Source organism: Streptomyces sp. NPDC058001 (assembly GCF_042886315.1).
Taxonomy (GTDB): Bacteria; Actinomycetota; Actinomycetes; order Streptomycetales; family Streptomycetaceae; genus Streptomyces.
The window spans coordinates 221987-279657 of sequence record NZ_JBHVQT010000004.1 but is presented as its reverse complement, the minus strand read 5'-3'; the positions used below and the strand labels follow the sequence as shown (position 1 = coordinate 279657).

The window sequence follows — 57671 nt, the reverse complement described above, 5'->3', positions numbered from 1 at the left end:
CGGTGCTCGGCGTCGGTATGACCTTCGTCATCATCACCGGCGGCATCGATCTGTCGATCGGCAGCGTCCTCGTGTTCAGCGGGGTCGTCGCCGCGAAGGTGATGGGCGCGATGGGCGGCCAGGGCTGGGGCACCGCCCTGGTGGGTGTCGCCGTCGCCCTCGCCTGCGGCCTGGGCTGGGGGCTCCTGAACGGCGTCCTGATCGCCAAGGCCAAGGTCCCACCCCTGGTCGTCACGCTGGGCAGCCTCAGCGCGGCCCTCGGTTTCGCCCAGATCATCACCAAGGGCCTCGATCTGCGCAACGCCCCCCAAGTCCTGGTCAGCCAGGTCGGGTTCGGGAATGTGCTGGGGCAGATACCGACCCTGTCCGTCATCGCGGCCGTCGTGGTCGTCGGCGGCATCGTCGTCCTGCACCGGACCCGCTTCGGTCTGCACACCTACGCTGCGGGCTCCAACGCCGAGGCGGGGCGCCGCGTCGGCCTCGATGTCGACCTGCACCTCATCAAGGTCTACGCGCTGGCCGGACTCCTCGCCGGGCTCGCCGGCATCCTCAACCTCGCCTTCTTCCAGTCGACCACGATCAGCGGCCAGTCCAACACCGGCCTCAACGTGATCGCCGGTGTGGCGATCGGCGGTACCAGCCTCTTCGGCGGCGTCGGGTCCGTCTTCGGCACCGTCATCGGCCTGTTCATCCCGATCGTTCTCCAGAACGGCTTCGTCCAGACCGGGGTCCAGCCGTTCTGGCAGCAGGTCGTCGTCGGCGCGGTGCTCATCGCCGTCGTCTACGTGGACCAGCGGCGCCGCTCCGCCGCACAGCGCGGGAAATCCGCACCCCCGCGCTTTCCTTTCCTCTCCCGCCAAGGGAGCGGACCCAGAAGGGACACCCACGATGAACCGTAAGTTCCTGGCCAGAGCCTCTGCCGCCACGCTGGTACTCGCGGTGACGGCCGCGTGCAGCTCGGGTACGCCGACCTCCTCGACCGGCGCCGCCGCCTCACCCGGTTCCTCCGGCGGCGGCAAGGGCTACAAGCTCGCCTTCGTGCAGGGCGTCACCGGTGACGCGTTCTACATCACCATGCAGTGCGGGGTGCAGGCCGAGGCGAAGGCCGAGGGCGCGACCGTCACCACCCAGGGTCCGCAGAAGTTCGACCCGACGCTCCAGACCCCGATCCTCCAGTCGGTCGTCGCGTCCAAGCCCGACGCGATCCTCATCGCGCCGACCGATGTGTCCTCGATGCAGCAGCCCATCGCGGAGGCCAAGGCGCAGGGCATCAAGGTGGTTCTGGTGGACACGACGGTGAAGGACCCGTCCGTCGCGGCGTCCTCGATCTCGTCGGACAACGTCGGCGGTGGCAAGGCCGCCTTCGACGCCATCAAGAAGCTGTCGCCGAAGGGCGGCAAGGTCCTCGTCATCGGCAACCAGCCCGGCATCAGCACCACCGACGCCCGCGACAAGGGCTTCGCCGACGCGGCCAAGGCGGACTCCGCGTTCAGCTATCTGGGTGTCCAGTACGCCCAGAACGACCCGGCGAAGGCGGCCTCGATCGTCAGCGCCGCCCTCCAGAAGAACCCTGACATCGTCGGGATCTTCGCCTCCAACCTCTTCTCGGCGGAGGGCACCGCGACCGGTGTCCGGCAGGCGGGCAAGCAGGACAAGGTCAAGATCATCGGCTTCGACGCCGGGCCCGACCAGGTCAAGGCCCTGGAGGAAGGCACCGTCCAGGCGCTCATCGCGCAGCAGCCCGCCAAGATCGGGACCGACGGTGTGCAGCAGGCCATCAAGGCGATCAAGGGGGAGCCGACCACCGCGTCCATCAAGACCGGCTTCACGATGATCACCAAGGACAGCCTGTCCGGTGCGGGTCAGTCGGCGGTCTACAAGGCCGGATGCTGAGGCCCCGTCCACCGGCACCGGGCGGCCGGACCACAGCCCGCAGGTCGGAACGCAGGTCGGCATTACGCAGGTCCGCACTACGCAGGTCCGCACTACGCAGGTCGGCATTACGGAGAGCCCGCCGCTCCTTCACCGGAACGGCGGGCTCCCTGTGGTTCAGGCCCGTGGGGTCACCAGTTGATACAGGCCGCCGGCACGTATCCCTGGACGCCGCGGGAGTCGCCCCAGTACCACTTGTCGCTGGTCTTGCCGCACAGCGTGTACTTCTCGCCCACCGTCGCCTTGGCGTTGTCGCACAGGTCGCCGCGGCCACCCTTGAGCCACAGGCCCACCGCGGTGCCGTTCACCTTCTTCGTCGTACGGATCTTCACGCTCTCCTTGGCCGTGACATTGGTGATGCCGTTGCCGCAGTCGTGCGCGGCGGCGACTGCCGGGGCCGCGGTGGGCGTGGCCGCCACGGCGACCCCGCCGGTCAGCGCGGTACCCACCAGGGCGACGGTGGCGATGGTGGTCGCCGCCAGCTTCAGCTTCATATGTCGTTCTCCATTGCGATGGATGTCAATTCCCCCGAGGTGCGGGCCAGTTACCGGACTACTCACTGGCCAAGCGCCCCCGTTCAGACGTGATCATGCCACGCGGAAAGATCGACTGTGCGGTTGCGAACACCTTGGTGACACGTCTGTGACAGGAGAGGGCAGGAGGCGACGGTTCCGGAACGGGTCCCGCTCAACTCCCCAGGAACACCGGGTTCGTGAACGCCGCGAGCGGTCCCGGCAGCCCCGCAACCATCGGCGCGCGCCGGACCTCGGCACGGACATACGCGGCGTACGCGGGCGTCGTGCGCCACTCGGCGGTCACCTCGCCGGACTGCGGGACGGAGGTGCTGAACAAGGTGCCCTGATCCGTGACGAAGAAGACCGTGCACCCGGGCACCCCGGCGACCTCGGCCCGTACCGTCACGGGGGTGTCCGCGTCGACCCGCAGCCGCTCCCCGATGCCCGCGTACTTGCCGCGCCCGCCGGAAGCCGAGAACGCGACCGTCACCGCCGACGACTCGGCGACATAGCTGCGGCCCGCGCGGATACCTTCCTGGATCGCCGTACGCGTGAGGTCGTCGGCGAGAACCACCGTCTGCGGAAGGCCGATCCGGTCCGGGTCGCGGTGCGCGTCGCTGTTGCCCATCGCCGGAATCCAGTCGCGGCGGCCCTGCCGTACCCCGGCGACCAGGGTGTTGTCCCAGTCGGCGAGGGACACCTCGTCCTCCGGCGTGTAGGGGCCGTTCCACACCTCGACCGCGTCGGCCTCACCGAAGCCGAACTTCCAGTTGCAGCCGATGCACGTCGCGTGCGGATGCGCCGGCACGACGAGACCGCCCGCCGAACGGATCTTCCGGGCGTAGTGCCCGAACCGGTTGTCCCGCGCGCGATAACGCCAGTCGATGAAGGTGCCAGGTTCGGTGCCGAGCGCCACCACATGGCCGTTGCGCGTGGTGACCTCCTCACCCAGCATGATCAGCAGGTCGTCGCCCGCCTGGTCGGCCCAATGGGCGTGCGCGGACTGCGTGTTGTGCTCGGAGGTGTTGATGAAGTCGAGCCCGGCGGCGCGGGCGAGCGCGGCGATCTCGGCGGGGGTGCGCTTGCCGTCGGAGTACCAGGAGTGCAAGTGGCAGTCGCCCCGGTACCAGGCACGCCCCCGCCCCCGCGCCCGCTCCGGCGGATACACCGGCTTCGGCGTACGACCGGGCTCCCCGTACGTCAGGGTGATCGTGACCTCGTACGGGAGGCCCTGCGGCGCGACCGTGTACGGGCCGAGCGCGATGTGCCACGTACCGGCGCGGACCGGACCCGGGAGGTAGCCGGGGGTCGCGTCGTCGGCGCGCAGGAAGAACTCGGTACGGGCGCCACCGGACCAGCCCCGGAATCCCTGGCCGCCGAGGTCGGTACCGCGTTCGTCGAAGATACCGATGTCGAGGGCGTTGCCCGGGGTACCGGCGGGGACGGTGACCCGCTCGTAGGTGTACGCGACATGGATCTCGCGCACACCGCGCGGGACCTCGACGGGCAGGTACACGAAGTCGGGCGAACCGGTGGGCAGGGTGCCCTTGACCGTCTTCGTCTCCGTGCTGCCCGGTTCTCTCCGGACCGCGTCGGGATTCTCGGCACCGCTCGCGAAACTCACGCTTCCCAACGTAAGCGCGGCGGCGGCGCCCGTCACGAACAGTGTGCGCCTGCCGATCGTGGTGTCGTCCTCACACATGAAATGCCCCCTGGGGGTCGGGTGTGACCTGGGTCGGGTGTGACACGGGTGGTGCCACGCAACTCTGGTATTGACCCGTGAACTCCCGTGCAAGGGAAGGGGATCGGCAGATGGACAGGCGGATGGACTCCTGAAGCCCCTGAGTGTAGGAAGAGGGCGCCTCGCCGACCCACACGAATTGACCCGGAGCGTGCCGATGTCGATGCGGATCGCGACCACGATTGTCCTGACCGACGAGACGATCACGCCGGTACGGCTGGCGCGGGAGCTGGCGGCGCGTGGTTTCGCGGGCCTGTACCTGCCCGAGCACACGCACATCCCGGTGGATCGCACGACCCCGTACCCGATGGGCGGCGACCTGCCCCCGGAGTACGCCCGGACCCTGGACCCGTTCGTGGCCCTGGCCCAGGCGGCGGCCGTCACGGACGACCTGGCCCTCGGCACCGGCATCACGCTCGTCACCCAGCACGACCCGATCGCCCTCGCCAAGCAGATCGCGACCCTGGACCATCTCTCGCGCGGCCGTTTCACGCTGGGCGTCGGCTTCGGCTGGAACGTCGAGGAGGCCGACGACCACGGCGTCGAATGGCGCACCCGCCGCGAACTCACCCGCGACCGCATGGCGCTGATGCGCGCCCTGTGGTCCGCCGAACCCACCGCGTACAAGGGCGAGTTCGGCATCTCGGTCCGCGCGAGCCACGCCTACCCGAAACCGTTCCAGCGGCCCCGAGGCCCGGTGACCGGCCCCCGCACCCTCATCGGCGGCGCGGCGGGCCCGAAGCTGTTCGCGCACATCAGCGCGTACGCGGACGGCTGGATGCCGATCGGAGGCCGCGGCCTGACGGAATCCCTCCCGCGCCTGCGCACCGCCTGGCAATCAGCGGGCCGCACCCCGGAATCCCTCCAGATCATCCCGCACGCCATCCACCCCACCCCAGGAAAACTCACCCACTACGCGGACCTGGGCATCAAGGAGGTCGTCGTCCAACTCCCGCCGGCGGGAGAGAAGGAAGTCCTGGGCATACTGGACGACTACGAGCGCTATCTGTAGACCGCCCGGAAATCCGGTGGAGGCGAGGGCGGCCTCGTCCTTATGGTCGTGGGATGAGCAATCGTGTGTTTCGGGTGACCGTGCGTGGGGTTTTTGATGGGCTGAGTGCTGAGCAGCGCGACGCGTTGCTCGCCGATGCCGCCGAGCACGATGTGCTGCGGGCCGCCTTCACCACGGAGGGGCATCTCAGCTACGACATCACCGCACGCGACGCCTTCACCTTCCGCTTCCAGGACTCCGGTGAGGCGGAGGAGGACATCCTGGAAGCGACCGAACGGGCCGAGACCGCTGCGGAGGCGTGGCTGAACGCGCGCGGATACGGCTTCAAGAACCTGCGTTCCCAGGCCGAGGACCTGTCCCAGGCCCCGCTGGGCAAGAGGCAACGGCGCGAGCAGTACCGCGCCCTTTAGGGGCGCGGGACTGTGACATTTGCGGCTTCGCCGCGGGGGCGCGATCAGCCAGAGCGGACCCGCAGCTTCCCGACCACCCCGCCACCCCTTACCTGCCTCGCAGCGGAGCGTTACCGCTTAAAGGCGACGTAACCCCACTGATCCACCGGCGTTCCCGTGAACGGCTGCTCCGGGTGCCAGAAGTCGATCGAGCCGAATCCGGGCTCGACCATCTCCAGGCCATCCGCGAAGGAGCGGAGCGTCTCGGCGGGACGTGACTTGTACGGCAGCGCCCCCCCGTCCTCGTACTCGTCCGACGCGGCCCGAGTCTCCGGCGTCTCGATCGTGTCGCAGGTGATGAGACAGCTACCGGCGGGGAAGGCGTCCAGGTAGCTCTGGAGCAGGGCACGGGCCTGCTCGTCGTCCGTGACATGGCCGAGCGTGGAGAGCAGCATCAGCGCGACCGGCTTCGTCAGGTCGAGCGTCTTCGCGGCCTCCGGAAGCACCGTCGCCGCGTCCGTCAGGTCGGCCGGCACATACGCCGTGGCGCCCTCGGGCTTGCTGACCAGGAGCGCGCGGGCGTGGGTCAGGACGATCGGGTCGTTGTCGACGTAGACGATCCGCGACTCCGGTGCGACGTCCTGGGCGACCTCGTGCGTGGAGTTCGCGGTCGGCAGGCCCGTACCGAGGTCGAGGAACTGTCTGATCCCCGCCTCCTCGGCCACGTGCCGCACCGCGCGGGCCTGGAACCGGCGTGAGGCGCGGGCGATGGTGATGATCTGCGGGAACATCTCCTCCATGTGCGCGCCGAGCTGCCGGTCGACCTCGTAGTTGTCCTTGCCGCCCAGCCAGTAGTTCCACATCCGCGCCGAGTGCGGCGTACTCGTGTCGATCTTGCCCACCGGTGCCTGCTCCGCGTTCATCGCGCTCTCCTCGCGTCCGCCCTCGCACAGCCCGTACGGGGCACGCCCATGCTTCCCCACACCGTACGCATACGCCAGCGGCACAAATGAACAACTCCGGTCCGCGGGCGGCACGATGTGGGCGGAGTCAGGGTTGATTGCGGTACGAGTCGGTGATCGTCGGCGGTCCGTTGTGCACGGACCGGGAGTTGTAGATCTGCCGGTCGTTGAACGCCTGCTCACGGCGCCGCTGTTCGAGAAGGAGCCCGTCCGCGTTCTCCGTGCCCCGGTTGCCGCGGCGCAGAATGATCACGATCAGCAGGACCACGAACCCCGCCATGCCCCCGAACAGTATTCCCAGTTCGATCATCGTCGGCCCCCGTTTTCGCCGGCTACGGACTCCTGGCTCAGCACACCGCCTGGCACAACACTTGCTACAACCCTACCTGGCCATCGGCCATCGGCCCAGGGCAGACGCTGTCCGTCCCCACTCGTATGCTCGGAGTCATGACTGACAGCCCCACCGCCAACGCCATGCGCCGTGCCCTGCGCCGTGCCCGGGACGGCGTCGCGCTCGACGTCACGGAGGCCGCCGTCCTGCTCCAGGCGCGCGGCGACGATCTGCGTGATCTCGCCGCGTCGGCGGCCCGGGTGCGTGACGCGGGTCTGGAGGCCGCGGGGCGCCCCGGGGTCATCACGTACTCGAAGAGCGTGTTCATCCCGCTCACCCGGCTGTGCCGGGACAAGTGCCACTACTGCACCTTCGTGACCGTGCCGGGCAAGCTGCGCCGCGCCGGTCACGGCATGTTCATGTCCCCGGACGAGGTCCTGGACATCGCCCGGCGCGGCGCCGAACTGGGCTGCAAGGAAGCCCTGATCACCCTCGGCGACAAGCCGGAGGACCGCTGGCCCGAGGCCCGCGCGTGGCTGGAGGCGGAGGGGTACGACGACACGATCGCGTACGTCCGCGCGATGGCGATCCGGATCCTGGAGGAGACCGGGCTGCTGCCCCATCTCAACCCGGGCGTCATGACCTGGACGGACTTCCAGCGGCTCAAGCCGGTCGCGCCGTCGATGGGGATGATGCTGGAGACCACGGCGACCCGGCTGTGGAGCGAACCGGGCGGCCCGCACTACGGCTCGCCCGACAAGGAACCGGCGGTCCGGCTGCGGGTCCTTGAGGACGCGGGCCGCTCATCGGTGCCGTTCACCAGCGGACTGCTCATCGGCATCGGCGAGACCTACGAGGAGCGCGCCGACTCCCTGTTCGCGCTGCGCCGGGTCGCCCGCTCCTACCACGGCATCCAGGAACTCATCATCCAGAACTTCCGTGCCAAGCCGGACACGGCGATGCGTGGCATGCCGGACGCCGAGCTGGACGACCTGGTCGCGACGGTCGCCGTGGCCCGGCACATCATGGGCCCGTCGGCCTGTCTCCAGGCCCCGCCCAACCTGGTCGACGCCGAGTACGGGCGGCTGATCGGCGCCGGTATCGACGACTGGGGAGGCGTGTCCCCGCTCACCCCGGACCACGTCAACCCGGAGCGCCCCTGGCCGCACATCGACGAACTCGCCGCCCGCTCCGCCGAAGAGGGCTTCGAACTGCGCGAACGGCTCTGCGTGTACCCGGAGTTCGTCCAGCGCGGCGAACCCTGGCTCGACCCCCGTCTGCTGCCGCACGTCCGCGCGCTGAGTGACGCTGACACCGGCCTCGCCGCGCCCGACGCGACCCCGGTCGGCCTGCCCTGGCAGGAACCCGACGAGGGATACGTCGCCGCGTCGGGCCGCACCGATCTGCACCGCACCATCGACACCGCGGGCCGTACGTCGGACCGGCGCGACGACTTCGACGAGGTGTACGGCGACTGGGAGGCCCTGCGCGAACAGGCGGCGCCCGGCATGGTGCCGTCCCGCGTCGACGGTGACATCCGCGCCGCGCTGCGCCGGGCCGCCGACGACCCGACGAAGCTCACCGACGACGAGGCGCTCGCCCTGCTGCACGCGGACGGCCCCGCGCTGGACGCGCTCTGCGGCGTCGCGGACGACCTGCGCGCCTCGGCCGTCGGCGACGACGTCACGTACATCGTCACGCGGAACATCAACTTCACCAATGTCTGCTACACCGGCTGCCGGTTCTGCGCGTTCGCGCAGCGTCGCACCGACGCGGACGCCTACACGCTCTCCCTGGACCAGGTCGCCGACCGGGCCGCGCAGGCGTGGGACGTCGGCGCGGTCGAGGTCTGCATGCAGGGCGGTATCCACCCCGACCTGCCGGGCACCGCGTACTTCGACATCGCGCGGGCCGTCAAGGAGCGGGTGCCGGGCATGCATGTGCACGCGTTCTCGCCGATGGAGGTCGTCAACGGCGCGACCCGTACCGGTATGTCGATCCGCGACTGGCTGACCGCGGCGAAGGAGGCCGGCCTCGACTCGATCCCGGGCACGGCGGCGGAAATCCTGGACGACGAGGTCCGCTGGATCCTCACCAAGGGCAAGCTGCCCACCGCCACCTGGATCGAGGTCATCGAGACCGCGCACGAGGTGGGCCTGCGGTCCTCGTCCACGATGATGTACGGCCATGTCGACCAGCCCCGCCACTGGCTGGGCCATCTGCGTACTCTGGCCGGCATCCAGGAGAAGGCGCTCGCCAAGGGCGTCGAGGGCTTCACGGAGTTCGTGACCCTCCCCTTCATCCACACCAACGCGCCCGTGTATCTCGCGGGCATCGCCCGTCCAGGGCCCACCACCCGGGACAACCGCGCCGTCACCGCGATGGCCCGGATCCTGCTGTATCCGCACATCCGCAACATCCAGACGAGCTGGGTCAAGCTCGGCACCGAGGGCGCGGCGGAGATGCTGCGCTCCGGCGCGAACGACCTGGGCGGCACCCTGATGGAGGAGACCATCTCCCGGATGGCGGGCTCCAGTTACGGCTCGTACCGCTCGGTCAAGGACCTGATCGCCATCGCCGACGCGGCGGGCCGCCCGGCCAGGCCCCGGACCACGCTGTACGGCGACGTCCCCGAGGAACGGCAGCGCGCGGCGACCGCGTCGGACGGTCATCTCCCGCGTCTGCTCCCGGTGTTGGGGGACTGAGCCGGGTATTCGGCACGGGCTGAACCGGAACCGGGGGAGCGCGGTCGGCGTCGGGACCTACGGACCGTGCACCAGGTAGGGCTGCGTTTCATCTCTGGGGGATGTGTGACGTTCCTGACGACGTACCGGGCGACGTGCTGGACGGGGGGCGCCCTCGCCTTATGCGGGGCGCTGCTCACGGGTTGCACCTCGCAGCCATCGGACGGGAAGCCCACTCCCTCCGCCGAGGGAACCTCGGCGCACCCGTCCCCGAGCCCCACATCCGCCGGGTTCACCGCCGACCCGGCCCGTATGCCCGCGTCCCGCGCCGCCGCCCGTGCCCTGGTGGCCCGCATAGCCGTCGGGCCCGAGGTGCACGGCCCCGGCTACGAGAAGTCCGCGGCGTACGACAGTGATCCCGCCGAGTGGACGGTCCTGGACGACTCGTGCGACTGGCAGCGCGAGAACGTCCCCGCCGGCAGCGATGTCCTCGCCACCCTCACCCGCCGCAGCGAACTGCCCGCGTCGGACGGCAAGGGGCGGGTCCGGATCGCCGCCGTCGTCACCGTGCACCGGGACAGCGCGGCGGCCGACCGGGAGATGGCCGAGACCCTGGAAGAGGCGATGCGCTGCCCCGACCAGCGGCTCGGCCCCACCGAACGGGTCACCGGACTGCTGTCCCTCGGCGCCGCCTACGGCGAGGGCGGCAACCTGTCCAACGACGACTCGCTCAACGAGCGCGGCTACTACCACGACGACGCGCGGGGCGGCGCCCGCGTCTTCTACGCCTGGAACCAGTCCCGGCTCGGCCCGGTCACCTTCGCCGTCGTGGTGAAGGGTGCCCAGGGCTTCACGGACGAGGAGCTGGAAAGAACCCAGATCGGCGGCATGACCTCGATGCGTCAGCGGATCAAGCAGGAACTGGAAGCCACCTCATGACCGAGTCCCTGCTTCCGTCCGACCCGTCATCGATCGGCGGCCACCGTCTCCTGGGCCGGCTCGGCGCGGGCGGCATGGGCGTCGTCTATTTGGCCCGAGCGGAGTCAGGCGCGCTCGCCGCCGTCAAGGTCATCCAGAGCGAGTACGCGGCCGACGACGAGTTCCGGGCCCGGTTCCGGCGGGAGGCGGACGCGGCGCGCCGCGTCTCCAGCCCCTGGGCGGTACCGGTCACCGGCGCGGACCTGGACGCCGAACAGCCGTGGATGGCCACGGCGTTCGTGCCGGGCCCGGCGCTGAACGAGGCGGTCGCCGCGTGCGGGCCGCTGCCGGTACGGAGCGTCCGCGTCCTCGGCAAGATGCTCGCCGGCGCGCTCGGCGCCGTGCACGCGGCCGGGCTTGTCCACCGCGACGTCAAGCCCGGCAATGTGCTGCTGGCCGTCGACGGGCCGCGCCTCATCGACTTCGGGATCGCCCGCTCCCTCGACGACACCGCGCTGACCTCGGCCGACCTCGTCATCGGCACCCCCGGCTTCCTCTCGCCGGAACAGGCGCGGGCACGCGGCGACGCCCTCGGCCCGGCCACCGACGTCTTCTCGCTCGGCTGTCTGCTGGCGTACGCGGCGACCGGCCGCCCCCCGTTCGGCACCGGCGCGGTCGACGCCCTGCTGTACCGGACGGTGCACGACGAGCCGGACTTGGCGGGGCTGGACGACACGGCGGATGCTCACGGAGAGCGTGCCGGTGACGGAGGCGAACCGTCCGGCGCCGCGTCCGGTCGGCAAGACCTGGCCGCCCTGATCCGCCGCTGTCTCGCCAAGGACCCCGCCGACCGTCCCACCGCCGCCGAGGTCGACGCGGCACTGATCGAGGACCTGCCGTCCGGCACCGCCGAGTGGCTGCCCGCAGATGTCGTACGCATGATCGCGGACCGGGCCGCCACCATGCTCGAACTCCCTGACATCGAACCGACCTTGGCGGACCCGCAGACGCCACCGGACCCGCCGAACCGGCGCCGGTTCCTCGCTGTCGCCTCCGGTGCCACGGTCCTCGCGGTCGGCGGCGGCGCCGGACTCCGGGCCGCGCTCGCCGACTCACCCCGGCCCAAGACCCCCGCCGCCCGCCGCTGGACCATCGGTGTCCAGGCCGATCTGAGCGGCCCGCTCAAGGCGGTCGGGCGGGCGCAGGAGAGGGGCGCGCGGCTCGCGGTCGAACAGTTCAACGCCCGCAAGGACCGGCCCTTCGAGGTGACCCTGAAGACCTCCGACGACGGCGGCCGACCGGAGCGCGCGGCAGCGGCGGCCAGGAAACTGACCGGCGACCGGGACGTCCTGGCGGTACTGGGACCGTCCGACGACCGGACCACGAAGGCCGCCATCGACACCTACGACGCGGCGCTGCTCCCGCTGATCACGGTGACATGCGGGGACAGCTCCCTGTTCCTCACCGGTCCGCGCACCCTGCTGCGGGCCCGCCCGATCCACGGCGACGGCGGCGCCAGAATCGCGTGGGGACTCCTCGGTACGGCCGGGGCCGGGACGCCGGGACTGATCCAGGACCGGCGCGACGACTCGGTGTCCTGGCAGTACGCGCAGATGGTGAACGCCATGCTGCGCTACGCGGGCCGCCCGGCCCATCCCCGGGTCGTCCCGGTGTCCACCCGCGACTACCGGCCGGTCGTCGCCGATCTGCTGGCCCGAGGCGTCGGCTCGGTCGTGTACTGCGGCCCCCCGGACGGAGCCGCGAAGGTCGCGAGGGCGCTCGCCGAACGGGGCTTCAAGGGGCCGCGGTTCGCCGACGAGGCCGTGTTCGACGCGGCGTTCCCGAAGGCAGCCGGGAAGGCCGCCGAAGGCTGGACGGTGCTCTCGGCGGCGATCGGTCCCGGCGCCCCGGAGCTGCGGACGTTCGCCGCCGCCCACCGCGAACGGTTCGGCGTGGCACCCGCACGGTGGGCCGCCGAGTCGTACGACGCCGTGAACTTCCTGATCCAGCAGGTGGTGAAGGAATCCGACGGCGGCAAGCGGCGTCCCGCGCCGAAGTCGCTGGTCGCCCCGCTGCGGGCGGCCCGGTACGACGGGATCGTGAAGCCGCTCGCGTTCGAGACCAAGAACGCGAACCGGATGGGCAACCTGGTCGGCGCCGGCATGTATCTGTACCAAGTCACCGACGGCGCGTTCCGCTATACGGGGCGTGCGCCCGCCGGCGCCCCGGGGAACTGAGGCCGGATGCGGGCACTGAAGGGGACCGACCCGGAGGTCATCGGCGGGCACCGGCTGCTCGCGCGGCTCGGCGCGGGCGGCATGGGCGTGGTGTATCTGGCCCGCTCGGAGGGCGGCGCCCTGGTCGCGCTGAAGTCGATACGCCCCGAGTACGCGGCCGACCCCGGCTTCCGGGCCCGGTTCCGCCGCGAGGTCGAGATCGCGCGGCGGCTCACGGGCCGCTGGGTGGTGCCCGTGACGGCGGCCGACGCGGAGGCCCGCGCGCCCTGGCTGGCCACCGGTTTCATATCGGGACCCGCGCTCGCCGAGGCCGTCGCCGAGCTGGGTCCGCTGCCGTATCCGGCGGTTCGGGCGCTCGGGGCGCGGCTCGCGCGGGCGCTCGCCGAGGTGCACGCGGCAGGGCTGGTCCACCGGGACGTCAAACCGGGCAATGTGCTGCTCGCCCTGGACGGCCCGCGCCTCATCGACTTCGGTATCGCGCGCGCGGCGGACGCGACCGCGCTGACCGCGACGGACGCCGTGATCGGCACCCCCGGCTATCTCGCGCCCGAACAGGCCAGATCCCGGGGAGCGGGCGGCGAGGTCGGGCCGCCGAGCGATGTGTTCGCGCTGGGCTGTGTCCTGGCGTACGCGGCGACGGGCCGCCGCCCGTTCGGGACCGGCGCCGCGGCGGCCGTCATGTTCCGCACCGTCCATGAGGAACCCGATCTGGCCGGGATGCCGGACGAGCTGCGCCCGGTCCTGGAGCGGTGCCTCGCCAAGGACCCGGCGACCCGGCCCACGGCGGACCAACTCGCCACGGAACTGGGCCCGTTGGCGGACGACACGGACTGGTTGCCGCCCGGCCTGACCGCGCTGATCGCCGAGCGCTCGTCCCGGGTCCTGGACCTGCCGGAGCCGGGGCCCCGTACCGAGGACATCCCATCGGTCACGGACGCGACCCCCATGGGCCGCCGGCGGTTCCTGACGCTGGCGTCGGCGGCGGGCGTCGTCGCGGCCGGGGGCGGCACGGCGGCCTGGTTCGCGGCGCGAGGCGGCGGCGGGGGAGATGCGGGCGGCGCGGGCGCGGGACGGGACCTGCCGGAGTGCGTCATCGGGCTGCACGGCGACCTCAGCGGACCCGGCAAGGCGGCGGGCCGCGCCCAGGAGCGGGGCGCGCGGCTCGCGGTCGCCGCGTACAACGCGCGGCGGAACCGTGCCGTACGGCTCACACTGCGGGTCGTGGACGACCGGGGCGACCCGGACCGGGCCGTGAAGGTCGCCGGACAACTCGGCGCGGACGAGAAGGTGTACGCGGTCATCGGCCCGACGTCGGACGCGACGGCGCTCGCGGCGAGGGTGCCGTACAAGAAGGCGCAGTTGCCGATGCTGACGGTCTGGGCGGGGGACCCGTACCTCTACCAGAACACCTATCCCAACGTCTTCCAACTGCGCCCGCCCCACCCGTCCCTGGGCGGGCCGACCAACCGGTTCCTCACCCGGGTCCGGCCCTCCGAACGCACGGCCGTGCTGGACGACCAGACCGACGAACCCGCGAGCTGGCAGCTCGCGAAGGTCGTGACCGACGCGCCGCCCTCGGGAGGCACCGTGTCCGTGCACCGCGTCGCCTCGGGCAGCGGCGCCTTCGACAAGGCGATCGCCGACGCCGTCCGGGAACGGGCACAGGGCCTGCTGTTCTGCGGCACCTCGCCCCGGCGGGCCGCGCTGTGCGCGAAGGCGGTACGGGACGCGGGCTTCCGCGGCGGCTGTGCGGCGACCCAGCCGGTGATGACGCCGGAGTTCTTCGAGGCGGCGGGGGACGCGGCGGAGGGCTGGGCGTTCGGCACGGCCCTCGCGGACCCGGAGAAGCTGCCCGCCGCCAAGAAGTTCGTCACCGCGTACCGGGCCGCGTACGGATCGGACCCGATCGAGCTCGGGACCGCCGAGTCGTACGACGCGCTGGGCCTGGTGGCGCAGGGCCTCGGGGCGCTCCCCGCACCCGAACGCGGCGCGCTGACACGGGCGTTGAGGGCACACTCGTACCAGGGCGTCACCCGGACGTACGACTTCTACCCGAGCAACGGTTCGGTGACTGAGACCACGGGGCTGTATCTGTGGCGGGCGGAGGGCAGGAAGGCACGGTTCCTGGGACGGTTCCAGGACGTCACGGCGTAGGCGTAGGCGTACATGTAGGCGTTGGCGAAGTCGGGAGGGGAAGGTGGCACGGGTGGCTCGGGCGTCCATGGCCGATCTGATCAGTCGGCGGCGACGCGTCCGCTTCGTCGGCCGACGGGGCGAACGCGCCGCGTTCCAGGAGAACTTCACTTTCCCGCCCGAGGACGACCGGCACCGCTTCCTGTTCCATGTGCACGGCCACGCGGGCGTCGGCAAGACCTTCCTCGTCCGCGAGATGGAACAACTCGCCCGGGAGCGCGGCGCGTTGACCGCGTACGTGGACGAGGGTGTCGGCAGCGTGCCCGAGGCGCTGGCCGCGATCAGCGTCCAATGCGCCCAGCAGGGCCACCCGTTGAAGGCGCTCGACAAGCTGCTCGCGACCTACCGGCAGCGCCGTCACGAGGCCGAGTCCGCCACCGTGCCCGACGCGGCGGCGGAGGGCGAGGGTCCGTCGACGGGCAGCATGGTCGCCGCGCGGGCCGGCCTCGCCGGGATCGGTCTGGTGCCCGTCGTCGGCGCGTTCGCGGGCGCGCTCGACCCGGCGGAGCTGGCGCAGGGCGCGGACCGGCTGCGGACGGTACTCAGCGCCCGGTTCCGCAACCAGGAGGACGTCCAACTGGTCCTCGCGCCCGACCGGGTCCTCACGCCGGTGTTCGCCTCCGAACTGGACGGCATGGACGTGCCGTGGATCGTCCTGTTCTTCGACACCTACGAGCGGACGAGCCCGTTCCTGGACGGCTGGCTGCGGGACCTGATGGTGACCGAGCGATACGGTCCGCTGCCCGCGCACGTCGTCGTCGTACTCGCCGGACAACGCCCCTTCGACGCGGCGCGATGGGGCGGCGGGCTGCCGGAGTTCGTCGCGGACCTGCCGCTGGAGCCGTTCAGCGAGTCCGAGACCCGGGACTTCCTCGCCACGAAGGGCGTCACCGACGAATCCGTGGTCGCCGAGGTGCTGCGCCTGTCGGGCGGCCTTCCGGTACTGGTGTCCACACTCGCCGAGAACCAGCCGGCCGACCGCGCCGACGTCGGCGACCCCAGCACCACCGCCGTCGAACGCTTCCTGAAATGGGAACAGGACCCGAAGCGCCGGACCGCCGCCCTGGCCTGCGCGGTACCGCGCCGCCTGGACGAGGACGTGTTCCGCGCCGCCGCCGACACCCCGCCGGACGAGACCGGGGCACTGTATGGCTGGCTGTGCGGACTGCCGTTCGTACGGGACCGGGGCCGGGGCGCGGACGGCGGCGGAGGCGTCCAGTACCACGACGTCGTACGGGCGCCGATGCTCCGGCTCCAGCGGCACCGCTCCCGACGCGACCTCGCGGCCCGGCACGCCCGCCTCGCCGAGACCTTCGGCCGCTGGCGCGAGGAGGCCGCCGAAGGGCTCGACCCGGACGACGTCTGGGAACACGAACCGTGGCGCGAACAGCGCCTGGAGGAGACGTACCACCTGCTGTGCGCCCGCCCGGTCGCGGCGCTGCCCGGAGCGCTCGCGGATGTGGTGGCGGCCTGCCGCGTGGGCGCGGTGGTCGGGCGGCGGTGGGCGCGGATGCTGAGCGATGCGGGGGAGGACACGGATACGGAGGCGGTACGGAAGTGGGGGCGGGGACTCACGGGGGCGCTCGCGGATGACGGGGATGGGGTGGCGGGGGCGCTGGACCTGCTGCTGGCGCGCCCCGGGCTCGATGTCGCCGGGCGGGCCGAGGCGCATGCGGTGCGCGGGCGGGAGTGGCGTAACGCGGGTGAGTTCACGCGGGCGGTCGCCGAGTACGGGCGGGCGCTCGCCCTCGACCCGGAATTGGTCCGCGCCCACTACGGGCTTGGCGTGACCAGGCAGTTGCTCGGTGATTATGACGCGGCGCTCGCGGACCTCGGCCGCGCGGACATGCTGGCCCCTGACACGTCCTGGATCGTCTATGAGCTGGGCGAGACTTGTCGGGTTGCGGGGCGTTTCGACGATGCCGTGAGGTACTTCGAGCGGGCCGGCGCGCTGGATCCGACGAACGCCGGTATCTGGGCCTCACGCGGCGTCTGTCACTACGGACTCGGCGATCTCGACGCGGCGCTCATGGACCTCGACCGCTCGCTCGGTCTCCAGGACGACTATCTGTGGGCACTGGTGCGCCGGGCCAGGCTGAGGCAGGCGCGCGGCGAGACGGACCAGGCGTTCGCCGACCTGGACCGCGCGGTGGCCCTCGCCCCGGACTCCGTGTGGATCGCATCGGAACGCGGCGACCTGTATCGACTCGCGGACCGCCACGAGGACGCGGTGACCGAATTGACCCGCGCCATCACCCTCGACCCGGATCACGCGTCGTCGTACGCCGGACGCGGCATGGTCCTGACCGCGCTCGAACGGTACGACGAGGCACGGTCCGACCTGGACCGGGCCGTCGAACTGGACCCCTCCTACGTGTGGGCGCTGATACGCCGGGCCCACCTCCACCGGGAACTCGGCGACAAGGAGAGCATGCTCGGCGATCTCGACCGCGCCGTGACCGCCGCACCGGACAGAGCCTGGGCGCGCGCGCAACGCGCGGACGGCCTGCGCATCGCGGGCCGGTACGAGGAGGCGATCACGGACGCCGGGCGCGCCGTCGAGCTGGACCCGGCGTATGCCTGGCCGTTGGCCATCCGGGGTGCCGTCCACATGCTGACGGGCGACCGGCTGGCCGCCGTCGCTGACCTGGACAGGGCGATCGACCTCTCCCCGGACTACGGACATGCCCGGCTGAAACGGGCCGTGGCCCTGCTCGCCCTGGGGCGCATCGACCGGGCGAAGGCGGACCTTCGGATGCCCGATGTGGCCATGAATTACCCCGCTCGGGCGCTGACCCTGCTCACGGAGCAACTGCTCCGCGAGGGACGCGGAGAGGAGGCACAGAGTCTCCTGGACGCGGCTGGCCCGGAGGCCGGTGCGCACCTGGACGCGCTGCGCGCCCAGGCCCACCGGCTCGCCGGACGGTGGGACGCGGCTCGCCAGTGCGCGCTGCGGCTGAGGGCACACGACCCCGTGTTGGGCACCTTCGAACTCGCCCTGACCGTCGGGCTCATCGAGGGCCGGGCGGCGGCGGCACCCTTGTGGCGCCACCTTGCCCGCCTCACCGAGGAGACCGGCAACGAGGCGCCCAAGCTCCTCCTGCCCCGGGCGGTCGTCCACTACGCCCTTGGCGACTGGCCTCGCGCGGACGTTCTACTCGCGGACGCCCTGGCCGGGCCGTGCAACTGGGACGCTCTGGCCGACATGGTTCTGGTACTCACCCAACTCCAGGCGGCCCCGTCCCCCGACGCCCACCTCCTCGCCCCCCGTCTGGCCCGCGTCGCGGCGGCCCGGGACGCCCTTCAGGAGCGGTTCGCGTGAGGGAAGGGTTTGACCGGGGTGTCCGAAAGTGATCCCTCGGGGGCGGTTCCGGTGGCTGGTCGGGCTCTCTGGTGTCGGTTCGCGGTCGATTACAGTGCTGCTGCGAAGTCGAGGACGCCAGGACGGTAGGGAGGGAGAGGCCGGTGAGTGCGGTTGCCACCGCCGTCTGGGGCCGTGTCGAACAGCAGGACTTCCGTAGCCGGGTGCGCGGGACGCTGCTCGGGCTCGCCCTCGGTGACGCCCTGAGCGCGCCCGTCGCCGCGCTCGACCTCGCCGGGATCCGCGCGGAGTACGGCGCCGACGGGATCACCGACCTCGCGAAGGCCCATGGGCGGCGCGGTGCGGTGACTGCCGCGACCCAGCTCACCCTGTTCACCGTGGACGGTCTGATAAGAGCCCAGGTGCGGCGGGACACGGGCGCCTGGCATCCGCCGACCGATCTGCACCGCGCGTATCTGCGGTGGGCGGCGACACAGCGGGACTGGGGGCCCGACGAGCGCCGCAAGGAGGACGGTTGGCTGGCCCGCGAGGAGTGGCTGTACGTCCGCCGTGACCCGCCGCGCGCCTGTCTGATCGGCTTCGGCGACGACGTCATGGGCACCGTGGACGCCCCCAAGAACCCCGGAGAGCGCTCGGTCGCCGCCACCGTGCGGTCCGCGCCGTTCGGGCTGCTCGTCGGCTGGGAGCCGCAGCTCGTCACCCAACTCGCCGTCGAGTGCGCCGCGCAGACCCATGGGCATCCGACCGGGTATCTCGCGGCGGGTGCCTTCGCCGTGATCGTGCACGCGCTCGCCCGGGGCGACAGTCTCGACGGTGCCGTGCAGCGGGCGTTGTCGCTGCTCGCCGCGCGGCCGGGGCATGAGCCGGTCACCGAGGGGCTTCAGCATGCCCTGGGGGCCGTACGGCAGGGGATGCCGACGCCGTCGCGGGTCGAGGAACTGGTCGGCGACGGGGACGCGGCGGGGGTGCTCTCGGCCGCCGTGTACTGCTCACTCGTCGGTGAGGACATCCGGCACGGGTTGTGTCTGGCCGTGAACCAGGGTGGGGATTCGGGCGGTACGGGGGCGTTGACCGGGGCTTTGCTGGGTGCTTTGCACGGGGAGACCGCGTTGCCCCCCGGGTGGTTGGCGGAGGTCGAGGGGCGGCCGACGCTTCTTTCGTTGGCGGACGATTTCGCTATGGAGATGACGCAGGGCGCGGCTTTGCATGGACCGGGGGGTTCGGCGCCGGGGTGGCTTGCCCGGTACCCGAGGGGCTGACGGTACTTGGGGGCGCGGTGCCCACCCGTTCCTCCCCCAGTGCCTTAAGGGCCTGGGGGGACCCCCAGCGGACGGCCTGCCCACAACGGGAAGGGGGGTGGCGGAACGGGTGGGCACAACGGGTGGCTAGTCCTTGGCGGTGCCGATCGCCCCGTCCGGTGCCGTTGCCGGAGTCGGGATTGCTGCCGCCGGCATGCCGCTGTCGTCGTCCGTGTTGATCGTTTCGATCAGGGCGTCCCGTTCCGGGGTGTTCTCCGGCTTGATGAAGCCGATGACGATGTACAGGATCAGGGAGACGGCGAGCGGGATCGAGACCTGGTACTCCAGTGGTACGCCGCCCTCGACGCTCCAGTTGATGGGGTAGTTGACGAGCCAGAAGGCCAGGAGGCCCATGCTCCAGCTGGTGAGCGCCGCTGTCGGGCCGGACTTGCGGAAGGTGCGGAGCAGACCCAGCATCATCGGGATGGCGATCGGACCCATCAGACCGGCGACCCACTTGATGACGACGGTGATGATGTCCTTGAACGCGGGCGAGTTGACCTGGGTGGCCACCGCCATGGACAGGCCGAGGAAGACGACCGTGGTCAGCCGGGCCGCGATCAGTCCCGCACGGTCGTTCCAGCCCTGGGCCTTCTTCGACAGGACCGGTGCCACGTCCCGGGTGAACACCGCAGCGATGGCGTTGGCGTCGGACGAGCACATGGCCATGGTGTGCGAGAAGAATCCGACGATGACCAGTCCGAGCAGCCCGTGCGGCAGGAGCTGTTCGGTCATCAGGGCGTAGCTGTCGGAGCCGTCCGGCTTCTGCGCGTCGACCAGGAGCGGCGACATCCACATGGGGAAGAAGAGGACGAGCGGCCACACCAGCCACAGGACGGCGGAGAGCCGGGCGGAGCGGGTGGCCTCGCGCGGGGTGGCGGTCGCCATGTAGCGCTGGGCCTGGTTGAGCATGCCGCCGTTGTACTCGAACAGCTTGATGAAGAGGAACGCGAGCAGGAAGACCGTGCCGTAGGGGCCGACCAGCGGCTTGCCGTGGCCCTGGAGCGCGGGTTCGTCCCAGACGCCGAAGAAGCCGCCGTGGTCACCGAGTTTGCCGACGACGGCCACGAACATGGCGATACCGGCGAAGAGTTGGATGATGAACTGGCCGAGTTCGGTCAGCGCGTCCGCCCACAGCCCGCCGATGGTGCAGTAGACCGCCGTGATCGCACCGGTGATGAGGATGCCCTGGTTGAGGGAGATACCGGTGAACACGGAGAGCAGGGTCGCGATGGCGGCCCACTTGGCGCCGACGTCCACGATCTTGAGGAGCATCCCGGACCAGGCGAGCGCCTGCTGGGTCTTCAGGTTGTAGCGGTTCTTCAAGTATTCGAGCGGCGAGGCCACATGGAGCCGGCCGCGCAGGCGGTTGATGCGCGGGGCGAACAGCTTCGCGCCAATCGCGATGCCCAGGGCGATCGGGAACGACCAGGTGACGAAGGACGTCACGCCGTAGGTGTACGCGATGCCCGCGTACCCGGTGAACATCACGGCGCTGTAGCCGGACATGTGGTGGGAGATGCCGGAGAGCCACCACGGCATCTTGCCGCCCGCTGTGAAGAAGTCGCTCACGTTGTCGACGCGCTTGTGGGACCAGATGCCGATGGCCACCATCACACCGAAGTAGCCGATGAGCACGGCCCAGTCGAGACTGTTCATGTGCCCCCTCCAGGGGTCCGCCTTGTGAACTTCCATGTGCTGAGGAGCGCTTCGCCTGAACGTCCATGGGGCGGCGCCCCCGTGCGGGAGCGGGGACTTCCGGGATTGAACCGCTGCCCGAGGGGCCCGGTCAAGACCTTTCGCGGTCATGGATATGAACTCGGATCAGTAAGGCGAACGATTTTGCCGTCTCTTGACCCGCGTGCCGGTTGTCGCACCCGTGACGCCGACCACACGATGAGCGGGCACTTCGCCGGACGGACCCATACGTGCAACACGACGGACGGCCGCACGGGATGCGGGTCCCGTACGGCCGAGAGAGGGGGTGAGTAAGTACCAGTTCAGATACCCGAGTTCAGGTCACCGGTTCAGGTGACCGGCTTCAGGTCACCGCATGAGTTCGCCGGCGTTCACGAGCAGCGACTGACCGGTGATGGCGCGGGCCCGGTCCGATGTCAGGAACACCGCGGCGTCCGCCACATCCCCGTCGGTGGCCAGCTCCGGCAGCGCCATCCGCTCCGTGAGCCGCCTCAGTACGTCGTCCTCGGACGCGCCCTCGGTGTGCGCGGTGAACTTGACGTACGCCTCGACCGGAGGGCCCCACATCCAGCCCGGGAGTACCGTGTTCACACGGATGCGGTGCGGTCCGAGTTCGCGCGCCAGCGAGTACATCGCCGAGGTCAGCGCCCCCTTCGACGCCGCGTACGCCGCCTGCCACACCTGTGAGGGCGCGGCCACCGCCGACTGGGTGCCGACGATGACGACCGAGCCGCCCCGCTCCTTGAGCCCCGGCAGACAGGCCCGCGTCATCCGCAGGGTCCCCAGCAGGTTCACATCGATGACCCCCTGCCAGGTGGTGAAGTCGGCGTCCTGAAGACCGCCGAAGTAGCTGTCCCAGGCGGCCACATGGACCACCGCGTCGATGCCCCCGAACCGTTCGCGCGCCAGTTCCGCCAGCGCGTCGCACTGCGCCTCGTCCGTGATGTCCGTGGGCCGGTACGCGGTGTGCTCGCCCGAAGGGTCGATCGCGGCGGCCGACTTGGCGAGGTTCGCCTCCGTGCGCGCCCCGAGGACACAGCGGCCCCCGTCCCGTACGACGGCGGCGGCGACCTGATGGCCGAGCCCCGCCCCGACGCCCGACACCACGACGGTCTTCCCCTGGAGCAGCATCCGGTCGCCTCCCGGCTCTGGCACATCTTCTGACGGGGCGTCAGAGTAGGTGCCCGCGCCGGAGGACGGAAGGGGAGCGGCATGAGCGAGGAGACCCGCAGCGAGGTCTACGCGGAGTTGGCGGCGGTCGGCCCGTACGGGGTGCGTCCCGGGCACGCCCTGATCACGATGGTCGAACCGCACCCGGGCCACGAGTTCGCGTACAACCGCTGGTACGAGGACGACCACTACTACGCGGGCGCGATGGCGATGCCCTGGATGTACGCGGGCCGCCGCTGGGTCGCGACCCGGGAGCTGCGGGAGTTGCGCTCACCGCAGGAGTCGGCGGTCGCCCGGCCGGTCACCGCCGGCTGCTATCTGTCCACGTACTGGATCACCGAGGGCCGCTACGACGACCACATGAAGTGGACGGTCGGTATCAACAAGCGGCTGAACCGGGACGGCCGGGTCTACCAGGACCGTACGCATGTCTTCACGTCGTTCCAGGACCACGAGGCGACCGTCTACCGGGACGGCGCCGCGGGCCCCCGGGACCTGCATGCCCTCGACCACCCCTACGCGGGCCTGGTCGTCGAGGTCGTGGACGCCGACGGGCCCGGGGAGCGGGCCGCCCTGTTGGAGTGGCTGCGGTCACGGCATCTGCCGAAGCGGCTGGCCGGTTCGCCCGCCGCGATGGTGACCGTCTTCCGGCCGACACCGCTGCCCGGCGACCGGATGACGTATGTGAAGCAGGTCGAGGGTGTGGACACCCGGCTGACGCTGCTGTGGTTCCTGGAGGCCGACCCGCGCACCTGCTGGGAGCCCTTCGGGCAGGAGGGCGACCTGGTACGGGAATCCGGGCTCGGCCGACTGGAATTGCTCGCGCCGTTCATTCCGACGGTCCCGGGTACGGACCGTTACGTCGATCAACTCCGCTGAATTACGGAGCGTTCACCGCTGGGGTGCACCGGCGCACCGCTCACGCCGAGCCCCCTCGGCCGGGACGGCGGACCAGTCGAGAGGGCTCTGTCGGTGATGCCTGTGTGCTTGTCCTGCGATGTGCGGTGCGATGTGTGCTGCGAGGGGTGTTCCGTTGGTCTCGCTGCCCGCATCAGGCGAGGGTGAACGACCCTCGGCCGACCTCGTCCACGAAGGAGTTCCAGGAGTCGGGCGCGAAGGCGATTTCCGGGCCTTCGGTGACCTTGGAATCCCTTACCGCGATGGCTTGCAGAATCGGGGACTTGACCTCAACGCATGCGCCGTTTCCGGTGGAATACGAAGACTTGACCCACGTATCCGTAGCGCCTTGCTGAATTGCCATGTTTACTCCGGTCTAGCCAGTTGTCGAGTTACTGTCACCGCGTTCGGCGCCCAAGCCTCGGCGGTCCTGCCACCGTGTGGTACTCGATGACGTGATCGACGCTACTCGCCCGCATCGGCGGGCGAAGTGGCCATTCACTCGACTGGATGGCATATTCCGTTCGGGTCTTCCATTCCGCCCGGCGGACGGTGTACTGTGCCGCGCCCCGTGCTGGGCAAGGGAGTTGGATCACGGGCGGCGCGGCAAGCGGTATCACCGGGCGGCGAAAGATGATCAGCGCGCGTAGTCCTTGGCGATCTCCGAGATGAACTGGCGGGACTGATCCACATTCAGTGCCTGAGCCCGCAAGTGCTCGTACATCATGCTGTAGCGCTGGACGTCATTCGCTTTCTCCAGATAGAGATCGCTCGTGACGCCTTCGATGTAGACGACGCTGGAATCGGCAGCGTCGGGAAACTCCAGAATCGCGTACTGCCCGTTCAGTCCGGGATGCGCGCCCATATGGAACGGGATCACCTGGACCGTCACATGCGGAAGCTGGGACTGTTCCACCAGGAATTCCAACTGGTCCCGCATCAGGCCCCGGTCGCCGACAACCCGGCGCAGCGCGGCCTCGTCGAGGACCGTCCACAGGCGCAGCGGGTTCTCGGGCGCCGCGATCCGCTCCTGGCGGCGCAGCCGCACCTGGACCCGCTTGTCGATGTCCGTGGACGCGGTCTCCGGCAGCGCGCCCGCGATGAGCGCCTCCGCGTACGGCCGGGTCTGGAGCAGCCCGGGGACGACCTGCGGGTCGTACACGCGCAGCGAGGCCGCGTCGGTCTCCAGTCCGATGTAGACGCTGTACGGGATGTCGCCGAAGGAGTGCCACCAGCCCTGCTGGCGTGAGTCCTTGGCCATTTGCATCAGCGAGTCGACGATGCGGTGGTCCTCGACCTCGTACACCCCGCACAGATCGCGGACGTCGCGCTGGCTGATGCTGCGGCGGCCGTTCTCCAGGCGGCTGATCTTCGACTGCGAGACCAGCAGACGGTCGGCGACCTCCTCGGCCGTCATGCCCTTCAACTCTCGGAGCCGGCGCAGCTCCTGACCCAAACGGCGTCGCCTGACGGTGGGATTGACGTTGGACGCCACGGATGTGCACCTCCGGCTGCGGGCCCGCGACCACCGGCTTGTGATCGCGCTGGCAACTATGCGTATCTGCTGTTGAGCAGACTGCCACCAAGGAGGTTTCCGGCGCTGGGAAATGACGGATGTCCGGTGGCTGTTGGCATACGGAAGCGGCCGTGCGGGGTGGGGGTACCGGTGACATCGTCCCGATGTCGGGTACCTCCACCCCCGCACGGCCAGCGGCTCCCGAACCGGAACTGAGGGTCGGCGCGGTGCTTGTGCCGGTACTAGTGCGCCACCGCTCGGGCCATGGCGCCACGGCGTGGCTGCATCGACACCTGGCCCGGTACGCCGGTCTGTTCGGCCGGCCCCCGGGCGTTGGGGGTCGGGTTGCCACGGCGTGGCTGGACCGCCGCGCCGTTCTGGACGTCCATCACGGCGTGCGCCACGAGACCGCCCATGGGGTCGTGCCGTATGAGATCCCGTAGCCGGGATCGCGACGACCGCCCCTCATTGCCGGGGTAGAGATGCTTGCCGAGTCCGACCGCGTGGGCCAGTGCGGCGAGCGCCGCGGTCCGCGGGTCCGGTGGTACGCCGGTGCGGATCGCGCTGTCCAGCCGGGACCTGATCTCCCGGCTGATGGCCGTGTCCGTCGCCTGGTAGCGAGTCGTCGGCAGCACCCCGCACATCTGTCCCGCCACGGCATGCACCATGCCGCACCGCTCCAGATGCGAGAGATACGTTTGGCGCAGCCCCAGTCGGGGCCCGCCGATCCAGTGCACCGCGCGTACCGGGGCGCCACGCCTTCGCAGCAGCTCCAGTGCGCAGTCGAGTGTTGGATCTCCGGTCGGCCGTGGTACGACCACGGCGATACGATCCCCATCTGGGGCTATCCGTCCGGCCAGCGCCAGCTCCACTAGCTGTGCTCCGGCCAGACCGAGGTCGAGCGACTGCGGCTGCGCTGTGGTACCCGTGGTCGGGTCCAGAGCGAGCAGCAGAAGCTCCTCCGGAATTGTTCTGCGGCTCCTGCCCATCCATGCCTCCCCGCGTGGATGAATGACAGGGTGACCCCTCTCACATTGGTCTGTCGAGAGCGCGTGACCTGTTTGTTGTGGAACCGATAGGTATGTCGTTCTCGTCTACCAGCAGGGTCGGGTACGCACACAGGACACTGGTGCAGGCTTCGGACACCTGATTTCGGGTGGGATTCCGTGGGGGACCCCGGTTCGATTCCGGCGGGAGCGGTGCGGTGCGGTCCAATGAAACGGTTCCGCGCGGCGGCTCATCGCGTTTGGCGTAGGCGTATGGATGGAGGCATCGGTGGCGGGCGAGTCCCCCGACAGGTCGAAGCAGCAGAGTTCGTCGGGAACCCCGGCCCCCGACCCGCGTATGGGGTTGGCCCGGGAGGCCGAACCGGCGCGTGTGGATCACGCGACGGCCGTCTTCGGCACCAAGGTCGTGCCGACGGGCTCAGCGGGGGAGACGCGGGACGGGGGTGAATCGGTTGCGCCAGTGCCGGAGCCTCCGGCGGACGACCAGCGGTTGCGGAAGGCGGTGGCGGCCTGGGTCACCACCGCCGGTGACGCCCCCAAGGAGCCCAGCACGGCCGATGTGCCGGGTTCCCGACCGGAGAGCGGGGTTCCGGGACCGGAGAAGGAGCCGGAGACCGGGGAGACCCCGTCTGCCGACGCCTCCGACGAGGTGCGGGACGCCTCCGGCGAGCTGCGGGAGGAAGCCTCGGACGGGGACGGTTCCGGTGCCGCCGGCGCGGTGCGGGACGTGGTTCCGGCGGCGGATGACGGCGACGCTACGGACACCGGCGCGCCCGCTGACGCGGTGCCGCAGCGCGAGGACGCCCCCGGCGGGGACGCGGTCGCGGACGGCGACGGCTCCCGTGGCGCGGTCGCCGCGACCGCCACTGACGTCGCGGACACCGGTGCGCCCGCTGACGCGGTGCGGGACGCGGTTCCGCAGGGCGACGGCTCTGGTGGCGCGGTCGCCGAGACTGCCGCTGACGTCGCGGACGCCGGTGCGCCCGCTGACGCGGTGCGGGACGCGGTTCCGGAGGGCGACGGCTCTGGTGGCGCGGTCGCCGAGACTGCCGCTGACGTCGCGGACGCCGGTGCGCCCGCTGACGCGGTGCGGGATGAGGTTCCGGAGCGTGCCGGTTTCGGTGGCGCGGCTGCCGGTGGCGGTGAGGCCATCGACGCCGGTGCCCCTGCTGACGCGGTGCGGGACCGGATTGACGTCCCCGGTGCGGTGCGGGACGTGGTCGCGGACGGCGACGGCTCCGGTGGCGCGGTCGCCGAGACTGCCGCTGACGTCGCGGACACCGGTGCGCCTGCTGACGCGGTGCGGGACGCGGTTCCGGAGGGCGACGGCTCCGGTGGCGCGGTCGCCGAGGCTGCCGCTGACGCCGGTGCGGCTGCTGGCGCGGTGCGGGATGAGGTTCCGCAGGGCGACGGCTCCGGTGGCGCGGCTGCCGGGGCTGGCGGTGAGGCCACCGACGGCGGTGCGCCTGCTGACTCGGTGCGGGATCGGATTGACGCACCCGGTGCCGTGCGGGACGCGGTCGCCAAGGCTGACTCCCGGGTCACGGACGACCGTGACCCGGTTGACGCGAAGGCCGGTTCCCCCGTTGACGCGGTGACCGACGAAGTTCCGCAAGGCCATGACGACGGCTCAGACGTTCCCGCGGGCGACGCGGTCGCCGAGTCCGTTGATCGTGAGCGTACTGACGGTGAGGATTCCGGGCCGGTCGACCAGGCCACCGCCGTGTTCAAGGCGCCCGTGATCCCGCCAGGGGTCGATCAGGCGACCACCACGCTGAAGGTCGACGACCTTCGCAAGCGGGAATCCGACGCCGAGCGCACCAGCAAGTTCGTGGCGCTCAAGCCGCTGCCGGAGACCGTCGGGGAACGGCCCGCACCCGCCTGGGCCGCGAAGCCACCGGCGGCACCGCCCGGCCCGCCCGCACCGCCGGAGGCAAGGGCACCGGTGGCGCAGCCCACCGCCCCGCCCGAACCGCCGGAGGCACACCCGCTGCCTCGCGTCGAGCGCACCACCCAGCAACCCCTTCCCCCCAAGCCCCCGCTCGACCTGCTGGCCGAGCTGACCAACACGCCCCCACCCCGCCAGACCCCCCTCCGCACCACGATGCGCCGGGTCAAGATCTGGACGCCCCTCGCCATCCTCGTGTTCGTGGCGTTCGCAGTCGCACAGGCCCTGCGTCCGCTGCCCGTGCCCACGCTCAGCCTCACCGCCGACCCGAGCTACTCCTTCGACGGCACCAAGGTGTCCCTGCCCTGGCCCCAGGAGGGACAGGGCTGGATGGACGCCAGCGGGGTCGGCACGATGGACCACTTCGGCGAGCAGAAGCCCGTACCGATCGGCTCGGTCGCCAAGGCCATGACGGCGTACGTGATCCTCAAGGAGCACCCGCTCGAACCCGGCGCCGACGGCCCCGCGATCCCCGTGGACGCGAGGGCCGAGAAGGAGGGCGGCTACGACGAGACCGGCGGCGAGTCCACGCTGAACACGGTCAAGGAGAACGACCAGCTGTCCCAGAAGGACGCCCTGGCCGCCGTCATGATCCCGTCCGCGAACAACATCGCCCGGCTGCTCGCCCGCTGGGACGCCGGTTCCGAGGCCGCGTTCGTCCAGAAGATGAACGACGCCGCCAAGGAACTCGGCATGGACAACACCACGTACACCGACCCCTCGGGGCTGAAGGAGACCACCGTCAGCTCCGCCGAGGACCAGGTGAAGCTCGGCAACCAGCTCGTGCGGATCCAGGCGCTCACGGACATCACCAAGCTGCCCAGCTGGAAGGACCCGTCGGGCAAGGTCTGGTCGAACTACAACCGTCTGGTCCCGTACGACAACGCCATCGGCATCAAGACCGGCTCGACCACCAAGGCCGGCGGCAACCTCCTGTTCGCCGCGAACAAGCAGGCGGGCGGCGAGACCGTCACCGTTGTCGGTGCCGTGCTCGGCCAGCACAAGCCGCCGATCATCGACACCGTCAACGCCGTGAGCAAGACCGCGATGCTCGCCGCGCAGGACGCCGTCAAGGCGAGCACGATCCTGAAGAAGGGCGATGTCGTCGGCCAGGTGGACGACGGACTCGGCGGTCTCACACCGGTCGTCGCCACGAAGGACGTCTCGGCGGTCGGCTGGGCGGGACTCACCGTCAAGCTGAAGCTCACCGACGCCGGTGACGCGCTGCCGCACACGGCGACGGCCGGTACCAAGGTCGGCGTCCTGACCGTCGGCGACGGCAGCGGTGGTGCCGTCGAGGTGCCCGTGGCGCTCCAGAAGGACCTCGCGGAGCCGGGCTTCGGCGCCAAGCTCACCCGAGTGGGCTGAGCCCGCCGCGTGACCGGCCGGCCGCACCGGCCGGCCGGTCCGCTCGCCCGCCACCCCCCGGTCGGGGGGTGCCCCGGCACCGCGCCGCGCCCGGGGCGCATCCCGCCCGGGTTCGCCCCCAGCTGACCCGTGCTAGCGTCGCGAAACCGGGGCCGGACACCGGGAGTTTCCAGGGATGTCATCCCCAGGCGCCCCGGCCGACGACAACACGGGGAGAGCCGTAAGTGGCCACGACGGAGCCGACGCGGGCCGACGACGCCGAGCCGGGTGAGCGAATATCCATGCCTGTGCAGCGCGACAGCAGAAACCGGGACGGCGACCCGAGCGACCCGGGCGATTCCTCGGGCGATTCCTCGGGCGATTCCTCGGCCGACCCCGGCACCGCCAAAACCCCTGATGACGCCGCCGCCGGGCCGGACGGCCCCCGTACTCCCGGCCCCCGTCTCGCCGCCCTCCGCGACGGTTTCCACCGCCACCCCGTCGCCGTCGCCACGCTCCTCGCCGGCGCCGTCCACCTGATCTGGTTCTTCACCTTCGCCAACAGCGGCGGCGACCTCGCCGCGCAGGACGCCTGGGCCGAGTTCGTCGGACGGCACCCGGACTCCGCGTACAACCTCGCCTGGTACGGGGGCATGCACCCCGTCTCGTACAGCGTGGTGTCGCCGTATCTGATGTCCGTGCTCGGGGTGCGGACCACGATGATGGTCGCCGGGACCGCGTCGGCGGCGCTGCTCTCGCTGCTGCTGGTCCGCAGCCGGGCCGTGCGTCAGCCCCTGTGGCCCGCGCTCGCGGGCGTCTTCGCGCTGCTGTGCAACGCCGCGTCGGGCCGCGTCACCTTCGGGCTCGGCATGCTCTTCGGGCTCGCCGCGACCGCGACCGTGTTCTGCTGGCCGTACCGCTGGCGCTACAAGCGCTGGGCCAAGGCCGCCGTCGCCGCGCCGCTCGCCGGGCTCGCGACCGCCGCGTCGCCGGTCGCCGGGCTGTTCGTCGGGCTCGTCGCCGTCGCGCTGTTCCTCCAGAAGCGGCGCCCCGGCGCGTACGCGCTGGGGATCGCGCCGACCGCCGTCGTCGCCCTGTCCGCCTGGCTGTTCCCGTTCTCCGGTACGCAGCCGATGTCGTTCCTGTCGTCGCTGCTGCCGCTGGTGTTCGGGCTGCTCGTCCTGTTCCTGGTGCCGAAGACGTGGGTGACGGTCCGGATCACGGCCGCCGTGTACACCCTCGCCGTGCTGCTGACCTGGCTGATCAGCTCGCAGATCGGCTCCAACATCACCCGGCTCCCGATGCTGTTCGGCGGGGTCGCGCTGCTCGCGGCACTGCCGTTCGCGGTGCCGCGCACGGTCAAGTGGTACGCGGTGCTTGTCGCCTTCGCCGGATTCACCACGTGGATCGGGTTCAAGTCCGTGGACGACGTCGTCCATACGACGCCGACCGCGTCCTGGGCCCGGGAACTCGCGCCCCTCGTCAACCAGCTCCAGATCGCCGGGGCCGAGAAGGGCCGCGTCGAGGTGGTACCGGCCCGCAGCCACCGTGAGGCGTCCGCGCTCTCGCCGTACGTGAACCTCGCCCGGGGCTGGAACCGGCAGGCCGACATGGAACGCAACCCGCTCTTCTACGACGACACCCTGAACTCCGCGAACTACCACGACTGGCTCCAGCGGTGGGCCGTGCACTATGTCGTGCTGCCGAAGGACGAGCCCGACGGGGACGGCGGGCAGCGGGAACGGCAGCTCGTGCAGCGCGGGCAGCCGTATCTCCGGCAGATCTGGGGCGACACCAACTGGCAGCTCTTCGCCGTCACCGATCCGACGCCGCTCGCCGAGCCGAACGCCGTGGTCGACCGGGCCGAGCAGGGGGAGTGGACGATCGAGGTGAAGCAGGCGGGGCGGATCCTGATCCGGATCCCGTACTCGCCGTGGCTCGGGCTCGTCGACGAAGAGGGCAAGAGCGTGAAGCCCCCGCAGGAAACGGAGGCGTCCAAGACCCGGACCGAAGGCACCCCGAAGTCGTTCGACAACGTGAGCGGGTGCCTGATGGAGACCCCGGAGGACGCCGAGGGCGACAAGTGGACGGAACTCCTGGCCCCGGTCCCCGGCACCTACCGACTCGCGTCGCCGTACCAGCTCCCCCGGGGAACCCCGTGCCCGGAAGAACTCCGTTAGGCACCCCCGGTACGGGCTACGTGCAGATGCCCGCCAGGGATTGCTTTCTTTTGTTCTGGTCGGTCAGTTCGTCCAGTTGATCGAGGAGGGACGTCAGTTCCTCCGGGGTCGTTTCTTCTTCCACGTACTCCAGGACCGCCCGGTAGAAGGCGTCCCGTAGTTGTGGGGGCATGACGTCGGAGGCGTCGAAGCAGAGGGTGCGGCCGGGAGCGTTGAGCATCGACGCGATCTTCCCGCCGATCGTGTCGTCCGGGCGCGGGTCCTTCGGCCCGGGGAACAGGGGCCGTACCGCCGGCTTCGCCTTCTTCTGCCAGAGCTTGCGGCCATCGTCGCCCGAGAGCCGGTCCACGAGTTCCTGCGCGGCCGGGTTGTCGCTGAACACGGCCGCCATGTCCCCGGACACCTCGTACGCGTCGTCGTACTGGCTGTCCCCGCCCAGGAACGGGGCCGACGACTCCACCCGTACCCCGTCGTCCGTGTACAGGTACCGGATGAACGCGTTCTGGTGCTCATGGGTACAGGCTTCCGCGCCGGTCCCGGAGTTCAGCAGGCCGTCGCCGTCAGGGCCCTCGTACGAGGTCTGGAGGGAGCGCGCTCTCTCGTCCGACGTGCGGCGCCCGAGCAGCGACGCCCAGGTCTCCCACGCGCGCCGCACCTCGGGACTGCTCCACTTCAAGGTGCCCGTGGCCCACTTCGCGTACTCGGTGGGGCCCGCCTGGTGCAGCAGGATGTCCTCGATCCAGTCGGTGCCGGGCCATCCGGACGTCGCCTGCGAGGCGAGACCCAGGCACCAGCGGACCGCGTCGCCGGACGTCGCCTCCTTGCTCCACACCAGACTCTTCAGGTCGACCTTGAGCGGCACCCAGAACGTCTGGTTCCGGTTGTTGACGATCAGCGTCGGCACCCATGGTGGGTACGCGCGCTGAGCGGCGTCGGAGTCCAGGGGCCGCAGTTTGCCCTTGTCCGCGTACTCGGTCAGTTCGCCGATGCTGTTGAGGATCGCCACGTCCGGCGGGGCGTCGGCCTCCAACTGGGCGACCAGCGTCTCGCGCAGCGACCGTGTGCCCTCATAGGTGTACGTGTGTCCGGTGCCGTCGTCCAGCTTGCGCAGCGTCGCCTCGAACGCCTCGCCCTCCTCGCCGGTCCACGGGCCCAGGACGACGAGCGTGTCCCGGTCGGCGGGGCCCGAACACGCGGCGCCGGTCAGCGCGGTGAGCGCGAGGAGACAGCCGGCGAGTGCGGTACGCAGGGCGGCGCGGGGGGCGGTGCGCGGGGCGGTGCGCGGGGTCCTCATATGACGGCTCCGTGACGGGTGACGGTCAGGTACTCGCGGCGGTAGCCGTGCAGCGCGCCCGCCGTGACGGCGGCCGTGACCAGCCCTGCCGGGAACACGAACGGTGCGAGCCACGCCAGTTCGGGCCCAGGCGTCCCGCCCGCCGCGAGCCGCCGGTCCATGGTGCCGGTGAGCCGGGCGACGGACAGCGGGTCCGGGGCGTCGAACGGCTCGTTCTCGGTGTCCGTCTCGATCTTCGGCAAGGTCCGGTCGGTGAGGTCGCGCACCGTCGATTGGACGGCGTGCTGGGCGCGTTGGGCGAGGATGCCGTCGACGGTGAGGAACGGGATCAGCACCAGCGGCACCGCGGCGACCAGCAGCGGCAGACTCAGCGTGATCCGGAAACGGCGCCTGAGGAAGCCGAACGTGTGCCACAAGCCGTACGCGAACAGCGCGAATCCCACCGCCGACACGGCGCCCGCCGTGAGGACCCGGGGACCCCACGCGGCGCGTTCGCCGAGCTGGTCCCGCAACTGTTCCTCAAGCCCGGAGATCCGGTCCACGACGGTCGTCGCCTGGGACGCGGGCGGGCGTTTCGGCGCGCACCGCGACAGTGACAGGTTCTCCGTGGTGTCGGGAGCGGCGGCCTCGGCAGTGGTCGCCGGGGAGCACAACATGCCCTGTGCGTAGGAGAGTTCCGCCATGCGGAGCACCGGCTTGGCCCCATGGGCCTGGGCGCGGCTGATCCAGCCGCTGTAGTCGGTGAGCAGACCGGACACCACCTGGAGTTCCTGCCGCTGCGACACGGTGAGCGCACCGCTCTGGGCGACCTGGCCGAGGTCCTGGCTCGCGCGGCTGAGCCGATTGCGGTAGCGCTCACTGAGTCCGCCCAGCTCGACGGCCCGCTCGTTGCCGAGGCTCTTCACCGCCTCCTCCTGCGCGATCCGCAGCGACACCTTGGCGTCCGCGAGGTCCGCGAGCGCCGGGGCGAGCTGTTCCCGTACATAGGCGCTGTCGCCGCGCAGTTCCCCGTATCCCCAGGCGAACGCGCCGAAGGACACCACGCCAAGGAGGGGCAGCGCGATCAGCCGGTCCCGCAGATACGCCCGGTTCCGGTTCCCTCTGGACCTCGGCCACAGGTACCGGCCGACGCGTCGGCCCACGGCGTCGGTGACGGCCCACGCGGCGACCACCGTCCGGCGTACGCGGCCGGCCGTCTCCCGGAGTCCGGTCATGAGCTGTCCCGTCCCGGCAGGACCGTCTCGCTGAGGTGCACCCGGGCCGCCTCGATGTCGAACCGGGGGATCTCCGGGCGCAGTTCCACCTCGCCCTTCGTCGCGTCCATCACCCTCACCAGCCGCAGCAGATGCTCCTGCATACCGGTGTCCCGGGTCCGTACCGCCAGCGTCCACGCCTCACCGAAGTACGCCTCGGCCTCGTCGGTGGCGCCCGCCCGCAGTGCCCGGCAGCCGTCCTCGAACACCTCCCGCAGCCGCTCCTCGTGCCGGTAGTGCGCGACCCTCGGATGCAGCCTGCTGTAGAGGTCGGCCTGCGAGGACCAGGACAGGAACACGGCGGCGGGCTCCGGTACTTGGATGCCCCGGGGCTCGCTGTCCGCCGCCTCCACCGTGACCGCCGTGAGCAGCAGGCGCCGGTTCTCCTGCTCCGGCAGGTACGGCGCGCTGACACAGAGGAGATAGTCCCGGGTCTCCTCGCGCCACGCGCTTGTCTCGTACTCCTCGACCGGCCCCCCGGCACCGCTCTCGACGGCCGACCTGTCCACCGTGGTCGGCGTCAGCGGCATCCGGGTGGGGTGCACCTGCTCGAAGGAGTGCACGGTCACGCCTTTGCGGTGCGCGAGCCGCAGCCGTAGCCCCCGGACGTCCCGGGCCACCGCCTCCTCCGTCAGCCTCGCCAACTCGCCGGGCAGCCGGGCCAGATCGCCCACCGCGCGCGCCCGGCCGCCGAGACCCTCTGTGATCAGCCGGAGTTCCGCCGTCTCCCAGGCGTCCCCGATCCCGACGACATCGCAGGTGAACTGGCCTCGGCAGGCGGCGACATGGGCCGTCAGCTCGTCCCGCGACTCGTACCCGGGTTCGTTCCTGCCGTCCGTGAGGAGCAGCGCGTGGCACACGTACCGGGCGCGGGTCTCGGCCGGTACGCCGTCGCGCAGCAGCCGCGCCGCCAGCTCCAGCCAGGACCCCATCGCCGTGCCGCCGCCCGGGGTGCGGGCCGCCAGCGCCTCCGCCGCCTCGCGCCGGGTCGCCGGGCCCGCCACCGAGAGGTCCTCGCGGCCGGGGTAGATCATCCCGGCCCGGTCCCGCCCGGCGACCAGCGCGAAGAGGGTTCCGTCGGGGATACGGTCCAGGGCGGCCAGCGCGGCGGCGCGGGCGGCGCCCAGGCGGCTCGGCGGGGACACCATCGACGACGAGTGGTCGACGAGCAGGATCTCGGCGCGGGGCGGGGCGTCGGCCCTGGCTCCGGTCACCGGGGGTTTGCGGACCGAGACGGTCAACACCGCGTACATCCGGGCCCGTTCGGCGGCCTCCGTCTCCGTCTCCTGGCGGCCGGAATCGTCGGGTGCGGGCAGCTCCACGACCTGGCTGACCTCCAGACCGACCACGACACCGGCCGCCGTATCGCCGGGGCCGCTCAGTCCGTGCGGGTCCGCTCCGCCGCCGGTACCGGGACCACCGACCTCAGCCATTTCCGCGTTCTCTCGGTTCTCTTGCCGAGCCATGTCCTGTCATCCCTGTGGTGTCGGAAGCCGGGCGGCCTGACCTCGTACGCGCGGTCCAAGAGCCGTTCGGCGAGGTCGGCGAGGCCGTTGTCGTCTCCGGCGTCGGAGCGTGCGGCCTGTTGGGCCAGGCCCTGGTAGAACCGCGCGAGCGAGGTGCGGAGGTCCTTCTCGTGGTCGGGGAAACCGAGCCGTTCGTCGGCGTCGGCCGCCAGTGCCGCGAGCCCGGCGGCGTCCAGTCTGCGGTCCGCGAGGAGGGCGTGCGCGGTCTCCCACACGTCCGCCTTCATCCGCAGCCGCGCCTGCTCGTCGGTGAGTCCGTGCTCGTGGAACAGCCGCCCCAATCTGCCGAGGACGACGCCGAGTTCGGCCGCGTCGCGGGTGTGGTCGACGCCGATCCGTACGGCGGCGGTACGGGCTGCCGTGCGGTGCCGTGAGTACCGGGGCACCGCGTGCAGCGCCTTGATCGCCAGTTCCCGGGACGCGGCGCCGCCCTGCTGGAGCCGGGCGCGGGCGGTGCCGAACGCGGCGCCGCCCAGTGACGGGTTCCGCAGCCGGACCGCCTCGTAGAAGGTGAGCGCGGCGTCCCAGTCGGCCAGTTGCTCGGCGCAGTAGCCGAGGGCGAGTTTCGGCGCGTACTCGCCGGGGATCGCCGCGTACACCCGGTCGAAGTGGTCGCGGGCGTCGCTCACATCGCCTTGGGCGAGCGCGAGCAGGCCGCGGTGCCAGTCGATACGCCAGTCGTAGCGGACCAGTTTCGGGCCCAACGCGTTCTCCGCGCGGCGCAGTTCCCCGTGTGCGGCGGCCAGGTCGGGGGACTGCGCCGCGTACTCCGCGTACCCGGGGGCCGCGCGGACCGCGACGCGTAGCCGGAGCCGGCACCGCAGCAGCAGTACCTCCGGTGTGGCCGGCCAGCGGTCCACGTGCTGGAGCAGCGCGGCCGGGTCGTCGTCGGTGAGCCGGCGGATCTCGGCGTAGTGCGCGTCGTGCGGGTCCGGCTGGGGGACCGGCAGCCGTTGGGCGACGTCGGCGGGGGTCGGCGCCGGGTAGAGGGGGACGGGGGTGCCGGGGGGCGGTCCGGCCGCGGCGGTCCGGGGCGGCGGCGGAGTGGGGGTGGCGTCGGTCGCCCAGCGGGACAGCGGGGGTGCGGCGCCGAGTTCGCCGTCGAGGGCGTAGGGGGACTGGTGGAACAGCGGGGACGGCTCGAAGGTCTCCTGCCCGGTCCGCAGCGACCGCAACTCCCGGAACACACCGCGGAGTTGCTGCTCCATCTCCTCCGCCGTCGCGAACCGTTCGGCGCGGTCGACGCGGGTCGCGCGGTGCAGGACCCGGGCCAGCGACACCAGGCCGAGCCCGGTCGGCGGGGCCCCCGTCATACGGCGGGCGGCGCGGGCGACGGGGGAGCCCGGGGCGCCGAGCCGGTCGAGGGCGCTCAGTTCGTCCAGCTCCTTGGGCTTCCTGCCGAGTCCGCACAGGGTCCGCAGGGTCTCGCCGAGGCTGAACAGGTCGTCCTGGCCGGTGGATTCGCCGCGCGGCCCTACGGTCGGGGCGCGGAACTTGGGTGTGGTGGGACCCGACGCCCCCTGCTTGCGGACGCTTCCCACGTCGATGAACTTGGTCGTGGTGCCGTCGTGCATCAGGTTGTCCGGCTTGAGATCCCCGTACACCTTGCCCTGGGCGTGCAGATGGCCGAGCCCGGCGAGCACCCGGACGCCGTACGCGAGGACGAACTCGTGGTAGCGGGCGCGGCCGAAGTCGGCCGGGGTGGCCCGCGCGCGCTCCCTGATCTCGCCGAGCGTCAGCCCCTCCACGTACTGGAGCACGAGGAAGTCGCCCACCTCCGCGTGATGGCCGTAGTTGAACACCCGGATGATGTCGTCGTGGTGCAGGTCGACGAGCGCCCGCCGCTCGCTGACCAGGTTGCTCTGGGTGTCCGTCTCGCCGTCGGAGCGCAGGAACTTGATGGCGACCTCACGGTGGTCGACCTTCGTGTCATGGGCGAGGTACACATGGCCCATTCCGCCGTACCCGAGCTGGCTGACGACGCGGTACTGCCCCGCGAGCAGCCGGTCCGGCGGCAGCCGCAACGCGCTCAGCGTCTCGTCCGGCGCCGCTCCCCGGCTGGCGGCCCTGACCTCCAGGGCGACATCCGGCAGCACGGTCGGATCGGCGTCCTCGGGCGGCAGTGTGACGTGGGCGGGGCGGGGGCGGCTGCGGCTACGGGACCCGGTGGCGAGCGAGGCGGGGGTGGTGTCCCAGGGGCTCGTGAATGCAGGCCGGAAGTCATCCAGGTGCGCCACATCCAGAGCGCTCGGGTCGAGAGCACCTGGGTCCAGAGCCGCCGTGTCCTGAGCTGCCCGGTCCAGAGCCGTCGGACGCCGTGGGCTGGGGGCTTTGGGAACGTCGGCTGTGTCGGAGACTCCTGGCCCTCCGGGTGTCCCGCTGTCGGGGCGGGCCCCGGACGACCCCGAGCCGCGCCCGGTCACCGTGGCCATGGAGTGCCGCAGTGACTCCGGCTCGACCGCCTCGCCGGTCGCCATGCAGTGCCCCTGCACGACGACCCCCGGACACCCCGGTTCCTGACACTTCATCGCGGACCGTCCCCGTCCTCACGGAGTTGTGCCGTCAACTCCCGTGCCACCCGCCCGTACTCCGTCACGCCCCGCTCCGCCTCCGACAGCGGCACCGGATCGCCCATCAGCAGCTTCTCGGCCCTGATGTGCGCGGTCACCGCCCGGGGATGTTCCGCGAGGCCGTGCTGCGTGAGCCGGTCGACGTGCGCGCCGAGCAGATGGCGCAGCCGTAAGTGCTCGCGCAGGACGTCCCGCAGCGCGCGGTGCGCCCGTTCGGCCCGTAACACATAGGTCCGTACGGCCTGTTCGGCACGGCCGAGCTTCTCCAGGAGCGCCGACGACGGGCGGCCGCCCGCGTCGTCCATCGCCGCGTACTGCGCGACGTCATGGTCCAACTGGACCAGCCACACCTGCGCCCCTGCCGCGTACTCCTTCGGCCGGGCCTGCCCCGCGACATGCCGCTCCACCCGCCGGTACACCCGCGTCATCCGCCGCTCCGCCGCCGCCAGTTCGCCGACGTGGCCCTCGATCCGCTCCAGCCAGCGTTCCGCCCGGTCGTCCGGCAGCAGATACGGCAGCGTCTGCGGGAACTCGCCCGCGCTGCCCGTGAGCGCGAGCAGCAGTCGCGTACCCCGCTCCGTGAGGTCCTTCAACACCCGTGCCGCCACCGCGGGTTCGGTACGGGACCGATCGGCGCCGATCACCGCGACGGCGGGGCGCGTCCCCTCTCCCGTCGCCGCCGAGAGGGTCAGCGTCTCGTCGAGCGCCGCGAGCGCCACACCCACCGGGCCGGGGTCGCTCGGCAGGTCGAGGGCGGCGTCCGTCGCGTCGATGAGGAGCGTGATGCTGCCGAGCCGGGGCGCGATCCCGGCCCGCGCGAGATACGGGGCGCCCGGCCGGTCCGGCGGTCCCGGTGTCCGCTCACGGTCGGCCATCGTGAGGACCAGGTCCAGTGCCCGCCGCTCCCGCGCGTCGTCCGCGTCGAGGAACAGCACCTCCGTGTCCCAGGCGCCGGGTTCCGCGTGCAGCCAGTCGACCACGGTGCGCTGGAGGCCGTGGGGCCTGGCGACCCGCGCCTCGTCGGGGCCGACGCTGTGCGCGCCGGGAATCACATTCGGGCCGGTCACATGGGGCCGTACGCCCGGCAGATACCGCGCGATGGTCGCCGTCGGGACGAAGTGCCCCCGGCGGCCCCGGTCGCCGGACTCCACCACGATCCCGAGGACCCGGTCGGTGCCCTCCTGGAGTACCGCGGCGCCGCTGAACCCCGCCACGACCAGATGCTCGGGCCGGCTCGGCGCGAACTCCACCCGTTCGTCGCCGTGTCCTCCGGCGCCCCGGCACACCCCGCTGATCCACCGCCCGCCCGAGTCCCGCACCGGGAACCCGTCCACGACGACCGGTGCCCCGCTCGGGTCGCCGCGCCACAGCGTGACCGGTGACGGCCGTGGCGCGGGCTCGTCGAGCGTCAGCAGCGCCAGGTCGCCGCGCGAGGTTCCGAACGGGGGCAGCCAGTGCCCCTCAAGGACGGTCGCCGTACGCGCCGGTGGATCCGTCAGGCCGTCCACCGAGGGAAAGTCGACCCGTACGCGATCGGGCCGCCGTCCGGTCACCGGGTCCCGTACGACATGTGCGCAGGTGAGCACGAGGTCGCCCCCGAGTAACACCCCGGCGCCGAGCACGTCCCCCGGAGTCTCCTCCAACTCAGGCTCACCGGTGGCGCGGCGCAGCCGTACCCGCCAACCGGACTCTCCCACCCGGGAGTTGCCCCGCTCTTCCGTGTCCCCGGTTTCCCCCGTCATGGTTTCCCAGGGTAGGCGCAGCAGAGGGAGATGGGCCCGAAGCTGCACGAGAGGAGCGGGATTCGCCCTCCACCCAGCCCTCCACCGAGCCTGCCACCGAGCCCGCCGCCCGGCACCGTCGTGGGCCGCGCGATCACCCGTCCGCGACCGGGAAGGCGATGTCGCACACCTCGTCGCCGGGCCCCGCCGCCTCGAAGTCCGTGAAGTAGACCTCCCGGCACGGGCCCACGACGCGCAGCCCCTGACGGGCCACCCACTCCTCCACCGCCTCATAGGCGGTCACGATCTGCGGGTACGCGACACGCGCCTTGGTGATACGGGTGTACGCGAGCCGGCAAGCGGGCTCCAGGCGCAGCCCGGTCTCCCACGCGGCCCTCCCCCGCGCGGACACCCACGCCCGCGCCGCCTCGGGATCGCCGACCGGTACGCAGGACTCGACGGGGCCGTCGCTCTCCTCGGTGACCTCAGCGTGGTAGACGACGAAGGGCGCGCCCGTCACGCCCCCGCACAGCGTCGCGGCCTTCCCCAGCCGGTCGAGCGAGGCCCCGATCCAGTCCGGCAGCCCGTCCGCCAGGGTGTGCCGTGACTGGGTGACGACCCACTGTTCCGGTACGTCGACGGTGTCGATGCCGAACGCGCCGTACAGCTCGGAACTGCGGCCGGACAGGCGTCCCCCGAGGTGTTCCGCGAGGGTGCGCTGCCCGGCGATCCGCTCCTCGATCTCGTCCCAGTACGCGGCGACGCTCCGCGCGGCGGCCTCGCCGTCCCGGTCCGCCGCCTCTACGACCTCGGCGATCCGGGCGAGCGGCATGTCGATACGGCGCAACAGGGCGACCGTACGGGCCCGTTCGACCTGGTCGGCGCGGTAGTAGCGGTAGCCGCTGGAGGCGTCGACGTGGGCCGGGGTGAGCAGGCCGAGGCGGTCGTAGAGCCGCAGTGCCTTGGGGGAGAGGCGGGTGCGGGCGCTGAAGTCGCCGATACTGAGCACTTACCCGGCGGTCGGGCCGTGCGGGACGGCCTTCTCCACCGCCGCGACGAGTTCCGGCGACTCCGGCTCGGTCTGTGGCGCGAACCGGCCCACGACCCGGCCGTCCTGGTCGATGAGGAACTTCTCGAAGTTCCAGCGGATGTCCCCGCTGTGGCCCTCGGCGTCCGCGTGCCCGACGAGCCGCCGGTACAGCTCGTGCCGCCCTTCCCCGTTGACCTCGATCTTCTCGGTCATCGGGAAGGTCACGCCGTACGTCGCCGAGCAGAACTCGGCGATCTCCTCGGCACTCCCCGGTTCCTGCCCCATGAACTGGTTGCACGGCACCCCGAGCACGGTGAACCCACGTGCCGCGAACCGCTCCTGCAACCGCTCAAGCCCCGCGTACTGCGGAGTGAGCCCGCACCGGGAGGCGACATTCACCACCAGCACGGCCTTGCCCCGGTACTGCCCGAGATCCGCGCCGCCCCCTGCCAGCGCTCCGATCCCGACCCCGAGAACGTCCTCACTGCCCTGTACCGCGTCAAAGTCACCCATCCCCGGATGGTATCCGCCCCCTACCTTCGGAGGTCGGCCGCCCGCGGTGGTTCCCGGCCGCCGGTAGGGCGGCCGGGAACCTGGGTGGGTGGGGCGGGGTCACCGGGAGAAGTCGGCGTTTCCCATGCCGGGGACTCCGGCGGTGCCCAGACGCTCGAACCGTTCCTGCACATTGGCCGCGAACACCCGCTGTTCCGAACCGGCGTACGGCTGCCCGGTGATGTCCATCGCCACGGTGAGGACGCCACTGATCGGCGCCGCCGGCGAGGTCCGTACCGGGGTGCACAGGAAGCTGAAGTCCTGCGGCGCCGGTGAGTCGTACGTGGTGATCGACGCCCGGGGGAGCGTCGCCGCCTGGCCGGAGTGGAAGGCGTCGTCCATCGCTTTGAAGACGCCGACCGCTTCGAGTCCGGGCAGGACGTGCCGCCCGGGACTGAACTGCGGGATCATCCCGAAGGCCGCGCCCTGCTTGCCGTTGGCGTACCGGAGCAGATGGTTCGGACCCTCGGTGAGCATGATGGGGAAGGGCGCGCCGTCGAACACGGCGAAGAGTTCCTGCTGCTGGGCCAGCAGACTGTCGCGCAGCCTGAAGTCCGACAGCAGGGTCTCCGTCAGCTCCTGCATGCCCTCCTTGAGCTTCCGGTCCCAGGTGCGCGGCACCGTGTCGGCGACGCACACGGTGCCGAGGATCATGCCGGTGTTGTCACGGAGCGGGGTGCCGAGGTAGGAGCGGACACCCATGTCGTTCACCAGGGGGTTGCCCCGGAACCGCGGGTAGTCGAAGACGTCGTCCAGGGCGAGTTGGGAACCCTGGGCCACGACATGTGGACAGAAGCCGTAGTCGCTCGGTGCTTCACGGGCGATTTCGCTCAGATCGAAGACGACACCGCCGCTGTCGGTGTTGGGTCGGTCGTCGGGCGAGGCGGACGGGATGTACATACCGCGGAACATCTGCCGCTCGTCGTTGATGAAGTTGACCATGGCCAGAGGTGATTGGGTGAAGCTGGCCGCAAGCCGGGCTACGCGATCGAACGTGGCCTCGGCCTCAACGCTGTTGAGGCCGAGAACTTGCAGTCGAAGCCTCCGCTGCTCGCCCGCGCGCCGGGCCTGATCGGGTGTCAGGGGATCCATAAAACCAGATGAAATCAGAATCTGGGACGTGTCGATCGCCACACTGGAATCATTTCGGTATCGGATGACTCACCAGCACCATCGGCGCGGCCATCCCGGCCCATACAGGGCACCGGCAGCGGCTCCAGACGCCTAATCAGAGAGTCTGTCCAAATTTTTCCATGTTTCAACCTCGGCCGATCACTTCCCGCCATTCCCGCAAGCGGAACGAACCTAATCGATGACGCGTACGACAATCGTGCGGTGGGCTTGATGTGGGCTATGGCGTGCGTGATCCGGCACGGCATCGAACCTCGAACCTGGACTCGGACACTTGTCCGATTCCGAGTTTCGGTGTCCGAGGCCGGTGGCCGGCTCCGGCATGCCCGAGCCGAGGGTTCCGTAGGCGGAGCGGCCGTGGTCTGCGCCGAGGTTGCCCCTGGCACTGGCCGTGCGTCGGGTGACGGCGGCACATTCCGCTCCGTGCGGTCTCCGCGCGTCGACCACCCCGCCGCCTTACGTCCCCGGCGCGTTCCCGCCGGTCGGTGAGGCGCCCGTAGCCCATGCCGTGTCCCCCACCACGATGATGCGAACTCGTCCGTCTGGAACCGGGAGGCTCTCAGCGGCATTGCGGCGTTTCCGCCGTTCCGGAAGCCTTCCCTCCGTCGCCCACGAAGCGCTGCGGAGCAAGTGAACTGCGCCATCGCACAGGGACATCGGCGAAGCATCGAAGGAGAGTTGTGATGAACAGGTCGGACGTGGACGCACGGTCGGTGGCAGTGATCGGCATGGCATGCCGGCTCCCCGGCGCGTCGGGGACCGACGAGCTGTGGGACCTGCTGCGGGACGGTGTGGACGCCACCAGCGAGACACCACCTGAACGCTATGACGCGCAGGCGTTGTACGCGCAGCGGACCGGACCCGGCACCCGCCCGGTACCCGGCAGGATCGCCTCCCGCCGCGCCGGATACCTGAAGGACGCCGCCGATTTCGACGCCGAGTTCTTCGGCATGTCGGCGACGGAGGCCGTCGAACTCGATCCGCAGCAGCGCCTGTTGCTGATGACGGCGTGGGAGGCCCTGGAGGACGCGGGCCACCGCCCCGACGAACTCGCGGGCAGCCGCAGCGCCGTGTACGTCGGCAACGCCCGCGCCGACTATCTGGAGATCCGCTTCCGCGAGGGCCTGGACACCGTCACGCCCTCGCAGTTCAACAACTTCCGCTCCCTGCTGCCCGCCCGGCTCTCCCATGTCTTCGACCTCCGCGGGCCCAGCGTCCTGGTCGACACGGCCTGCTCGTCGTCGCTGGTCGCCGTGCACAACGCGGTGCAGAGCCTGCGCGCAGGAGAGAGCCCCCTGGCGATCGCGGCGGGCGTGAATCTCACCCTCCGGCCCGACGAGGGCGTCATGATGTCGCAGGCCGGGGGCCTGGCCGGGGACGGCCGCAGCAAGTTCGGCGACGCGGACGCCGACGGCCACGCCCCCAGCGACGCGGTCGGGGTCGTCGTCCTCAAACGGCTCTCCGACGCGCTCGCCGACGGCGACCGCATCCGCGCCGTCATCCAGGGCAGCGCGATCGGCAACGACGGCCGCACCAGCGACTCCGTACTCAACCCGTCGCTCGACGGCCAGATCGAGGTGCTGCGCTGGGCATACGAGGACGCCGGGGCCAGCCCCGCCGACGTCGACTTCGTGGAGGCGCACGGCGCCGGATCCCCCACGCTCGACCCGCTGGAGATCACCGCGCTCGGCGAAGTCCTCGGCGCCGGACGCCCGTTCGACCGGCCGCTGCTCGTCGGGTCCGTCAAGACCAACATCGGGCACGCGGAGGCCGCCGGCGGTATGGCCGGTCTGATCAAGGCCGTGCTCTGCCTCGAACACGGCCAGGTCCCGCCGAGTCTGCACCTCAACTCCCCGCACCCCAAGGTCGCCTGGGACCAACTGCCCGTGGAGATCCCCGGCAAGCTCCAGGACCTGCCCGACCGCGGCCGGCCCGTCCTCGCCGGCATCTCGGGCCAGGGCTCCTCCGCCCTCAACGCCCATGTGGTGATCCGGCAGGCCGAAAGGACCCGTCCCCGTCACCTCGCCGCCGCGTCGGACGGCACGGTGTACGTGCTCGCGCTGTCCGCCCGTACCCCCGACGCCCTGGCCGCACTGGTCCGGTCCTACACCACCCATCTGCGCCCCGGAGGCGCGGGCAGCGCCCACACGCTGCGCGACGTCTGCTTCAGCGCCCTGACCCGCCGCCAGCACCACGCGCACCGCATGGCGGTCGCGGGGGCGAGTCACGAGGAGGTCGTGTGGGCGCTGCACGGCGGCGCACCCTCCGCGCGCGCCGTCGCGAAACCGGAGCTGACCGCCGCCCTCGACGTCTACCGGTCCGGCGGCGACCTCTCCTGGACCGACCTGTTCGGGCCGCCCGGACAGTACGTCCCGCTCCCCGGCTACCCCTGGCAGACCCAGCGGTACTGGCACGGCGAGGCCCGCGAGGACGACGGCGACGACGGTGACCTGGTCGCCCAGGTGCTGCGCGAGCACGCCCGCAGCCCGTACCACGACGACTCGCTCCTCAACGACATCGGCATCGACTCACTGGCCCGGCTCCGGCTCATCGTGGAGCTGACCAACAGCACCGGGCAGGAGATCGACCCGGAGGAGATCGGCGGACTGCGCACGGTCGGCGAACTGGGCCGCTGGATCCGGACGCTACAGGCCCCCACGTCCCAGGCCCCTCCGCCCAAGGCCCCCACGTCCCAGGCCCCTCCGCCCAAGGCCCCTGCTCCCAAGGCCCGCGCGTCCAAGTCCGCAGCGTCCAAGTCCGCAGCGTCCAAGCCCGCTGCGTCCAAATCCACCGCGTCCAAGTCGGCTGCGTCCAAATCCGCCGCATCGAAATCCGCCGCGTCCAAGGCCCGTGCGTCCAAGGCCCGCGCGTCATGAGCGAGCCGCAGACCGTCTACGGGTGGTTCGCCCGCTCGGCCGACGCCTTCGCGCACGACTGCACCGCCCTGGAGGTCGACGGGGAGGAACTGACGTACGGCGAACTCCGCGACCTCGCCGAACGGTTGGCGGCCCGGCTGCTCACCGCCGTCGGGAGGGACGGGAGAGAACGGCCCCGGCGGATGGGGCTGCTCGCGAACAGAACGGTCACGGCGTACGCCGGATACCTCGCGATCCTGCGGACCGGGGCGGCCGTCGTCCCGCTCAACCCGGAGCATCCGGCGGCCCGTACGGCGCACATCGCCGAGGCGGCCGGTCTGGACCTGGTCCTCGCCGACTCGCCCGAAGCAGCGACGGAGGAGGGCCTCGGCGTCCCCGTACTCGTCGTGGACGGACCGGAGTTGAAGGCCGTGGCGGCCGACCCGCCGCCACGGCTTCCGCATGTCGAGGCGGGTCCTGACGACGAGGCGTACCTCATCTTCACGTCCGGATCGACCGGTACGCCCAAGGGTGTGCCGGTTCTGCACCGCAATCTGTCGTCCTATCTGGGGCAGTTGGCGGGCCGCTACGACATCGGCCCCGGCAGCCGGCTCTCGCAGACCTTCGAGCTGACCTTCGACGGCTCGGTGCACGACCTGTTCGTCACCTGGGCGTCCGGCGGCACCCTCGTCGTACCCCGGCGCGGCCAGCTCCTCTCACCGGTCAAGACGGTCAACGCGCTGCGGCTCACCCACTGGTTCTCGGTGCCGTCGCTGATCTCCTTCGCGTCCCGTCTCGGCACCCTGAAGCCCGGCAGCATGCCGACGCTGAAATGGAGCATCTTCGGCGGCGAACCCCTGACCCTCGCCCTGGCCGAGGAGTGGCGCACGGCCGCACCGGACTCGGCCCTGGAAGTCCTGTACGGGCCGACCGAACTGACCATCTCCTGCACCGCGTACCGTCTGCCGTCCGACCCGGACGCCTGGCCGGTCACGCCCAACGGGACCGCGCCGATCGGCACCGGCTATCCGACGCTCGACCTCGTCCTGCTCGACGAGGACGGCCGACCGGCCGACACCGGCGAACTCTGCGTACGCGGACCACAGCGCTTCCCCGGCTACCTCGATCCGGCCAACGACGCACGGGCGTTCCTGGCACCGGACGGGCACGCGGCGGTCGCCGGGTCGGTCGTGGGGTCCGCCGCCGGGGCGGAAGCCGGGGCGGCCACGGAGGCTCCCACGGAGGCCCCCACCCCCGTCACCGACCAGCACTGGTACCGCACCGGCGACCGCGTCGCCATGCGGGACGGGCACCTCGTCCACCTCGGGCGGACCGACAGCCAGGTCAAGATCCGCGGCCACCGCATCGAACTCGGCGAGATCGAAGCCGTCCTCAGACAGGCCCCGGGGGTACGGGAGGCGGTCGTCCTCGCCGTACCCGCTCCCGACGGCGAACCGGAACTCCAGGCCGTGGTCGGCGGCACCGACCGGTCCGCCGACGAGCTGTACGAGGCACTCGGCGGCCGACTGCCCCCGTACATGCTGCCCCGCCGGATCGTCACCCTCGAAGAACTGCCGCTCAACTCGAACGGCAAGATCGACCGGCAGACTCTGCTCGCCGAACTCGGGCGCGACCGGTGATGTCCAGAGTCTGAAACGCGGGTCCGAGTCGCCGGTCCGGGTAGCCGGGCCGAGTCGCTGATGTCCATGGTCTGAGAGGTCCCACATGTTCGACGCCATCGTGGTGGGGGCGCGCTGCGCCGGCGCCCCCACCGCCCTGCTGCTCGCCCGCGCGGGATACCGGGTACTCCTGCTCGACCGGGCGGAGTTTCCGTCCGACACCCTCTCCACCCACCTGATCCACCAGCCGGGCGTCGCCGCGCTCGCCCGCTGGGGCCTGTTGGACGCCGTCCACGCCTCGGGCTGCCCGCCGCTGGACCGCGCGGTCTACGAGGTCGCCGACATCCGCCTCGAAGGGTGCGCGCGCGGCGTCGAGGGGCAGCGCGCCGGGTACGCGCCCCGCCGGTACGTCCTGGACAACATCCTGGTCGAGGCCGCCGTCGAGGCCGGCGTCGTCTTCCGCAACCGGTCATCGGTGACCCGGCTGCTGCGCGACGACACCGGACGGGTCACCGGCGTGGAGGGCAGGCGACGCGGCCGGTCCTTCTCCGAGCGGGCCCCGCTGGTCATCGGCGCCGACGGTATGCGCTCCACCGTCGCCCGCCTGGTCCAGGCGCCCTTCACCACCGAGGACCCCCGCCTGACCTGCGCGTACTACACATACTGGGACGAGGTGCCCGCGACCCTCGAACTCTATGAGAAACCAGGCAGTTGGGTCGCCGCCGTCCCCACCAACGACGCGGCGACCCTGGTCCTCGCCTATTTCCCGCAGTCCCGCTTCGAGGAGGTCCGCACCGACGCCCGCCGCGCCTACCTGGAGCAGATCCGCGACACCGCACCCGCCCTCCATGAACGGCTCCAGGGCCGGCGCCCCGTCGAACGGCTGCGGGGCACCGGCGATCAGCAGAACTTCTTCCGGCAGGCGGCGGGCCCCGGTTGGGCCCTGGTCGGCGACGCCGGGCACCACAAGGACTCCATCACCGCACGTGGCATCAGCGATGCCTTCCTCCAGGTGGAGACTCTCGTGGAGCACATCGGGGACCGGCTCCAGGGGGACCCCGGGCTGCTCGACAAGGCGCTCGAAAAGTACGCGTCCGACCGGGACGCCGCCTTGACACCCGGTTACGAGTCCACCCTCTCCGTCGCCCAACTCGCCCCCAACGAACAGCGCCTGTCCCTGCTGCGCGCCGTGCAGACGGACACCGATCTCACCGCGATCTACTTCGACATGGTCGCCGGGATCTCGACGGCCAGCGCCCTCTACACCCCCCGTCTCCTGGCACTTCTCTGACCGGAGGCCCCAAGATCCCCCGGGTTCCGTGCCTATGGCAGGATGCGAAACGGACCCGGGGGTTCGGCCCTGTGGGCCCTGGGACGGGAGCCGTCAACGGGTGCTGACGATGCGGCAGTGACCCTGATACGGTTCGCACAGCGCCGACCTGCGATGACGGTCAGTCAACTTGCCGCGCGCGGGGGAAAGTTGGGCATTCCGCACCATCCCCTACCGCCACCAGTTTTTCGCTGCCGTACGAGGAATCAGATGCCAGGCTCCCGCGACCGGCGGACAACTCATCGGTCCGCCTCTCGCAGATCTCTCCGGTTCTCGTTCGTCCTGCCGTTCGTCGTCCCCGCACTCCTGCTCACCGGACTGTGGGGCTATACGGCGGCCGGACTCCTGGACGAGCAGAGCCGGTTGCGCGCCGACATGGATCGCGCGTCATCGGCGGGCCGGCCCGCCGAGGCCGTCATGTCCCGCCTCCAGGACGAGCGGCGCCTTACCGCCGCCTGGCAGGCCGCCCGCAACAGCTCCGCCCGCACCGCGCTCGACAGCGCGCGCGACGCGACCGACACCGCGGTCGAGGAGTTCGACCGCACCTCACCCGCCGGCCTGGACACCACCACGCTCAAGAGCCGCGGCCGGGCACTCAACGACGCCCTGGACACGCTGTCCGAGCGCCGCGACGCCGTAGACAAGCGGACGCTTTCGGCCACCGAGACCTTCGACTGGTTCACGGAGACCGTCGCCCACGGGCAGGCGCTGCTCACCACCGCCACCCGCACCAACGACGGACCCCTGTCGCGGACCGCGTTCGCGGCGACCTCCCTGGCCCAGCTCACGGAGATGTTCTCGCGCGAGGACGCCCTGCTCGCCGGGGCCCTGCCGGCCGACCGGATCGACACCGCGGCCCGCGCCCGCTTCGGCCAGTACGTCGCCGTGCAGCGCGATGTCCGCGCGACCCTGGACGCCCGGGGCCTGCCCGCGGGCCGGGCCGCCGCGTTCGACCGGGTCACCGGCGGCGCCGAGTGGTCCTCCGTCGCCTCGATCGAGGACGCCGTGTCCACGGGCGGCGGTACCGGTCTGCCGGGTGACGCCAAGGACTGGCCGAACGCCGCCGAGACCGTCGTGGACGATCTGCGCGCCCTCGGCGCCGGCTCCCTCGACGACCTCACCGGCAGCGGCTCGGACCGCGTCAACAACCTGCTCATCGGCCTGATCCTGAGCACGGTCGCCACCCTCGCGTTCCTGGCCGGCGGCGCGTTCCTCGCACTGCGCCTCCAGCGCTCGGTACTCGGCCGGCTCGCCACGCTGCACCGCAAGACGGAGGAGCTGGGCACCGACCGGCTGCCCCAGCTGCTCGCCCGCCTGGAGCGCGGCGAACGCGTCGAACCGACCGTCATGCCGGCCGAACGGCCGCGTGAGGGCGACGAGATGGAACGCATCGGCGCCGCCGTCGACCAGCTCGGCCGCGTCGTGCAGGACGCCGTCGTCCACCAGTCCCGGGGCCGCGAGGGCACCGAGAAGGTGTTCGCGCAGCTCATCCGGCGCACCCAGATCCTGATCCACCGCCTCATCTCGCTCCTGGACGACCTGGAGCGCAAGCACGAGGACTCCGACCTGCTGAAGGACATCTTCAAGGTCGACCACCTGGCCACCCGGGTACGGCGCCACTCGGAGAACCTGGTGATCCTCAGCGGATCCCCGCCGAGCCGCCGGATGACCCAGCCGGTGCCGATCACCGACGTGATGCGCAGCGCCGTCGCTGAGACCGAGCAGTACACCCGCGTCAAGGTGAAGAACCTGCCCGTGGACCGGCAGTTGTCCCTCACCGGCCGTGCCGTCGCCGACGTCACCCACCTGGTCGCCGAACTCATCGAGAACGGCACCAGCTTCTCGCCGCCCGACACCCAGGTGTACGTCAGCGCGACCCGGGTCGCCAAGGGCCTCGCCCTGCATGTCGAGGACCACGGCCTCGGTATGCCCGAGGACATGCGCGCCCGCGCCAACCATCTGCTCGCCCACCCGCCGAAGCTCGACATGGTGACCCTGGGCGAGGACCCGCGCCTCGGTCACTTCGTGGTGGCGCGGCTCGCGGACCGCCACAAGATCAAGGTGGAGCTGCGCGAGTCCGTGTACGGCGGCACCCTCGCGATCGTCCTGCTGCCGCAGGCCCTCCTGGAGGAGCACGAGTCCCCGGTGCTCGACCAGTTGAGGTCGGCCGCCGCGAACGCGAACCGGGCGATCGGTACGGTCGACGACCTCGACGGCATCAGCGCCTCGGGGGTCACGAGTGTCACGTCGGGCAGCGGTGTCCTGGCGGGGGCGGGCGCCCTGGTCGGCGCCGACGCCCTGGCCGGCGCGGGTCTCGCGGGCGGCGCCGGTCTCACCGGCGGCACCACGCACGTGAAGCTCCCCGACCACAGCGGCTTCCCCGAGTACGGAGGTGCAGGTCTGTTGCCGGCTGCGTCAGGTCACACGGCCTCTCCGGCACCCGTGCCGGAGGAGTGGACGCCCGCGTCAGGGCATCCCGCATCCCGGGAGCACCCCGCTCCCCACGTGTATCCCGCCGAAGGCGGGGCCACGCACACGTATCCCGGCCCGGACAGCGGGCAGACACGCGCCGACGCCGGGAGAGGACGACCCGCTCCCGGCCAGGCCGACGACGCCCCTCAGCGGCTCACGACCCCGCGGGTGCTGCCCCAGCGGACCCGGGGAGCGAGCCTCGCGCAGCAACTGCGCAAGGAGGCGGCGGAAGCACCACCGGCACGGCAGGACAGCGACGGCGACACCGGACTCTCCCCCGATCTGTCGGCCCGCGCGATGACCGCCATCCAGCAGGGGCTGCAGCGCGCCCGGATCTCCGAGGTCGACGATTCGACCGGTATGGACGGTCAGGCGGAGTCGCGCGGCCCCGGCGCCAACTAACTGTGAGGGAACAATCAGCAATGACTGAGCAGGTACAACCCGCTGCCCAGCTGGACTGGCTCCTGGACGGACTGGTGGACCGGATTCCGGAGATCCGCTGTGCCGTCGTCCTGTCCGGGGACGGTCTCCTCATCGGCAAGTCCAAGGAACTCGGGCGTGACGACGCGGAGCACCTCTCCGCCGTCGGCTCGGGCATGCACAGTCTCGCCCGGGGTGCCGCGCGGCACTTCAGGGGCGGCGAGGTGCAGCAGACCGTGATCCAGATGGAGAAGGCGTTCCTCTTCGTCACCGCGGCCGGCCGAGGGGCACGCCTGGCCGCGATCGCGTCCGAGGAGGTCGACGTCGGGATGATGGCGTTCGAGATGGGCACACTGGTGAAGCAGGTGGGCAAGTTCCTCAGCGCCGCGCCCCGCGTGCAGTCACCCGCCGGGGGTCACTTCCCGGATGCCTGACCAGCGGTGGACCGACGACGATGGTGAGGAGGCCGGGCGCCATGTCCGGCCGTACGCCATCACCGGCGGCCGTACCCGCCACAGTCAGCACAGCTTCACGCTGATCACGTTGGTCGTCGCACTGTCTCCCGACGAGGTCGACCACGAACCCTTACAACCGGAGTCGGCTTTCATCCTGGAGCTGTGCCGGGAGCGTGCGGTGGCGGTCGCCGAGATCGCCGCGCATCTCGATCTGCCGGTCAGTGTGGTGAAGGTGCTCTGCGGGGACCTGCTGCACGCCTCGCTGATCCTGGTCACGGCGCCGCCCTCACAGATGGACAGACCGAGCGTGGAACTCATCGAAAGGGTGATGGATGGTATCCGTCAGCTCTGAGCCGATTTTGCCGACCGCGTTGAAGATCCTCATCGCGGGCGGGTTCGGCGTGGGCAAGACCACCATGGTGGGGGCGGTGAGCGAGGTGCCCCCGCTGGAGACCGAGGAACGCATCACCGAGATGAGCCTCGGCATAGACGACCTCGCGGGGGTCCCGGGCAAGGCGTCGACGACCGTCGCCATGGACTTCGGCCGTATCACCATCTCGCCGGAACTGGTGCTCTATCTGTTCGGGACCCCCGGACAGGACCGCTTCTGGTTCATGTGGGACGACCTGGCGCTCGGGGCGCTCGGCGCGATCGTCCTCGCGGACACCCGCCGCCTGGACGCGTCGTTCGCCTCGGTGGACTTCTTCGAGGCCCGCGAGATCCCCTTCGCCGTCGGCGTCAACTGCTTCGACGGCCGCCGGGAGTGCACCAGCCAGCAGGTACGCGAGGCACTCGCCCTCGACCCGTCGACCCCGGTCATCCTGTGCGACGTCCGGGACCGCGCCTCCAGCAAGGCGGTACTCCTCGCAGTCCTGGAGGCAGCCCGCGCCCAGGCATCGGCCCGAATGGCGATGGCGGGACGCCCGTACTGACCGCCCTGACCGAGCGCGTTCAGCCCGGTCGGCGCGGTCGGCGGTTGGCGGTTCTCAGTCGAGGAAGTAGGACCAGAACGGGATCGTGGGGTACGGATGGTCCTCGGGCGGCGGTACCGGGTGGCCGAACTCATGGCGGAAGTAGTCGGCCAGATCGGTGCCGTAGTAAATGATGTCCGTCTGGTGCATCGACAGGACCGGGGTTCCGGTTCGCTCCGGATCGGCCAACAGGTACCTGTGCGAGAAGACCGGCACCATCGTGGGGACCAGCGCCAGGTACCCGCGGGCCATGTCCAACGCGTCCCGCGTGTCCGTCGGCCGTGGCTCCCAGTCCGGGTGCCAGAAGCGCGCGTGTTCTACGTCGAAGAGCACGCCGTCCACGGGCCAGGCCAGTCGCGCCGCCAGGTTCTCCGGGTCGCCGTCGCGCCAATCGGGCCAGGCGCTCCCGACCGGCAGACCTTCACCGAGGAGCGTTCGGTGCTCCGGTGCGAACCGGAACTCCCAGCGCTCCTCGACCCGTTCGAGCTCCAGCGCGCTCATCCCTCGCTCGATCTCGGTACCGGCACTGAGCATGCCCAGCAACGCACGGGCACCCTCCGGGGTCAGCACGGGTCTCCGCTGGTACTCAACGGCCAAAGAAAGTCCGGCTCTTGCCTGGTCGCGGCTTCCTGGTCCCTGCGGAACGCGTCCAGGGAGATCGCGGGGGCCGTGCGGGACCGGGTCGCGAACTCGTGGCGTGGGACGAAGCGTCGGCGGATGATCTCGGGCTGTGCGGGCATGCGCCCACCGTAGCCGTCGCGGGAGACCCGGTGCTGTTGTCGGGCGCCCCGGCCGGTGGGGGCCGTTCAGTCGGGTCAGGTGGGTGTGTCGAGGCTGATCACGAGGCCCGTCAAATCGTTGAGTACGGCCGCGACCCCCGCCCGTATCGCCGCCGTGCAGCGTTCGGGGGTGAAGGAGTTCTCGTCGTACGGTGATGACGTGTCGAGTCCTTCGCCGCGGAAGGACGCTCCGGGCCAGTTGACGGACGTGACGTTGTGGGTGGGTTCGGCCAACTCGGCGCCTACGACGAGGAATTGCTGGGAGAGATGGTTCGGGGTGACCATCGCCAGCGGGTCGATGAGGGCGTCGCCGGCGCTCACGATGAGGTCCGGTTTCATGTCCATGGCCCGGGTGATGCCGGGGATCAGGTCGGACGGGCCGTCGGGGACCACCGTTCTGAGGTCGACGTGTTCGTCACCGGCCCAGTCCCTCACCGCCTTCACCAGCGCCTTGGTCGTGCGGTCGTCCCCCTCGGTGAGCAGGACCACGCGGTAGTCCTTGGAGGGGCGGATGCCGTTCCAGGAGCCGGGCCGGGGGGTCAGGGTCGCCTCCGGCGTGGGCGGTGAGGAGGGGTCGACGAACCCGGGGCCGAGGGTGCCGAGGGCGCTCGGCTCGGGGTGCGGCCCCGACCAGTCGTCGCCGGAACCGCATCCGGTGACCAGGGCGGCGGCGAGGGCGATGGCCGGTGCCAGTACGGCCACGGCGCGAAGCGGGGGACGCAAGGCGATCGACCTCCGGGTGGTAAGGGCAAGTGCGTCCGAATTCTGCACGCCCGGATCCGGTGATTCGCCTCCATGGCCCGGGTCCGCACTCTTGTTGTTCAACGGTTCGCCGACCGGCCGGGGACCGTTCACCCGTGACATGCAGCGTGCACTCGCTACCCGAAGGAGTCACCATGTCACCACCCTTCCGCCGCATTCTCATAGGACTCACCGCGGCGGTGACCGCTCTGCTCGGCACCCTCCTGGGCACCGCGCCCCAGGCGTCCGCCCACGGCTTCACCTCGACCGTGTACGCCACCGTCACCGCCGACGAAGGCGGCCGTACACGCACCGTCCTGGAGCTGGAGTACGACCTCCTCGTCGTGTCCGCCGCCGACGCCGAGAAGAACGACCCCCTGTTCCGGTCGGGGACCGCCGCGTTCGAGTCCGGTGACACCACCGAGCAGGCCGCCGCGCTCAACGCCCACGCGGAGTCGGCCGTCCGGTACGTCACGCAACGCTTCTCGGTCACCGCCGGCGGCAAACCCTGCGCCCCGACGCGCACCGGCGACCTCACGATGGGCCGCCAACAGGACGTCCCGTACGCCGAACTGACCCTCGACTGGGCCTGCCCCGAGGCAGCCGACGAGGTACGCGGCGGGCTGTTCCCCGACGCCGAGGGCTATGTCAAGGGCACCAAGACGATCGTCACGTACGACATCGACGGCCGCTCGGGCAGCGCCGCGCTCGACGCGGGGCATCCGTCGTTCTCGATCGGTCAGTCCTGGTACGAGCGTTTCTGGGAGTTCTTCCGGCTGGGCGGCGAACATCTGCTGGGCGGGATCGACCACATCCTGTTCCTGCTCGCGCTGATCGCCGGATCGCGACGGCTGCGGGAGATCGTGCTCGCGGCCACGAGTTTCACGCTCGCGCACTCGGTGACGTTCCTGCTGGCCGCGCTGGGTCTGGTGGAGGTGCCGGACAGGGTCGTGGAGCCGATCATCGCGCTGTCGATCGCGGTGGTCGCGGGCTGGTATCTGTGGCGGATCCGGCGGGGCACAGGTGACTCCGGCGACTCCGGTGACTCCGTGGACCTTTCGGTGGCGGGGCGGCGCGGGCACTTCGGCCTCGACCGGGCCGGCTGGACCCGACTCGTCGTCGTGTTCTGCTTCGGCCTCGTCCACGGCCTGGGCTTCGCGGGCGCGCTGGGCATCCACGAGGCATGGTCATGGACCCTGCTCTGGTCGCTGCTGGTGTTCAACGTCGGTATCGAGACCGTGCAGTTGGCGATCATCGCGATCGTCTTCCCGCTGCTCGCCCTGCTGCGGCGCCGCGCGCCGAGGGCCGCACTCTGGGCGACGGGCACGGTGTCGGCGGGCGTCGCCGCCATGGGTTTGCTCTGGTTCGTCCAACGCGTGCTCGGTGTCTGAAATCTTTCCGTCCGAAACTCGCCCAGGTCTCCCGGGAAGTTCAGCCCACGCCGACATCGCATTGGTCGCCGGTTAACCAAGTGAAGAGAGCGTGAGGATCTCCATTCCGCGCACCTCTGTGCACAAAGGAACGAAACAGATGAATCTCAGACCCTCGACACAGGCCCCCGGGCCTGTGCGGCGCCGCGTGGCCAGGGGGGCCGCCGTGGCGTTCCTGGGCTTGGCCGTCGCCTTCGGCAGCGGCCTGTCATCCCCCGCGGGTGCCGCCGAGCCCACCGCGCTCACCGGCATCATCCTGGGCGTGGGCGCCAACGAGACCCAGCGCACGGTGACCTGGTACTCCTCGGACGACACCGCCCAGAAGATCCAGCTCGTCCCGACCGCGCAGCTGGCCGACGGCGCGTTCCCGGCCGGCGCCACCACCTTCGACGCCATCGGCGGGGCGAACATCGCCACCAGCGGCGGCTTCAACCGGCACGCCACGATGACCGGCCTGAAGGAGAACACGGCCTACTCGTACCGTGTCGGCACCGACGGCGCCTGGTCGTCGACGTACTCCTTCAAGACGCAGGACTTCGAAGGCGACTACGACTTCCTGTTCTACGGCGACCCGCAGATCGGCTCGTCCGGCAACATCGCGAAGGACCAGGCGGGTTGGCAGGACACCCTGGACGTGTCGCTCGGCGCCAACCCGAACGCCGAACTGCTCGTGTCCGGCGGCGACCAGGTCGAGACCGCCAACACCGAGTCGCAGTGGAACGCCTTCCTGGCGCCCGACAAGCTGCGCCAGTACCCGTGGGCGGCCACCATCGGCAACCACGACGTCGGCGGCAAGGCGTACGAGCAGCACCTCTACACGCCGAACACCGACCGCTCGGCGCCCCTGTACTCGAACGGCAACCCGGCGGGCAACACGTCGGGCGGCAACTACTGGTACATCTACAAGGACACGCTGTTCATCGACCTGAACAGCAACAGCTACGCCACCTCGCAGGGCGGCGGCGGTGACGCGGCGCACGTCAACTACGTGACCGACATCATCAACAAGCACGGCTCCGAGGCCAAGTGGAAGGTACTCGTCTACCACCACGCGATCTACTCGCCGGCCGCCCACGCCAAGGACAGCGACGCCAAGGTGCGCCGCGTCGACTTCCCGACGACCTTCTCCAAGCTGGGCGTCGACCTGGTCCTCCAGGGCCACGACCACAGCTACTCCCGTAGCTACGCGATCAAGAACGGCGAGAAGGCGAACCCGGACGAGCAGCCCGGCGCGGCGGATGTGTACCCCGGCCCCGGCGGTGTGCTCTACGTGACGTCCAACTCGGCGTCCGGCTCGAAGTACTACGACATCACCAAGCCGGACAGCAGCGGTACGAGCGGCACGGGCAACGGTGCCGACCCGCTGAACCCGGACAGCTACTGGTACAACTCGTCCCAGAACCAGGAGCACGTCCGCTCCTACGTCAAGGTCGGCGTACGCAACGACAAGCTCGTCGTCGAGAACCTCCGCAGCGGCACCTGCGCGGCGCCCAACGCGGCCGTCGAGCTGGGCCAGGTCAAGTGCGTCAACACCCCCGAGGGCCAGCCGGTCGGCTCGATCACCGACAAGGTCTCGGTGCACCCGTACCACGGTGACGGCCAGGACCTCCAGGTGAACGTTCCGACCGCCGCTCCGGGCGAGTTCGGCTGGACCATCGACGGCTACAACGGCCTCGTGGACCTCGGTACCGCCAAGGAACAGTCCAGCGGCGACTACTTCCAGGCGGCCGGCCAGATCAACCCGATCCTCGTGTCGGACAGCCGCCGTTCGCTCGCCCCGTGGTCGATCTCGGCGAGCGTCGGTGACTTCAAGGACGCCGACAAGAAGTTCTCCGGTGCCTACCTCGGCTGGAACCCGCTCATCCTCCAGGACGGCGCGGGCGCCAAGGCCAGCGGCCAGGTGGTCTCCGGCTACGACGACAACGGCGCCGGTCTGTCCGTGTCGCGCGGCCTCGGCTGGGCGGACCAGGGCCACGCCAAGGGCAAGGCCAAGCTGGGCGCCGACCTGGATCTGAAGATCCCGGGCAGCGTCGACAAGGGCGCCTACCGCGCCACGCTCACGATCACTGCCCTGAGCAGCTGACCGTACCCATCGGGTGGGGTGGGGGGCGGGGGGGGGCCCCCCCCCCCGGGCAAAAAGGACAAACACAGTACACGCCCCCCCCCCCCCCCCACCCCCCCCCAAACCCCCCCGGGCGGGACCCCACCCCCAGCCCCCCGGAGGG

The 57671-nt window shown here is 71.1% G+C and carries 42 protein-coding genes (1 of these 42 cut by a window edge); 22 read left to right on the top strand and 20 right to left on the bottom strand.

The window, feature by feature from the left end:
* Together ACFVT5_RS10995 and ACFVT5_RS10990 are read left to right on the top strand one after the other, a co-directional pair.
* Nucleotides 1–899: the 3' portion of an ABC transporter permease gene (locus ACFVT5_RS10995; protein ID WP_389884259.1), read on the top strand. It extends 196 nt beyond the left edge of the window; only the last 899 of its 1095 coding nucleotides appear in the window; its start codon lies beyond the left edge, outside the window; it ends in the stop codon at nucleotides 897–899.
* Complete coding sequence (locus ACFVT5_RS10990; RefSeq protein WP_389884256.1) at nucleotides 889–1893, top strand: ABC transporter substrate-binding protein; 1005 nt, start codon at nucleotides 889–891, stop codon at nucleotides 1891–1893. Before ACFVT5_RS10995 ends, ACFVT5_RS10990 begins: the two co-directional genes overlap by 11 nt.
* Here ACFVT5_RS10990 and ACFVT5_RS10985 read toward each other — a convergent pair.
* From ACFVT5_RS10985 to ACFVT5_RS10975, 3 genes are all read right to left on the bottom strand, one after another.
* Nucleotides 1835–2026 carry a pentapeptide repeat-containing protein gene (locus ACFVT5_RS10985; RefSeq protein ID WP_389884253.1) on the bottom strand — a complete coding sequence of 64 codons (192 nt, stop codon included), beginning with the start codon at nucleotides 2024–2026 and terminating at the stop codon, nucleotides 1835–1837. The genes ACFVT5_RS10990 and ACFVT5_RS10985 overlap by 59 nt on opposite strands.
* Nucleotides 2027–2063: 37 nt before the next feature.
* Entirely contained in the window at nucleotides 2064–2426 is a 363-nt protein-coding gene (locus tag ACFVT5_RS10980; RefSeq protein ID WP_389884252.1) for a hypothetical protein, read from the bottom strand.
* Nucleotides 2427–2619: 193 nt separating this feature from the next.
* Nucleotides 2620–4149, bottom strand: a complete 1530-nt coding sequence (locus ACFVT5_RS10975; RefSeq protein WP_389884249.1) for a CehA/McbA family metallohydrolase — start codon at nucleotides 4147–4149, stop codon at nucleotides 2620–2622.
* 202 nt (nucleotides 4150–4351) lie between these two features.
* Between ACFVT5_RS10975 and ACFVT5_RS10970 the strand changes: the two genes are divergently transcribed.
* Together ACFVT5_RS10970 and ACFVT5_RS10965 are read left to right on the top strand one after the other, a co-directional pair.
* Nucleotides 4352–5200 carry a TIGR03619 family F420-dependent LLM class oxidoreductase gene (locus ACFVT5_RS10970; RefSeq protein WP_389885246.1) on the top strand — a complete coding sequence of 283 codons (849 nt, stop codon included), beginning with the start codon at nucleotides 4352–4354 and terminating at the stop codon, nucleotides 5198–5200.
* 53 nt (nucleotides 5201–5253) lie between these two features.
* Nucleotides 5254–5610 carry a DUF6204 family protein gene (locus ACFVT5_RS10965; RefSeq protein WP_389884246.1) on the top strand — a complete coding sequence of 119 codons (357 nt, stop codon included), beginning with the start codon at nucleotides 5254–5256 and terminating at the stop codon, nucleotides 5608–5610.
* 110 nt (nucleotides 5611–5720) lie between these two features.
* Here the strand turns inward: ACFVT5_RS10965 and ACFVT5_RS10960 are convergent, their stop codons facing one another.
* Both ACFVT5_RS10960 and ACFVT5_RS10955 read right to left on the bottom strand, forming a co-directional pair.
* Nucleotides 5721–6512: an SAM-dependent methyltransferase gene (locus tag ACFVT5_RS10960; protein WP_389884243.1), complete on the bottom strand. Its 792-nt coding sequence runs from the start codon at nucleotides 6510–6512 to the stop codon at nucleotides 5721–5723.
* A 127-nt stretch (nucleotides 6513–6639) separates the two neighbouring features.
* Nucleotides 6640–6831 (bottom strand): hypothetical protein, encoded by a 192-nt coding sequence (locus ACFVT5_RS10955; RefSeq protein WP_389884241.1) that lies wholly within the window; start codon nucleotides 6829–6831, stop codon nucleotides 6640–6642.
* A 155-nt stretch (nucleotides 6832–6986) separates the two neighbouring features.
* Between ACFVT5_RS10955 and ACFVT5_RS10950 the strand changes: the two genes are divergently transcribed.
* The 6 genes from ACFVT5_RS10950 (at nucleotide 6987) to ACFVT5_RS10925 (ending at nucleotide 19495) form a co-directional block, all read left to right on the top strand.
* Nucleotides 6987–9587: a bifunctional FO biosynthesis protein CofGH gene (locus ACFVT5_RS10950; protein WP_389884238.1), complete on the top strand. Its 2601-nt coding sequence runs from the start codon at nucleotides 6987–6989 to the stop codon at nucleotides 9585–9587.
* Nucleotides 9588–9878: 291 nt separating this feature from the next.
* Nucleotides 9879–10505, top strand: coding sequence for a hypothetical protein (locus ACFVT5_RS10945; RefSeq protein ID WP_389884235.1), 627 nt, complete (start codon nucleotides 9879–9881; stop codon nucleotides 10503–10505).
* Entirely contained in the window at nucleotides 10502–12721 is a 2220-nt protein-coding gene (locus ACFVT5_RS10940; protein WP_389884232.1) for a bifunctional serine/threonine-protein kinase/ABC transporter substrate-binding protein, read from the top strand. The genes ACFVT5_RS10945 and ACFVT5_RS10940 overlap by 4 nt, the downstream gene beginning before the upstream one ends.
* Nucleotides 12722–12727: 6 nt before the next feature.
* Nucleotides 12728–14875, top strand: coding sequence for a bifunctional serine/threonine-protein kinase/ABC transporter substrate-binding protein (locus ACFVT5_RS10935; RefSeq protein WP_389884229.1), 2148 nt, complete (start codon nucleotides 12728–12730; stop codon nucleotides 14873–14875).
* A gap of 52 nt (nucleotides 14876–14927) precedes the next feature.
* Nucleotides 14928–18236 carry a tetratricopeptide repeat protein gene (locus ACFVT5_RS10930; RefSeq protein ID WP_389884226.1) on the top strand — a complete coding sequence of 1103 codons (3309 nt, stop codon included), beginning with the start codon at nucleotides 14928–14930 and terminating at the stop codon, nucleotides 18234–18236.
* A 143-nt stretch (nucleotides 18237–18379) separates the two neighbouring features.
* Entirely contained in the window at nucleotides 18380–19495 is a 1116-nt protein-coding gene (locus tag ACFVT5_RS10925) for an ADP-ribosylglycohydrolase family protein (protein ID WP_389884223.1), read from the top strand.
* Between the two features lie 126 nt (nucleotides 19496–19621).
* On the opposite strand, the gene ACFVT5_RS10920 is transcribed toward ACFVT5_RS10925, so the two are convergent.
* A complete protein-coding gene (locus tag ACFVT5_RS10920; protein WP_389884221.1) occupies nucleotides 19622–21193 on the bottom strand; it encodes a sodium:solute symporter family protein in 1572 nt (523 codons plus the stop codon).
* Between the two features lie 387 nt (nucleotides 21194–21580).
* Nucleotides 21581–22363: an SDR family oxidoreductase gene (locus ACFVT5_RS10915; protein ID WP_389885243.1), complete on the bottom strand. Its 783-nt coding sequence runs from the start codon at nucleotides 22361–22363 to the stop codon at nucleotides 21581–21583.
* An 81-nt stretch (nucleotides 22364–22444) separates the two neighbouring features.
* Here ACFVT5_RS10915 and ACFVT5_RS10910 point away from each other — a divergent pair, with 81 nt between their 5' ends.
* Nucleotides 22445–23281, top strand: a complete 837-nt coding sequence (locus ACFVT5_RS10910) for a hypothetical protein (RefSeq protein WP_389884218.1) — start codon at nucleotides 22445–22447, stop codon at nucleotides 23279–23281.
* Between the two features lie 172 nt (nucleotides 23282–23453).
* Here the strand turns inward: ACFVT5_RS10910 and ACFVT5_RS10905 are convergent, their stop codons facing one another.
* The 3 genes from ACFVT5_RS10905 to ACFVT5_RS10895 all read right to left on the bottom strand — a co-directional run bounded on the left by ACFVT5_RS10905 (nucleotide 23454) and on the right by ACFVT5_RS10895 (nucleotide 25804).
* Entirely contained in the window at nucleotides 23454–23663 is a 210-nt protein-coding gene (locus tag ACFVT5_RS10905; protein WP_389884216.1) for a DUF397 domain-containing protein, read from the bottom strand.
* A 273-nt stretch (nucleotides 23664–23936) separates the two neighbouring features.
* Complete coding sequence (locus ACFVT5_RS10900) at nucleotides 23937–24794, bottom strand: helix-turn-helix domain-containing protein (protein ID WP_389884213.1); 858 nt, start codon at nucleotides 24792–24794, stop codon at nucleotides 23937–23939.
* A 263-nt stretch (nucleotides 24795–25057) separates the two neighbouring features.
* Nucleotides 25058–25804: a GPP34 family phosphoprotein gene (locus ACFVT5_RS10895; RefSeq protein WP_389884210.1), complete on the bottom strand. Its 747-nt coding sequence runs from the start codon at nucleotides 25802–25804 to the stop codon at nucleotides 25058–25060.
* Nucleotides 25805–26078: 274 nt separating this feature from the next.
* Here ACFVT5_RS10895 and ACFVT5_RS10890 point away from each other — a divergent pair, with 274 nt between their 5' ends.
* Together ACFVT5_RS10890 and ACFVT5_RS10885 are read left to right on the top strand one after the other, a co-directional pair.
* Nucleotides 26079–29138: a D-alanyl-D-alanine carboxypeptidase gene (locus ACFVT5_RS10890; protein WP_389884207.1), complete on the top strand. Its 3060-nt coding sequence runs from the start codon at nucleotides 26079–26081 to the stop codon at nucleotides 29136–29138.
* A 224-nt stretch (nucleotides 29139–29362) separates the two neighbouring features.
* On the top strand, nucleotides 29363–31297 hold the full coding sequence (locus tag ACFVT5_RS10885) for an MFS transporter (protein ID WP_389884204.1): 1935 nt from the start codon (nucleotides 29363–29365) through the stop codon (nucleotides 31295–31297).
* A gap of 16 nt (nucleotides 31298–31313) precedes the next feature.
* Here the strand turns inward: ACFVT5_RS10885 and ACFVT5_RS10880 are convergent, their stop codons facing one another.
* From ACFVT5_RS10880 to ACFVT5_RS10845, 8 genes are all read right to left on the bottom strand, one after another.
* Complete coding sequence (locus tag ACFVT5_RS10880) at nucleotides 31314–32591, bottom strand: ABC transporter substrate-binding protein (RefSeq protein WP_389884201.1); 1278 nt, start codon at nucleotides 32589–32591, stop codon at nucleotides 31314–31316.
* Nucleotides 32588–33805, bottom strand: a complete 1218-nt coding sequence (locus tag ACFVT5_RS10875; RefSeq protein WP_389884197.1) for a hypothetical protein — start codon at nucleotides 33803–33805, stop codon at nucleotides 32588–32590. Before ACFVT5_RS10875 ends, ACFVT5_RS10880 begins: the two co-directional genes overlap by 4 nt.
* On the bottom strand, nucleotides 33802–35277 hold the full coding sequence (locus ACFVT5_RS10870; RefSeq protein WP_389884194.1) for a VWA domain-containing protein: 1476 nt from the start codon (nucleotides 35275–35277) through the stop codon (nucleotides 33802–33804). The genes ACFVT5_RS10875 and ACFVT5_RS10870 overlap by 4 nt, the downstream gene beginning before the upstream one ends.
* Nucleotides 35223–37847, bottom strand: coding sequence for a tetratricopeptide repeat protein (locus ACFVT5_RS10865; RefSeq protein WP_389884192.1), 2625 nt, complete (start codon nucleotides 37845–37847; stop codon nucleotides 35223–35225). Before ACFVT5_RS10865 ends, ACFVT5_RS10870 begins: the two co-directional genes overlap by 55 nt.
* A gap of 47 nt (nucleotides 37848–37894) precedes the next feature.
* Nucleotides 37895–39682, bottom strand: a complete 1788-nt coding sequence (locus tag ACFVT5_RS10860; protein ID WP_389884189.1) for a serine protease — start codon at nucleotides 39680–39682, stop codon at nucleotides 37895–37897.
* A gap of 133 nt (nucleotides 39683–39815) precedes the next feature.
* Nucleotides 39816–40670 (bottom strand): MerR family transcriptional regulator, encoded by an 855-nt coding sequence (locus ACFVT5_RS10855; RefSeq protein ID WP_389884186.1) that lies wholly within the window; start codon nucleotides 40668–40670, stop codon nucleotides 39816–39818.
* A complete protein-coding gene (locus ACFVT5_RS10850) occupies nucleotides 40671–41204 on the bottom strand; it encodes a glutathione peroxidase (RefSeq protein ID WP_389884183.1) in 534 nt (177 codons plus the stop codon).
* Between the two features lie 99 nt (nucleotides 41205–41303).
* Complete coding sequence (locus tag ACFVT5_RS10845) at nucleotides 41304–42335, bottom strand: GAF domain-containing protein (RefSeq protein ID WP_389884180.1); 1032 nt, start codon at nucleotides 42333–42335, stop codon at nucleotides 41304–41306.
* A 722-nt stretch (nucleotides 42336–43057) separates the two neighbouring features.
* Between ACFVT5_RS10845 and ACFVT5_RS10840 the strand changes: the two genes are divergently transcribed.
* From ACFVT5_RS10840 to ACFVT5_RS10810, 7 genes are all read left to right on the top strand, one after another.
* Entirely contained in the window at nucleotides 43058–45250 is a 2193-nt protein-coding gene (locus ACFVT5_RS10840; protein WP_389884177.1) for a beta-ketoacyl synthase N-terminal-like domain-containing protein, read from the top strand.
* Complete coding sequence (locus ACFVT5_RS10835) at nucleotides 45247–46869, top strand: amino acid adenylation domain-containing protein (RefSeq protein WP_389884174.1); 1623 nt, start codon at nucleotides 45247–45249, stop codon at nucleotides 46867–46869. The genes ACFVT5_RS10840 and ACFVT5_RS10835 overlap by 4 nt, the downstream gene beginning before the upstream one ends.
* A gap of 85 nt (nucleotides 46870–46954) precedes the next feature.
* Nucleotides 46955–48139, top strand: coding sequence for an NAD(P)/FAD-dependent oxidoreductase (locus tag ACFVT5_RS10830; RefSeq protein ID WP_389884172.1), 1185 nt, complete (start codon nucleotides 46955–46957; stop codon nucleotides 48137–48139).
* A 249-nt stretch (nucleotides 48140–48388) separates the two neighbouring features.
* Entirely contained in the window at nucleotides 48389–51052 is a 2664-nt protein-coding gene (locus ACFVT5_RS10825) for a nitrate- and nitrite sensing domain-containing protein (RefSeq protein WP_389884169.1), read from the top strand.
* A gap of 20 nt (nucleotides 51053–51072) precedes the next feature.
* Nucleotides 51073–51504 (top strand): roadblock/LC7 domain-containing protein, encoded by a 432-nt coding sequence (locus tag ACFVT5_RS10820; RefSeq protein ID WP_389884166.1) that lies wholly within the window; start codon nucleotides 51073–51075, stop codon nucleotides 51502–51504.
* The gene (locus tag ACFVT5_RS10815) at nucleotides 51497–51877 is read left to right on the top strand and encodes a DUF742 domain-containing protein (RefSeq protein ID WP_389884163.1); all 381 of its coding nucleotides are present in this window, start codon (nucleotides 51497–51499) and stop codon (nucleotides 51875–51877) included. The genes ACFVT5_RS10820 and ACFVT5_RS10815 overlap by 8 nt, the downstream gene beginning before the upstream one ends.
* Nucleotides 51858–52457 (top strand): ATP/GTP-binding protein, encoded by a 600-nt coding sequence (locus tag ACFVT5_RS10810; protein ID WP_389884161.1) that lies wholly within the window; start codon nucleotides 51858–51860, stop codon nucleotides 52455–52457. The genes ACFVT5_RS10815 and ACFVT5_RS10810 overlap by 20 nt, the downstream gene beginning before the upstream one ends.
* A 54-nt stretch (nucleotides 52458–52511) precedes the next feature.
* Here the strand turns inward: ACFVT5_RS10810 and ACFVT5_RS10805 are convergent, their stop codons facing one another.
* The gene (locus tag ACFVT5_RS10805) at nucleotides 52512–53066 is read right to left on the bottom strand and encodes a hypothetical protein (RefSeq protein WP_389884159.1); all 555 of its coding nucleotides are present in this window, start codon (nucleotides 53064–53066) and stop codon (nucleotides 52512–52514) included.
* A 245-nt stretch (nucleotides 53067–53311) separates the two neighbouring features.
* Nucleotides 53312–53998 carry a hypothetical protein gene (locus ACFVT5_RS10800; protein ID WP_389884156.1) on the bottom strand — a complete coding sequence of 229 codons (687 nt, stop codon included), beginning with the start codon at nucleotides 53996–53998 and terminating at the stop codon, nucleotides 53312–53314.
* Nucleotides 53999–54171: 173 nt separating this feature from the next.
* Here ACFVT5_RS10800 and ACFVT5_RS10795 point away from each other — a divergent pair, with 173 nt between their 5' ends.
* Both ACFVT5_RS10795 and ACFVT5_RS10790 read left to right on the top strand, forming a co-directional pair.
* Nucleotides 54172–55407, top strand: a complete 1236-nt coding sequence (locus ACFVT5_RS10795) for a HupE/UreJ family protein (protein ID WP_389884153.1) — start codon at nucleotides 54172–54174, stop codon at nucleotides 55405–55407.
* A gap of 139 nt (nucleotides 55408–55546) precedes the next feature.
* On the top strand, nucleotides 55547–57529 hold the full coding sequence (locus ACFVT5_RS10790) for a fibronectin type III domain-containing protein (RefSeq protein WP_389884150.1): 1983 nt from the start codon (nucleotides 55547–55549) through the stop codon (nucleotides 57527–57529).
* Nucleotides 57530–57671 lie beyond the last annotated feature (142 nt).

What these genes read in the sequence shown, in the direction of transcription:
- ACFVT5_RS10835 (WP_389884174.1), top strand. Translation starts at nt 45,247, where the DNA reads ATGAGCGAGCCGCAGACCGTCTACGGGTGGTTCGCCCGCTCGGCCGAC.
- ACFVT5_RS10975 (WP_389884249.1), bottom strand. Translation starts at nt 4,149, where the DNA reads ATGTGTGAGGACGACACCACGATCGGCAGGCGCACACTGTTCGTGACG.
- ACFVT5_RS10980 (WP_389884252.1), bottom strand. Translation starts at nt 2,426, where the DNA reads ATGAAGCTGAAGCTGGCGGCGACCACCATCGCCACCGTCGCCCTGGTG.
- ACFVT5_RS10795 (WP_389884153.1), top strand. Translation starts at nt 54,172, where the DNA reads ATGTCACCACCCTTCCGCCGCATTCTCATAGGACTCACCGCGGCGGTG.
- ACFVT5_RS10890 (WP_389884207.1), top strand. Translation starts at nt 26,079, where the DNA reads ATGGAGGCATCGGTGGCGGGCGAGTCCCCCGACAGGTCGAAGCAGCAG.
- ACFVT5_RS10920 (WP_389884221.1), bottom strand. Translation starts at nt 21,193, where the DNA reads ATGAACAGTCTCGACTGGGCCGTGCTCATCGGCTACTTCGGTGTGATG.
- ACFVT5_RS10935 (WP_389884229.1), top strand. Translation starts at nt 12,728, where the DNA reads ATGCGGGCACTGAAGGGGACCGACCCGGAGGTCATCGGCGGGCACCGG.
- ACFVT5_RS10845 (WP_389884180.1), bottom strand. Translation starts at nt 42,335, where the DNA reads ATGGATCCCCTGACACCCGATCAGGCCCGGCGCGCGGGCGAGCAGCGG.
- ACFVT5_RS10970 (WP_389885246.1), top strand. Translation starts at nt 4,352, where the DNA reads ATGCGGATCGCGACCACGATTGTCCTGACCGACGAGACGATCACGCCG.
- ACFVT5_RS10830 (WP_389884172.1), top strand. Translation starts at nt 46,955, where the DNA reads ATGTTCGACGCCATCGTGGTGGGGGCGCGCTGCGCCGGCGCCCCCACC.
- ACFVT5_RS10815 (WP_389884163.1), top strand. Translation starts at nt 51,497, where the DNA reads ATGCCTGACCAGCGGTGGACCGACGACGATGGTGAGGAGGCCGGGCGC.
- ACFVT5_RS10875 (WP_389884197.1), bottom strand. Translation starts at nt 33,805, where the DNA reads ATGACCGGACTCCGGGAGACGGCCGGCCGCGTACGCCGGACGGTGGTC.
- ACFVT5_RS10865 (WP_389884192.1), bottom strand. Translation starts at nt 37,847, where the DNA reads ATGGCGACCGGCGAGGCGGTCGAGCCGGAGTCACTGCGGCACTCCATG.
- ACFVT5_RS10915 (WP_389885243.1), bottom strand. Translation starts at nt 22,363, where the DNA reads ATGCTGCTCCAGGGGAAGACCGTCGTGGTGTCGGGCGTCGGGGCGGGG.
- ACFVT5_RS10955 (WP_389884241.1), bottom strand. Translation starts at nt 6,831, where the DNA reads ATGGCGGGGTTCGTGGTCCTGCTGATCGTGATCATTCTGCGCCGCGGC.
- ACFVT5_RS10950 (WP_389884238.1), top strand. Translation starts at nt 6,987, where the DNA reads ATGCTCGGAGTCATGACTGACAGCCCCACCGCCAACGCCATGCGCCGT.
- ACFVT5_RS10910 (WP_389884218.1), top strand. Translation starts at nt 22,445, where the DNA reads ATGAGCGAGGAGACCCGCAGCGAGGTCTACGCGGAGTTGGCGGCGGTC.
- ACFVT5_RS10990 (WP_389884256.1), top strand. Translation starts at nt 889, where the DNA reads ATGAACCGTAAGTTCCTGGCCAGAGCCTCTGCCGCCACGCTGGTACTC.
- ACFVT5_RS10790 (WP_389884150.1), top strand. Translation starts at nt 55,547, where the DNA reads ATGAATCTCAGACCCTCGACACAGGCCCCCGGGCCTGTGCGGCGCCGC.
- ACFVT5_RS10940 (WP_389884232.1), top strand. Translation starts at nt 10,502, where the DNA reads ATGACCGAGTCCCTGCTTCCGTCCGACCCGTCATCGATCGGCGGCCAC.
- ACFVT5_RS10905 (WP_389884216.1), bottom strand. Translation starts at nt 23,663, where the DNA reads ATGGCAATTCAGCAAGGCGCTACGGATACGTGGGTCAAGTCTTCGTAT.
- ACFVT5_RS10820 (WP_389884166.1), top strand. Translation starts at nt 51,073, where the DNA reads ATGACTGAGCAGGTACAACCCGCTGCCCAGCTGGACTGGCTCCTGGAC.
- ACFVT5_RS10960 (WP_389884243.1), bottom strand. Translation starts at nt 6,512, where the DNA reads ATGAACGCGGAGCAGGCACCGGTGGGCAAGATCGACACGAGTACGCCG.
- ACFVT5_RS10870 (WP_389884194.1), bottom strand. Translation starts at nt 35,277, where the DNA reads ATGGCTGAGGTCGGTGGTCCCGGTACCGGCGGCGGAGCGGACCCGCAC.
- ACFVT5_RS10965 (WP_389884246.1), top strand. Translation starts at nt 5,254, where the DNA reads ATGAGCAATCGTGTGTTTCGGGTGACCGTGCGTGGGGTTTTTGATGGG.
- ACFVT5_RS10850 (WP_389884183.1), bottom strand. Translation starts at nt 41,204, where the DNA reads ATGGGTGACTTTGACGCGGTACAGGGCAGTGAGGACGTTCTCGGGGTC.
- ACFVT5_RS10945 (WP_389884235.1), top strand. Translation starts at nt 9,879, where the DNA reads ATGCCCGCGTCCCGCGCCGCCGCCCGTGCCCTGGTGGCCCGCATAGCC.
- ACFVT5_RS10895 (WP_389884210.1), bottom strand. Translation starts at nt 25,804, where the DNA reads ATGGGCAGGAGCCGCAGAACAATTCCGGAGGAGCTTCTGCTGCTCGCT.
- ACFVT5_RS10810 (WP_389884161.1), top strand. Translation starts at nt 51,858, where the DNA reads ATGGTATCCGTCAGCTCTGAGCCGATTTTGCCGACCGCGTTGAAGATC.
- ACFVT5_RS10825 (WP_389884169.1), top strand. Translation starts at nt 48,389, where the DNA reads ATGCCAGGCTCCCGCGACCGGCGGACAACTCATCGGTCCGCCTCTCGC.
- ACFVT5_RS10840 (WP_389884177.1), top strand. Translation starts at nt 43,058, where the DNA reads ATGAACAGGTCGGACGTGGACGCACGGTCGGTGGCAGTGATCGGCATG.
- ACFVT5_RS10860 (WP_389884189.1), bottom strand. Translation starts at nt 39,682, where the DNA reads ATGACGGGGGAAACCGGGGACACGGAAGAGCGGGGCAACTCCCGGGTG.
- ACFVT5_RS10880 (WP_389884201.1), bottom strand. Translation starts at nt 32,591, where the DNA reads ATGAGGACCCCGCGCACCGCCCCGCGCACCGCCCCCCGCGCCGCCCTG.